The sequence below is a fragment of the Bartonella sp. CL71SXKL genome, assembly GCF_042194935.1.
GTDB lineage: Bacteria > Pseudomonadota > Alphaproteobacteria > Rhizobiales > Rhizobiaceae > Bartonella.
This window is the reverse complement of the sequence record NZ_JBHINI010000014.1, coordinates 1-44,004: the sequence shown is the minus strand read 5'-3', so window position 1 is coordinate 44,004 and position 44,004 is coordinate 1. Positions and strand designations below refer to the sequence as shown.

Annotated in this window: 35 protein-coding genes and 1 pseudogene; 26 read left to right on the top strand and 10 right to left on the bottom strand. The window is 38.4% G+C overall.

All coding sequences use genetic code 11. The features are described from left to right. The coding region (locus tag ACFILA_RS07485) for a tyrosine-type recombinase/integrase (protein ID WP_375660915.1) at nt 1–663 on the top strand (663 nt) is incomplete at its 5' end. A gap of 332 nt (nt 664–995) precedes the next feature. Here the strand turns inward: ACFILA_RS07485 and ACFILA_RS07480 are convergent. Then, complete coding sequence (locus ACFILA_RS07480) at nt 996–1,226, bottom strand: EexN family lipoprotein (protein WP_375660916.1); 231 nt, start codon at nt 1,224–1,226, stop codon at nt 996–998. A 1,050-nt stretch (nt 1,227–2,276) separates the two neighbouring features. Further along, nucleotides 2,277–3,002, bottom strand: a complete 726-nt coding sequence (locus ACFILA_RS07475) for a hypothetical protein (RefSeq protein WP_273790963.1) — start codon at nt 3,000–3,002, stop codon at nt 2,277–2,279. 398 nt (nt 3,003–3,400) lie between these two features. On the opposite strand from ACFILA_RS07475, the gene ACFILA_RS07470 reads away from it, so the two are divergent. From ACFILA_RS07470 to ACFILA_RS07375, 20 genes are all read left to right on the top strand, one after another. Continuing rightward, entirely contained in the window at nt 3,401–3,715 is a 315-nt protein-coding gene (locus ACFILA_RS07470; protein ID WP_375631336.1) for a TrbC/VirB2 family protein, read from the top strand. Then, nucleotides 3,716–4,024 carry a type IV secretion system protein VirB3 gene (locus tag ACFILA_RS07465; RefSeq protein ID WP_273723684.1) on the top strand — a complete coding sequence of 103 codons (309 nt, stop codon included), beginning with the start codon at nt 3,716–3,718 and terminating at the stop codon, nt 4,022–4,024. Between the two features lie 22 nt (nt 4,025–4,046). Continuing rightward, on the top strand, nt 4,047–6,401 hold the full coding sequence (locus ACFILA_RS07460) for a VirB4 family type IV secretion/conjugal transfer ATPase (protein ID WP_273790961.1): 2,355 nt from the start codon (nt 4,047–4,049) through the stop codon (nt 6,399–6,401). Then, nucleotides 6,398–6,883, top strand: a complete 486-nt coding sequence (locus ACFILA_RS07455; RefSeq protein ID WP_375660914.1) for a type IV secretion system protein VirB5 — start codon at nt 6,398–6,400, stop codon at nt 6,881–6,883. The genes ACFILA_RS07460 and ACFILA_RS07455 overlap by 4 nt, the downstream gene beginning before the upstream one ends. Beyond that, nucleotides 6,870–7,847 (top strand): type IV secretion system protein, encoded by a 978-nt coding sequence (locus tag ACFILA_RS07450; RefSeq protein WP_273790982.1) that lies wholly within the window; start codon nt 6,870–6,872, stop codon nt 7,845–7,847. Before ACFILA_RS07455 ends, ACFILA_RS07450 begins: the two co-directional genes overlap by 14 nt. Before the next feature lie 210 nt (nt 7,848–8,057). Next, nucleotides 8,058–8,372 carry a type IV secretion system protein VirB7 gene (locus tag ACFILA_RS07445; RefSeq protein WP_375660913.1) on the top strand — a complete coding sequence of 105 codons (315 nt, stop codon included), beginning with the start codon at nt 8,058–8,060 and terminating at the stop codon, nt 8,370–8,372. Further along, on the top strand, nt 8,326–9,030 hold the full coding sequence (locus ACFILA_RS07440) for a virB8 family protein (protein WP_273790958.1): 705 nt from the start codon (nt 8,326–8,328) through the stop codon (nt 9,028–9,030). Before ACFILA_RS07445 ends, ACFILA_RS07440 begins: the two co-directional genes overlap by 47 nt. After that, complete coding sequence (gene virB9 / locus ACFILA_RS07435; RefSeq protein WP_375660912.1) at nt 9,027–9,893, top strand: P-type conjugative transfer protein VirB9; 867 nt, start codon at nt 9,027–9,029, stop codon at nt 9,891–9,893. Before ACFILA_RS07440 ends, virB9 begins: the two co-directional genes overlap by 4 nt. After that, nucleotides 9,886–11,046: a type IV secretion system protein VirB10 gene (gene virB10 / locus ACFILA_RS07430; RefSeq protein WP_375631334.1), complete on the top strand. Its 1,161-nt coding sequence runs from the start codon at nt 9,886–9,888 to the stop codon at nt 11,044–11,046. Before virB9 ends, virB10 begins: the two co-directional genes overlap by 8 nt. Continuing rightward, entirely contained in the window at nt 11,043–12,113 is a 1,071-nt protein-coding gene (gene virB11 / locus ACFILA_RS07425) for a P-type DNA transfer ATPase VirB11 (protein ID WP_273790955.1), read from the top strand. Before virB10 ends, virB11 begins: the two co-directional genes overlap by 4 nt. A gap of 107 nt (nt 12,114–12,220) precedes the next feature. Beyond that, a complete protein-coding gene (locus ACFILA_RS07420; RefSeq protein WP_375631348.1) occupies nt 12,221–12,394 on the top strand; it encodes an antitoxin VbhA family protein in 174 nt (57 codons plus the stop codon). Between the two features lie 10 nt (nt 12,395–12,404). Next, a complete protein-coding gene (locus ACFILA_RS07415; RefSeq protein WP_375654521.1) occupies nt 12,405–14,036 on the top strand; it encodes a BID domain-containing T4SS effector in 1,632 nt (543 codons plus the stop codon). A 155-nt stretch (nt 14,037–14,191) separates the two neighbouring features. Beyond that, nucleotides 14,192–16,108, top strand: coding sequence for a Ti-type conjugative transfer system protein TraG (traG, locus tag ACFILA_RS07410; protein ID WP_273790952.1), 1,917 nt, complete (start codon nt 14,192–14,194; stop codon nt 16,106–16,108). Between the two features lie 1,065 nt (nt 16,109–17,173). Next, nucleotides 17,174–17,395, top strand: a complete 222-nt coding sequence (locus ACFILA_RS07405; protein ID WP_375631330.1) for a hypothetical protein — start codon at nt 17,174–17,176, stop codon at nt 17,393–17,395. Next, on the top strand, nt 17,389–18,987 hold the full coding sequence (locus ACFILA_RS07400) for a BID domain-containing T4SS effector (RefSeq protein ID WP_375637744.1): 1,599 nt from the start codon (nt 17,389–17,391) through the stop codon (nt 18,985–18,987). The genes ACFILA_RS07405 and ACFILA_RS07400 overlap by 7 nt, the downstream gene beginning before the upstream one ends. 310 nt (nt 18,988–19,297) lie before the next feature. Next, nucleotides 19,298–20,437 (top strand): BID domain-containing T4SS effector, encoded by a 1,140-nt coding sequence (locus ACFILA_RS07395; RefSeq protein ID WP_375660911.1) that lies wholly within the window; start codon nt 19,298–19,300, stop codon nt 20,435–20,437. Between the two features lie 343 nt (nt 20,438–20,780). After that, entirely contained in the window at nt 20,781–21,623 is an 843-nt protein-coding gene (locus ACFILA_RS07390) for a BID domain-containing T4SS effector (RefSeq protein WP_375660910.1), read from the top strand. A gap of 353 nt (nt 21,624–21,976) precedes the next feature. Continuing rightward, nucleotides 21,977–23,257, top strand: a complete 1,281-nt coding sequence (locus tag ACFILA_RS07385; RefSeq protein WP_375660909.1) for a BID domain-containing T4SS effector — start codon at nt 21,977–21,979, stop codon at nt 23,255–23,257. 211 nt (nt 23,258–23,468) lie between these two features. Next, complete coding sequence (locus tag ACFILA_RS07380) at nt 23,469–25,349, top strand: BID domain-containing T4SS effector (protein ID WP_375660908.1); 1,881 nt, start codon at nt 23,469–23,471, stop codon at nt 25,347–25,349. A gap of 317 nt (nt 25,350–25,666) precedes the next feature. Then, nucleotides 25,667–28,885: a BID domain-containing T4SS effector gene (locus ACFILA_RS07375; protein ID WP_375660907.1), complete on the top strand. Its 3,219-nt coding sequence runs from the start codon at nt 25,667–25,669 to the stop codon at nt 28,883–28,885. A 287-nt stretch (nt 28,886–29,172) separates the two neighbouring features. On the opposite strand, the gene ACFILA_RS07370 is transcribed toward ACFILA_RS07375, so the two are convergent. After that, nucleotides 29,173–29,331, bottom strand: coding sequence for a hypothetical protein (locus tag ACFILA_RS07370; protein WP_375660906.1), 159 nt, complete (start codon nt 29,329–29,331; stop codon nt 29,173–29,175). Between the two features lie 401 nt (nt 29,332–29,732). On the opposite strand from ACFILA_RS07370, the gene murJ reads away from it, so the two are divergent. The 4 genes from murJ (at nt 29,733) to ACFILA_RS07350 (ending at nt 33,627) form a co-directional block, all read left to right on the top strand. Further along, nucleotides 29,733–31,304: a murein biosynthesis integral membrane protein MurJ gene (gene murJ, locus ACFILA_RS07365; protein ID WP_375637751.1), complete on the top strand. Its 1,572-nt coding sequence runs from the start codon at nt 29,733–29,735 to the stop codon at nt 31,302–31,304. Between the two features lie 60 nt (nt 31,305–31,364). Further along, nucleotides 31,365–32,435, top strand: coding sequence for a tryptophan--tRNA ligase (gene trpS, locus ACFILA_RS07360; RefSeq protein WP_375631322.1), 1,071 nt, complete (start codon nt 31,365–31,367; stop codon nt 32,433–32,435). A 62-nt stretch (nt 32,436–32,497) separates the two neighbouring features. After that, nucleotides 32,498–32,989, top strand: coding sequence for a universal stress protein (locus ACFILA_RS07355; protein WP_273790942.1), 492 nt, complete (start codon nt 32,498–32,500; stop codon nt 32,987–32,989). A 59-nt stretch (nt 32,990–33,048) separates the two neighbouring features. Further along, nucleotides 33,049–33,627 carry a NifU family protein gene (locus ACFILA_RS07350; RefSeq protein ID WP_273790941.1) on the top strand — a complete coding sequence of 193 codons (579 nt, stop codon included), beginning with the start codon at nt 33,049–33,051 and terminating at the stop codon, nt 33,625–33,627. Between the two features lie 447 nt (nt 33,628–34,074). Here ACFILA_RS07350 and ACFILA_RS07345 read toward each other — a convergent pair. The 3 genes and pseudogenes from ACFILA_RS07345 to ACFILA_RS07335 form a co-directional block, all read right to left on the bottom strand. After that, a pseudogene (locus ACFILA_RS07345) lies at nt 34,075–34,155 on the bottom strand (DUF4102 domain-containing protein); the annotation flags it as partial. 875 nt (nt 34,156–35,030) lie between these two features. Continuing rightward, on the bottom strand, nt 35,031–35,366 hold the full coding sequence (locus ACFILA_RS07340; RefSeq protein WP_375618296.1) for a zinc ribbon domain-containing protein YjdM: 336 nt from the start codon (nt 35,364–35,366) through the stop codon (nt 35,031–35,033). A 1,066-nt stretch (nt 35,367–36,432) separates the two neighbouring features. Next, a complete protein-coding gene (locus ACFILA_RS07335; protein ID WP_375660905.1) occupies nt 36,433–38,061 on the bottom strand; it encodes an alpha-D-glucose phosphate-specific phosphoglucomutase in 1,629 nt (542 codons plus the stop codon). A 217-nt stretch (nt 38,062–38,278) separates the two neighbouring features. Here ACFILA_RS07335 and ACFILA_RS07330 point away from each other — a divergent pair, with 217 nt between their 5' ends. After that, nucleotides 38,279–38,803 carry a peroxiredoxin gene (locus ACFILA_RS07330; protein ID WP_375631347.1) on the top strand — a complete coding sequence of 175 codons (525 nt, stop codon included), beginning with the start codon at nt 38,279–38,281 and terminating at the stop codon, nt 38,801–38,803. 882 nt (nt 38,804–39,685) lie between these two features. On the opposite strand, the gene ACFILA_RS07325 is transcribed toward ACFILA_RS07330, so the two are convergent. The 4 genes from ACFILA_RS07325 to pyrF form a co-directional block, all read right to left on the bottom strand. Further along, nucleotides 39,686–40,219, bottom strand: a complete 534-nt coding sequence (locus ACFILA_RS07325; protein ID WP_375613583.1) for a replication protein — start codon at nt 40,217–40,219, stop codon at nt 39,686–39,688. A gap of 591 nt (nt 40,220–40,810) precedes the next feature. After that, nucleotides 40,811–42,295, bottom strand: a complete 1,485-nt coding sequence (gene hisS, locus ACFILA_RS07320; RefSeq protein WP_375631319.1) for a histidine--tRNA ligase — start codon at nt 42,293–42,295, stop codon at nt 40,811–40,813. Nucleotides 42,296–42,337: 42 nt separating this feature from the next. Next, a complete protein-coding gene (locus ACFILA_RS07315; RefSeq protein WP_375660111.1) occupies nt 42,338–42,595 on the bottom strand; it encodes a hypothetical protein in 258 nt (85 codons plus the stop codon). Nucleotides 42,596–42,644: 49 nt separating this feature from the next. Beyond that, nucleotides 42,645–43,490 (bottom strand): orotidine-5'-phosphate decarboxylase, encoded by an 846-nt coding sequence (gene pyrF, locus ACFILA_RS07310; RefSeq protein ID WP_375660904.1) that lies wholly within the window; start codon nt 43,488–43,490, stop codon nt 42,645–42,647. Nucleotides 43,491–44,004: the final 514 nt, after the last annotated feature.

Here is a 44,004-nt window from a genome sequence, read left to right as displayed (position 1 = left end):
GAAACACCAGCAATGGCTAGAAACTTTCTGAAAGCCCTTAATGGACTTTTTAATTGGGCAATTGATCAAGGTCTTTTGGAAAATAATCCAACTTTAGGCGTCAAAAAACCTCCTCTTAAAAATAAAAGCGGCTTTCCTGTTTGGACAGAAGAAGATGTTGAGAAATATTATCACAAATGGCATCATGGTACCCATGAACGTGTCTGGATTGATGTTCTTTTATATACGGGCTTGCGTCGTGGTGATGCGGTACGAATTGGCTGGAAAGATGTCAAAGACAATATTATTCATCTCAAGACAGAGAAAAGTAAATTCCAAACAGATGTCTTTCTACCTATTTTACCGGAATTAGCCAAAACGCTTGAAGCTGGTCCTATTGGAGTAGAAACATTCATCTGTAGTAAAACTAATCAAAAACTCTCCAAAGAAAGCTTTGGCGATACATTTAGAGACGCTTGTAATGCTGCTGGAATTAAAAAATCGGCGCATGGATTAAGAAAATTAGCAGCAACACGCGCAGCTAACTCTGGTGCAACAGTATCACAATTGAAAGCACTCTTTGGCTGGACAAATGATGCTATGGCATCTCTTTACACAAAGAGCGCAGACCGTAAAAGGTTAGCTATAGAGGCGATAAAAAAGCTTCAAAAAGATGAGGGATAGAGGCAAAAAAACTCAATAGAATCAAGATTCACCTATTCCCCCATATTAGACATAACTATTTTATTTTACTTGCTTTTTATATACCCTTTACGAACAGCGTCGCAAAATAGGCTTGGATACCTTGAGAGATATTTCTATAAGACAATGTATCTAGTTCTCTCATGATCATAATCCTCAATCTGATAAAGTTGAAACAAACAATAGGATTGCGAATATGATTTAGGGAGCTCATCTGAAAGATGAAAAATGATAAAAAATTCCGCTATAACAATTGAAGAAGCGAGCATTCGTTGAGCCGTAACTTCTTTATTTTAGAATTTTTATATCACACTTTACTGTTGAGATGCATGACCACTGTCTTTAACATCAAGCTTTGGCGAGAAAAACATTTCAGTATCTGCTTGTAAGACATTTTGACAGTTTTTAGATTCCTTAACAGCTTGTCCTGAAAAAAAACACTTCATTCCCCATTCTTCTTTTAATTTTGCATCTTTTTTAAAATCTTCTACGCTATAGTTTTTTTCACACCCCACGACGAATAATAGAGCCGTGCATAATAAAATAATTTTTTTTCATTTTATCCCTCTTTAAATATCTTATCTGTTAATATCATCCCCCCAAATGAGGGTTGAATTTTCACACTGTATGAGAATACAGCCTCACTATCACTGACTTGCTTTCAAAGTGAACACTCTGAGTAAAATAACGAAAAGAAGAGCTCACAATAGCTATCATATGAGTTTGTCATAAAATACAATGAGAAGGAAAGAGCCCAAACTAAACACAAATGACGAAATCAGAAGGCGCATTAATGCTTTTGTCAAACTAATTTCAAATAGTTACATTGCAATAAGCATCGCCCCTAGCCCTATAGAAAGCCTATGAGCATTATAATACTTAAGTCTCACGATCAATGGGTGACAAAGCCATAACAAAAAAGTATGAGCTCTTTTTACCTATTTGTATGTTGATTATTGTTCCCCCATCGAATGCTTAAATAGAAACGTTTTACGGTACATAGAAAACAATCAACAAGGCAAATCATTTTTACGAAGATTTCTTCGTGTAGAGTCTACTTGAAATCCATCCATCTTTTAGAAATCTGAATTTAGAAGCAGATAATTATGAAAGCTTTTCAAGGAATGCAACAGATTGATCACTTTTAAAGAAGTAAAAAACGTGATCCAATCCTGAAGATAAAATTCTGATGAAGAAAACTTTTGCTAGGAATTCTTTTAAGGCATTGTAAAATATTCTATCAGTTATATCAAACGTTATCCCATTTTGGGGGCCGTTCATTTTTTACTTTTTCAACTTCGCTCTAGAAATCCGTTTCTTGAGCGTTTTTTATCGTCTCACTTTCTCCTTCAAACACAAATACTCAAAAATGCTTTGCCACCAACAATGAAGTTTTCCTGCTTGTATAAAACACATAAGTAAAAATAGAAGAGCGATTTTGAGAGCAAACCTCCCTGAAAAAGGAAGTATCATCCATTTACTTCATAAACGAAAATAATCTCACGGTTTATTCAAATTTGCTCTATGGTTTGGTACAATTTTATTGATAAAGCTTTCTCTATAAAGATTTAAGTAAATATGTTCGTTAAAACCAATCACGGACTTGCAAAGGGGTTGTAAGATCCATTATCTCTCCGCCATTTTAAAGGTTCAGTGAAATCACTTGACCAAAGACCAATCTTGTTGCCACGTGCTTTTTCTTCCGCATGATGATACTGGGCTGGAATAGGATTTTTTCCCTCTTTTGAGAGTACCAACATACCTTCTGTAAGACCTGCCTCAGCTAAATCAACCCCTTGAACAAAACATTGCGCATAATAAACACCATTGTGCATCAAAGCCTGTTTACAGGATAAATCCTGCCCAAGTGTTTTGGTGACAAGCCAAGCCATTGTAACCACACCACAGGGCCATTCTTGATCATTTAATCTTGCTTTTTGACGGGGTGCACATGTGTCTACACCATAAAGATGAATATCACGGATGATATGTGATCGCCAAGATTGTGCAGAAGGCGTCAGTAATTTAAATGTAACCCCACTTGTAACAGAGGCCTTACCATGAAAAACAACAGCATTATTTGCAACATCGTTTAATGAAACACTCTTCTGCAAATCGAGATCTGATTCATTTTTTTCTAATTGCTGTTTGGTGATAGATTTACCCAACTTTTTTTCTTCTCGATAGAGATCGACAATATCTTGTATATCTTGCGTCTCAAATGTCTTAAGAATGCTGAAATCCATTTTATCTTTATATTGGCTTAATCCCCACACTATGGAACCCATAATGTAAACAATAACAATCAATTTAAATAGCATTTCTTAACACGCTCGCTCAAAAAATTCATTGTTTTTCTATCCTTTCACATTATTTATCAGCAATCCCCTTGTTTTTAAAGAAAAAATTCAAATATCTGTGTTGCATATTAACTACACTTTGTAAAGAATAATATTCCTTCTTGCATTGTTTTAATATTGTTGTTTTTACAAACGAGTACAACTTAAAATTGCCATTTTCATGTAGCACAATCTCAATTTGAAAAGACTTCTGTCTCTTTAAGAAGAAGAGCTTGAGAGTGAACAGATCCACGATCAAGGCTTTAAAAACAAACAAATGAGGAGAATTAAACTGTCATCAAATGACAACACTCTCCAGTTTGTTAGAGGCAATGGAATGTCGACATATGAACAAATATTATTTGTTAAAGAGAGGTAAAATGACAGATAATAGATTCCAAAACATCATTTTTATCGTGACCATGCTGCTTTTTACAGCATTGCTTGTATCAGATCCTTCTTATGCAGCTGCTGATGGAGGTGGTTTCGGGAAGCTCGATGGTGTTTTAGGCAACATTGTTGCGATGATGACGGGTCCAACGGCAAAGCTCATTGCTATTATATGTGTTGCTGCTGTGGGGATTGGCTGGATGTACGGCTTTATTGATTTACGCAAAGCAGCTTACTGTGTTCTGGGAATTGCTATTGTTTTTGGTGCCCCCGCTCTCGTCGGTAAATTAGCGAGCACAGCATAAATGAACGAAGATACTCTTTTCCTTGCCTGTACACGACCGGCCATGTTTGCTGGTGTTACAATGGAAGCGATGGCGCTTAATGTCATGGCGACATCCATTCTTTTCATTTTGACCAGTGATTTTACCATGTTTGGTCTTGGGATTGGGATACACTTTATTTTGCGAGAAGTGACAAAGTATGATCACAACCAATTTCGCGTATTATTTGCATGGCTCAATACCCGAGGAAAACAAAAAAACCTCAACAGATGGGGAGGAGGTTCGACCTCCCCTTTACGCCTTATCCGCACTTATAAGGAACTAAGCTGAAGGAACGAAGCCGGTGAAACAGATGTCAATAATGAAACGGGAAACTTTGCCTGAAGAATATATTCCCTATATACGCTACATCAACCAACATGTCGTTGCTTTAAATTCACGTTGTTTAATGGTTGTGTTGGCTGTTGAGGGTATAAATTTTGACACTGCGGATATTGATCAATTAAATTCTTTACACAACCAATTAAACACCCTTTTAAAAAATATCGCAGACGAACGGCTTGCTTTATATTCTCACATCATCCGCCGCCGTGAAACGATATACCCAGAAGGTCATTTTCTTTCATCTTTTGCAACAACATTAGATGAAAAATATAAAAAGAAAATGGTTTCACAAGAACTGTATAGAAATGATTTGTTTATTTCACTGCTTTGGAATCCGGCAGCGGATAAAACAGAAAAGCTGGTTTCATTTTTTCAGCGCTTGAGCAAAGCGAAGAAAACACAATCTGAACCCGATGAGGAAGCTATTCGTAAACTCGAAGAGTTAAGTCAAGATCTTATGCAAGGTTTGGAAGAATATGAAGTCCGTCTGCTATCAATCTATGAACATGAAGGACTTTTATTTTCCGAACAAAGTGAATTTCTCCACCAGCTGGTAGGGGGAAGACGTGAGCGTATTCCTCTCACATTTGGAACTATTGCTTCAACAATTTACTCGGATCGTGTTATTTTTGGGAAAGAAATTATCGAAATTCGCCATGAAAGCAATGAACGCTTTGTGGGCATGTTTGGATGGAAAGAGTATCCTTCTAAAACACGCCCAGGTATGACTGATGGTCTGCTTACGGTGCCATTTGAATTCATTTTAACACAATCCTTTGTCTTTAAAAGTAAGGCAGCCGCCAGTGCGATTATGAGCCGCAAACAAAATCAAATGATCAATGCAGCTGATCGTGCTAGCTCACAAATCGATGCACTAGATGAAGCGCTAGATGATTTAGAATCAAACCGTTTTGTTTTGGGAGAACACCACATTTCTTTAGCTGTTTTTGCTGATCATCCCAAAATATTGTCTGAAAACTTATCAAAAGCACGTTCCCATTTAACCAATGGAGGAGCGGTGATTGCCAGAGAAGATTTAGGATTAGAAGCAGCATGGTGGGCACAGCTTCCTGGAAACTTTAGCTATCGGGCGCGTTCAGGCGCCATTACTAGCAGAAACTTTGCCGCTTTATCGCCTTTCCATTCTTTTCCCGTTGGCAAACTGAAAGATAATGTTTGGGGAGCTGCTGTCGCATTGCTAAAAACACAGGCTGGTTCACCTTACTATTTTAATTTTCATTATGGCGATCTTGGAAACACGTTTGTTTGTGGTCCATCGGGATCCGGTAAAACAGTGATTGTTAATTTTCTTCTTGCACAATTACAAAAACACAATCCAACAATGGTTTTTTTTGATAAAGATCAAGGAGCAGAGATTTTTGTACGGGCTGGAGGAGGGAAATACAAACCTTTAAAAAACGGGCAGCCCACGGGTATTGCTCCCTTAAAGGGCATGGAATACACCGAAAAAAATAAAATCTTTCTTCGTAATTGGATCTTAAAGCTGGTAAGCGCTGAAGGGCAAATCGTAACAGAAGAAGAGCGACAAGATATCGCCAAAGCTATTGATTCCTTAGAAAACTTACCCCCAACCCAGCGCTCTCTTGGTGCACTTCAACTGTTTTTTGACAACACATCCAAAGAAGGGATTGCCATACGGCTGCAACGCTGGATTAGAGGCAATGATTTAGGATGGGTTTTTGATAATGATCAAGATGATCTCAATTTAAATGCGCAATTCATTGGATATGACATGACCGATTTCTTAGACAATGAAGAAATTCGGCGTCCCTTAATGATGTATCTCTTTCACCGCATTCTTGATTTGATTGATGGGCGGCGCATCATTATTGTCGTTGATGAATTCTGGAAAGCTTTGGAAGATGATTCATTCAAAGCTTTTGCTCAAGATCGGCTAAAAACAATCCGTAAACAAAATGGCATGATGCTCTTTGCAACACAAAGCCCTAAAGACGCTTTGAACTCAACAATCGCGCACACAATTATTGAGCAGTGCCCCACTCAAATATTTTTTCCAAATCAAAAAGCAAATTATAATGATTATGTCGAAGCTTTCAAACTTACTGAGCGTGAATTTGAACTGATACAGTCAGAATTAAGCAGAGAATCCCGTCGTTTTCTCGTCAAACAGGGGCAAAGTTCCGTTGTTGCAGAACTTAACTTACGTGGAATGAATGATGAGATCGCCGTTTTAAGCGGCACAACAAAAAACATTGAACTCATGAATGAAATTATCAACGAATATGGAGCTGACCCTGACAAATGGCTGCCCATATTTTATCAAAGGAGAAAAAATCAATGAAAAAATATGGCTTAGTTACACTGTTATCTTTTTCTTTTATTTCTCATGCAATATCACAAACGACACCCGATGCGGAGGAATATTATAAACAAGCACTCGAGAACACACAAAAATTAGATGCTGCAAAATCAGAAACAGCTGAAACCATTTATAAGACTGCAACAGATACTGCAAAAAAAATTAAAGAAATAAGTAATCAACTTGAAAATATTAAATCAAAACCAGACACAAAACCCGAAGAATTGCAAACCCTTCGACAAGAGATTCAAGTAAAGCTTTCTCTTCTTCAAGCAGATCTTCAAGTAAGTTCTTTAAAACTTCAGTCTCTCGATATGATTCAAGCAAGAGATACGAAAACAAAAGATGAATTACGTGAAGAAAAGGAACAACAAAAGCATAAACATCTTGAGGCACAATTAAAAGAAAAAGAAAAACAATTAAAAGAAAAACTTGAAAGTACGAATACAAATGTCAGACTTTAGTTTTTCTCCCTTTGAAAGCGTTTCTGGGTATATTTTAAAACCCTTAGATAATGTGATGGACACAACGGTGAGTGGGCTATCTTCTGCTATTTCAGCGCCCTTAAATCTCGCTGCAATCATTTTTATCTTTCTTTATGGCTATAATGTTATGACAGGTCGCGTTGCGCTTTCCATGCATAGTCTTCTCAATAATGTTGTTAAAATCGTTGTTGTTACAACAATGGCAACGAATGCGGATACATTTAATACTTACGTCAAGGATATTTTCTTCAAAGATTTATCCAACGCTATTGGGAATGCGCTTAACAGCAATCCTGCAAGCTCCAATGTTTTTGATTATATTTTGTTAAAGGCAAGTTCGCGCTATCAAGAAGTCTTATACAATGCTTGGTTTTTTGAAAAGATCATTGTGGGTCTTCTTGGTTCTATCATGCTTCTCGCGGTTATTCTTTTTTGTATAGGTGGTTTTATTGTGCAAATGTTTGCACAAGTTGCACTCGTCATGATTATAGGTCTTGGTCCTCTATTCATTAGTTTGTATTTGTTCAATGCAACGCGAAAATACTCCGATGCATGGATTACAACTTTGATCAATTTTACCATTTTACAAGTTCTCGTGATCATGCTTGGAACCATTATATGTCAAGTTATCCTACAGGTTCTCAAAGTTTCATATGAATCAATCTATGTTCTTTTCCCCCCTGTCATCGTCATTTCGATCATAGGGGTTATTATCTTCCGTGCGCTTCCCGGTATTGCAACAGCGCTGGCCTCTGGCGGACCATACTTTAACACTGCTGTCTCTTCAGGAGGACAGGTTTTCACAATGCTTGCCAATAGTGCAAGAGCGAGTGGGAATGCAATAAAAAGTGCCACTTTACAAATCTCAGGAGCTGCCGGTAAAGGTGCGGCAGGTGCGGCGGCAAAAGCAGGAAGATCCGGAGGTGGACGTGGTCGATTTTAAGATAAAGCACCTCTTTAAAAGAATAAGCATTTTTGTTTTTGCCTTGCGTGCGCCCTTTGGCGCACGCACCATGATCTTTTTCCATGAAAGATCTAGCATCTTGGGTCTTACAACAAAACCAATCAAAATCTTGCATCATATAAATTTGTAAAAATGTTCAGAATAAAGGCTCTCATGCATTGTATTCCAAGATATTTGTGAGTTCAAAAAATGAAACGAAAAATAACTTTTGTTATGGTCCTAACAATCGCTCTTACTGGTTGTGCCTCTTTGAGTGGCCCTAAAAAACCACCACGCTGTAATGGCAAACATACACGTGCTTTAAATAAAGATAAGTGGAATTGGGACAATAAAAACGTTGTCCACTCAGAAAAGAGCGTAAAGCCTGTTACCACTCCCATCATTCTCAATACTTTGGAAAGTGAAAAGGTAACAGCCAATTTGGCACTCAATCCAGCTTTATTAAAGCCGGTTATTCATGAAGCACGATCTGATAAAAAAGTGGAGGTTATGCGTGAAAAGTGATGCCCTTGAAGAATATATAAAAGAAGCGCGCTCATTTGACATTGATCGCATGCATAGCATGCGCGTGCGGATGAAAATTTCCATGGCTTTAACAGTGCTTTTGGGATTGATGACGATTGCGCTGGCTTTAGCTGTCGCAGCTTTGACGCCTTTGAAAACAGTAGAGCCTTTTGTTATCCGCGTTGATAACTCAACAGGCATTATTGATACTGTAAGCGCCCTAAAAGAATCCCCTAACGACTATGATGAAGCGATAACGCGTTATTTTGCCAGCCAATATGTTCGTGCTCGTGAAGGTTTTCAAGCATCCGAAGCAGAAAACAATTTTCGCTTAGTTTCTCTTTTATCTTCTCCAAAAGAACAAAACCGTTTTGCAAAATGGTACGCGGGCAATAATCCAGAAAGTCCGCAAAATATTTATCATAACATGATTGCTACGGTCACAATCAAATCAATCTCTTTTATAAGCAAAGATCTTATCCAAGTTCGTTACTATAAAACGATCAGAGACTTTAATGAAAAAGAAAATATTTCCCATTGGATTTCAATCTTAAATTTTTCCTACGTGAACGCACACATTTCAACGTCTGATCGTCTTATCAACCCTCTTGGTTTTCAAGTATCGGAATATAGATCTGATCCAGAGGTGATAAAATGATCAGACTTTTACAAACAATCTCTTTAATTTTTACGATCACTCTCAGCTTTCACACAGTTCTCTCACTTGCAGAAACAGCGCCTGTCAGTGCACGTAAAGATAACCGCATCAGATTTGTCAATTATGACCCCTACAACGTCGTACAAATCATTGGCTCCATTCGCTCTTCGGTTCAACTAGAATTTGCCGTTGATGAAGAAGTAACCTATGTAGGAATTGGAAATTCGGTTGCTTGGCAAGTTGCTCCGGCTGGACACTTTGTTTTTCTCAAACCACGTGAAGTCCAACCTGTGACCAATTTACAAATTGTCACAAGCCGCCAAGATGGAACACAACGCTCTTATCAATTCGAGCTACAAGTCCGTGAAGGTGATGTTTCAGCCGGCAATGAGACGTATTTCTTGGTAAAGTTTCGTTACCCAGAAGATGAAGCATTACGTAAGAAATTAGCCGAAGCAGAAAAAGAAAAACAACGTGAAGAAAACTTTGTCAATGATATTTTAAATATCCATGAAGATTTTGGACCACGCAATTGGGCTTATGAAGCCCAAGGCTCTTCCCTTATTGAACCCGCTTCTGTCTATGATAATGGGAAAACAACAACCTTTATCTTTTTAGGCAACATTGAAATCCCTGCCATTTACATTGTATCGCCTGATGGGCAAGAAGCGCTTATTCCCAAATCAATTAAAGGCAACAAAGTTATTGTTCATGCAACAGGTGCACAATTCACGTTACGACGTGGGAATGAAGTATTGTGCATCTTTAATAAAAGGTTCGTACCAGAAGGAATTAATCCTGAAACAGGTACGACATCACCATCTGTACAACGTAAAATGAACCTAGGAAGCAGCCATGAATAACACCGTGGATGAAAAAAGCATTAATGATCGCGATACAATAAAAAATGCTCAAGGGAAAAGTCAACAGAACAATGTGGGGAAAGCTATTGCTCTTATTATTCTTTTCAGTGTCTGTCTTTATTTAGCCTATTCAACACTTGTTACAGACAAAAAACAACCAATTGAATCTTCAAAAGAAGGAAACGTTATAAAACAAACAGAGCTTTTTCGCCCTGCAAAGCCTACCCCTCCCCCCTTTGAACAGCCTCAACGAAATAACGCTCTATTACCAAAAGTCGAGCTACCAACACCAAACATCAATCAATTAAATTCTGATAACTCACTGCTGGAAGCAGCACAACGTGCTCCTGTATTAGCTTATGCAAGTACACAACAAGGCAAAATAAATTCACAAACAAATAATGGTGTTTTGCCTCACCAACTTGAAAGCAAACCTGATGAAATAACACAACGTTTTAATCATCTTCTTAAACCCACAGTGCTTGAAGGTATTCGTGCTTCAACCCTTGGCAATCGAAACTACATCATCGCGATGGGAACGTCTATCCCTTGTATTTTAGAAACAGCCATCAACAGTGATCAACAAGGTTTTGCCAGTTGTATTGTTTCCAGAGATATCTTATCAGACAATGGTCGTGTTGTCCTTCTTGATAAAGGCACCCAAATTGTTGGTGAATATCGCGCCGGATTGAAAAAAGGCCAAACACGTCTCTTTGTACTATGGAATAGAGCAAAAACCCCCAATGGTATCATTATATCCTTAGCTTCACCGGCAACGGATGCTTTAGGGCGTTCTGGTATGGATGGAGATATTGATAACCATTGGCTTGAGAGGATTGGGTCTGCGCTTCTTGTATCACTAATAAAAGATGTAACACACTATGCCAATAAACGTTTATCAAAAAAACAGGAAAAAGAAGAAACTGAAACAGTCTCTTCAGGACAAAACATCGCAAACATTCTCGTAGAAAATTACGCCAATATTCCTCCCACATTATCCAAAAACCAAGGGGAAATGGTGAATATCTTTGTTGCCCGCGATTTAGATTTTTCCAGCGTTTATAAATTGAAAGTCATCGAAAACAAAAAACAGATTATCAATCGAGCTGTTTCAAGAAACTTTTACAAAAATTCGGCGGTAACTTTAGAATGAACTCAAACTTACATACCATGAGCGATGAAACCGTTGCGATTGTTCTCACAAAACTTGAACCCATCAGTACTTTTTTGAAAGATGATAGTCTCTTTGAAATTGTTATCAATCGTCCCTATCAAGTAATGACTGAAGGGTTTGATGGATGGAAAACAATAGAAGCTCCGGCTCTCTCTTTTAATGAGCTTATGGGGATTGCGAAAGTTGTCGCATCCTATTCCAAGCAAAACATATCGGACAAAAACCCAATATTATCTGCAACGCTACCAGGCAATGAGCGTATTCAAATTGTCATTCCGCCCGCTGTCGAAAAAGACACGATTAGTATGACAATTCGTAAACCGTCATCGCAGAGTTTTTCTCTCGAAGAGCTCGCAAATAAGGGCCTCTTCTCGCTATGTGAACGGGTATCTTTCACGCCCTTGCATGACTATCATTCTCGTTTTAACGAACTCAAAATCATCGAGCATAACTTAGCTCATGCCTACTGTAATAAAGACTTTGTCTCCTTTTTAAATCAAGCTGTAGAATGCCAAAAAAATATTTTAATTGCGGGAAAAACCGGTTCGGGTAAAACAACATTATCAAAAGCATTAATCGCAAAAATCCCTCAAGAAGAGCGTATTATCACCATCGAAGACACACAAGAATTGGTGATACCACACCCTAACCATGTCTCAATGTTCTATTCAAAAGATGGACAAGGCTTAGCCTCCGTTGGCCCCAAAGAGTTGCTTGAATCATCTTTACGGATGCGTCCTGATCGTATTCTTTTGCAAGAACTTCGAGATGGTACAGCCTTTTATTATATCCGCAATGTCAATTCAGGTCATCCAGGCTCCATTACAACGGTTCATGCCTCAACAGCCCTTGCAGCCTTTGAGCAGATGACCCTTTTGGTCAAAGAAAGTGAAGGCGGTGGTGATTTAGAGCGTGATGATATTCGAGGACTGTTGATTTCAATGATTGATATCATCATCCAATGCAAACGGATTGAAGGAAAATTTAAAGTCACAGAAATTTATTACGATCCCTTCAAACAACGAAACATCTTTGGAGGGGACTAAAGGAAGATCACACCGGCTGCCAAAGGCTCTTTTAAAGAAACGATTGCAAATAAAAGGAAAAATGCGTGAAAACCAAAGAAACAGAAAACAGAGAAAATCTTTTATCGATGACAGAAGAAGAATTGAAAAAACGCCGTGAAGCCGTTGAATCAGCCATCAGCACCCATGCAATAGAGGGAATAGCGCTTCATTCCAAAACGTTGAAAATTTTAGAAGAATACGCAAAGGGGAATATTTCACTCGAGGAATTTAATACTCTTATGGACAACACGACATTATAAGGAAGCTACAATGCCAAAAGAAAAATTAAAAAAAACAGATGTGACATCCACAGTGCCTTCCCCTGAACATTATATGTATCCTAAAAGCAAAACATTAAAAAATAAATATGGAATAACAAACCTTGACGCTTTTACGGCAAGATGTGCGCATGATTCAGCAAAAGCGATGGTTAATCTGCGTGAAGCCCCCTTACCAGAAAAGTTTGATAGCTCCTATCTATGCCTTATTCATCAATGTCTATTTGAAAATACCTTTGAATGGGCTGGACAAACCCGCAATGTTCCCTTTACATTTGAAGATGGTACTACTGCCGTCGCTCCAGTAATGAAAAAAATAACAAATTTTGCAGTCGGTAGCGAATTACAAGAAGGTTTACAAAAATTAGATCAAACGCTTGCCGAAAAAAATAATTTGCAGGATTTATCATGCAAAGAATTTGCTTATGAAGCAGCCAAAATATTTGCCTCTCTCAACTATACACACCCCTTTAGAGAAGGCAACGGACGTACACAACGGATCTTTTTTGAAAATCTTGCCAAAGCCGCAGGGCATCAGCTTGATTTTTCACTGGTTACAAAAGAACGCATGTTGGTTGCTAGTGTTGCAGCAATACAAAATGACAATCTAGAACCAATGCAACATCTGTTTGACGATATCTCTAATCCCAATAAAATACCTCTTTTAAAGGAATTCATGAGCAACACGAAAGAACTTGGGCGTAGTGTGAATGATCGCCCTGTTATGGTCACAAAGGAAGGTGAAACCTACACGGGCACCTATAGAGGTGCTGGTCTTAACAGCTTTGCCTGCAATGTAAAAGGAGCTTACATTATCGGCAATAAAGAACATCTCACACCAGAACAACTCAAAACATTAAAACCCGGTGATAAATTTACCTTTACCGTTCCCAAAACAAAAGAGCTTGAAAGCATTCTCATTCCAGAAGAGAAATTAGCCCCTTTGACAAAAAATGAAACGGCCCAAATGGTTGCAGAAGATGCCTGTGTCCACGTAAGCCTAAAACAGGTCCAGAAACTGTCAAAAATTGTTTATGGTAATACAAAAACATTAGACAAACAGATGGTAGAAATCATCAAAAATCCAAGCTTAGGCCAACAGCTCGCCAACAAGATTGAAAGGGCACCGAGCTCTGTTTCTCGTCTTGCAGGTTTCAGTTTATGTGGACTACAAAATCAGGCACGTGCAAACGCTAAAAATCATATTGGTATGCTCTGTACTGCCGTTGCAAATTTCGCGTATGCTGTAAAATATGCTGAAAAGGAAATCACGCAAGAACATGCAACAGAACAAAGTCGCCTTGCAAAAACAATAGAAATGCCAAGTCAAAGCTTGCAAGATCTCCTCGCCTTGCCAAAAGAATTACAGCAAGAAGCTTTAGCAAAAAATTCTTTATGTCAAAAAGAGCTCAGCAACTTTGTAAAAAAGATCAACACCCGTCTTTCACCAAATGAACATAAAGCAGTTCAAAATAATGATTATGAAACACTGGCTCAAAGCATTGGTGTATCAGAAAATAAAGCCAAACAAATTACACAAATTATTAAGCAAACCAAAGAAGTACATCAGCAAGCACAAATATGCACAATGCGCCATTCCAAAGCATTCGCTATGGCCTGCTAAGAATGGATAAAACCTTCCTCCTTGATGAGAAAGGCTCATAAACGAAAACTGTTTGGCGTTATCTGCACCTTTGCAAAAAGAGATGAGAGTTAATATCACGTACCTGAAAAAGAGCATTTCGCAACATATTCTGATAGAATTGAGAGTAAAATACAATGAAATATACCAAAACACAAATGGTACTTATTTTAACACCAATCGCTTTAGGTGCTTTAACGATATTCCTTGTCCCTCATTTTTTACTGTTAATAACAAATGGACTAAAGAGCGATCAAATTTATTGGACTCTTCGTTCTGAGCCTTTATTAGTCTTAGCACTAACGGCTGCTGTTTCATTGTTGTATAGTCTGTCGCAAAAACTGCACTTACGTAAAATAATCACTTTTGTCTCCGTTGTTTTTTTTGGAACAACCGCTCTTTACTATATTGGTGGTGAAATAAAACGTTTAAGTCCCTATGTTGGCCAACAAGGAATAACGTGGAGCTATGCGCTTCAATTCATGGACCCCATGGTTGTCTTTGGCATCATAATTGGTGGTTTTCTTTCCATCATTCAATTCATAACAACCTCTCCACCTAAAAATAAGGTCAAGCGTGCAAAAAAAGGTGTTTTTGGTGAGGCCTCTTGGATGAATTTAAGAGAGGCAGCAAAAATCTTTCCTGCCAATGGGCAAATTGTTGTGGGTGAAAGATACCGTGTTGATCAAGATAATGTGTGCAAAATTCCCTTTGCGCCTGGCAATAAAACAACATGGGGAAAGGGTGGAACAGCCCCTTTGCTAACCTTTAATCTTGATTTTGGTTCAACTCATATGATCTTTTTTGCTGGTTCTGGTGGCTATAAAACCACAAGTACAGTAGTTCCTACGTGTTTAACCTATCCAGGGTCTATTGTTTGTCTTGATCCTTCAACAGAAGTTGCCCCAATGGTCAAATTTGCGCGTCAAAAGATGGGGAATAGAAATGTCATTGTTCTCGATCCCAATTCATTTTTAACAAAAAATTTTAATGTCATCGATTGGCTTTTAGACGACAGCGTACCACGCACACAACGCGAAGCGAATATTGTAAGCTTTTCCAAGTTGCTCCTTACAGATAAAAAATCAGACAATTCTTCAGCAGAATATTTCTCGACACAAGCCCATAATTTATTAACAGCTCTTCTTGCTCACGTTGTATTTTCTGATGAATATGAAGACAGCGAGCGCAATTTAAAAACATTGCGTGGCATTCTCTCTCAATCAGAAACAGCTGTTGTTAATCAATTACGCATGATTCAAGAAACAACACCTTCTCCTTTTATTCGTGAAATGGTTGGTATTTTTACAGAAATGGCAGAACAAACCTTTTCAGGAGTCTATACAACCGCCTCAAAAGATACCCAATGGCTTTCTTTGTCCAATTACGCAGATCTTGTCTGCGGAGATGATTTTTTTTCCTCAGATATTGCAAATGGCAATACAGATGTTTTTCTCAATCTCCCCGCAAGCATTTTAAACAGTTATCCAGCTATTGGACGTGTAATTATTGGCGCCTTTCTCAATGCCATGGTTACAGCAGACGGTAACTATAAAAAGCGTGTTTTATTTGTCTTAGATGAAGTTGATCTTCTAGGCTATATGAATATTTTAGAAGAAGCACGCGATCGTGGACGTAAATACGGTACATCCTTAATGCTTTTTTATCAATCCTCTGGTCAGTTGGTCAATCACTTTGGAGAAGCCGGAGCACGCTCATGGTTTGAAAGCTGCTCCTTTGTCAGCTATGCTGCCATTAAAGACCTCCAAACAGCCAAAGACATTTCAGAACGCTGTGGCCAAATGACCGTTGAAGTCACCGGAACAAGCAAATCAAGAGGCTTATCCTTAGGAAAGAGTTCATACAACGTCAATTACCAACAAAGAGCCCTGATTTTACCCCATGAAGTTATTCAAGAAATGCGTCAAGATGAACAAATTATTCTTATGCAAGGACACCCCCCTTTGCGATGTGGTCGCGCCATTTATTTCAGAAGAAAAGAAATGTTAGCCGCAGCTGCAAAAAACCGCTTTGCCCCACAAAAGAAAAACTAACCTCCTATTATGAGATCTTGACTATGAAAAGAACAACCACAAAAACAACATAGATTTCTATTTTTTAAAAACCCGTTAACAAAAAGTTTTTGAACGCTTCCTCACACATATAAGGAAAACATGATAAAAAAATCCGTGTTTTTTCCTTTTTGTATTTTGTGTATCGTTTTACCAGCGCCCATCATCTTTATAAAAATACCACCCCCTCAAATCACCTATAACTAAACCAACATCTCCACTTGGGAAAGTCTGCAAATACATTCCTACAAAGCTTTTTGTGTATAATTTATCTCCTACAAACAACCAAAAACATTTCACAACGCTAATCCCCAATATCAAGACTTAAGAAAAACAAAAGATTGATCTTTGAGACAAGAACTCTCAAAACACCCACACTCAAGAACATCGATTTTTCCCAAAAAACATTTAAGATATACATCAAAATGAATAAATCATTCTTATACAAGCTTTTCCCCCTTTACGATATCATAAAGTGTTCTATTTTAATGATAAAGCGCTGAAAAAGGCTTTTCTCCCAACCAAAGAAAGAGTTTTCTCTCTTATGGATCTTAGAGCAGCGCAATACAATAAGAGCAACAATACAAAATAAAAAACATTTTGTTGCAAAAATACACAAACAAGATGTTCGTATGGCAAGATATTCATATGGAGCAGTAAGAAAAACATAATGGAGAAAAATTCTTGATAACTGCTTTTACCCATAGATTCACCAATCTGAGTACTGTGTATAAAAAGTACCAGCACCATCCGCTAACCAAGAGCGATCGCACCCGCCATATCCACGCCCCTCATCAAAGCGCTCTTGCAAACAACTTTGTTAAAGGAAAAAAACAACAATTTTAAGCAACATTTTTCTTTTTGACCTCTTCCTTACACCTCAAAGAACGAAGATTTTACCCAAAGTCAATTTGTAGAAAATTCATTTTCTAACTACTCATGGGATTCATATCAAGGCCCTCAATACCAGTATTTTACAGCACAAGGTAATAAACAAAGGAACCATCAGAAAAACTTTTCAAAAATAAATGAAAAAAGAAAATAGGCATGAAAACAATCATAACAGAACATTTTGCACCTCTTACACCAAAAACCTTTCAAAAGCATCACAAAACGATTGCTACAACTATCCATACACTGGAGGGAAAAGTGCTTTCTCTCATAACTACCAAAATCTCAAAAGAATACGCGAAGGGGAATTTTTCACATGCAGCGTTTAAGACGCTCATCAACCACCACCCTACCTACTTAGGAGAGATTATATGTTAGAGCAAAATTATCTATATAAAGGTACCCCAACACTCAAAAATAAATATGGCATAAAAGACCCCAAAAAACTGTATGAACGCTGTGCTCATGATACCGCCAGAGAAGCCGTCAATTTTCGCCACGAACCACTTCCACAAAAATTTGATGCTTCCTATCTAAAACTAATCCACTGGAGCCTCTTCCACAGAACTTTTGAATGGGCTGGAAAAACCCGCGATACATCCTTTACATTTGAAGACGGCACCACTGCCCATATGCCGGCGATGCGTCCCAAAGGTTATGAAGTTCCTTTTGCTATCGGACCGCAGATTCAAAAAGAACTAAAACAACTCGAAAAAACACTTAATGAGAAGAACAATTTAAAAGGTTTATCGCGCCAAGAATTTGCTGAAAATGCCGCAGAAGTTTTTATGGCGCTCGAGCACGCACATCCTTTCAGAAAAGGGAATGGGCGCGTCAATCGAATGTTTATGGAAAAACTTGGACAAGCCGCAGGACATACCATTGACTTTTCTTTCATCACAAAAGGACGCATGACAGCAGCTTGTATTGAAGCCATGCAATATGGCAATCCCCAACCGATGAAAGATCTTTTTGAAGATATCACACATCCGCAAAAATCCCTTGTTTTAAAAGAATTCATCTCCCAAATGAGAAACGCGGGACTGGATGAAATTAACAATCGTGTTGTTGTTGCAACAAAAGAAGATGTAACCTACGAAGGCGTCTTTAGAGGTTTTTCAGCAGAAGGTTTTGTCATGGAAGTAGAGGGTGCTTTCGTAGTCGGCCACAAAGATGATCTCCCCCCAGAACTCGTCAAAACATTACAAAACGGTACTCGCCTCTGCTTTCAAAAAACCAACGTTCAAAATGTAAAAGAAATATTGATCCCAAAAGAAACATTAGAATCTCTCACCCATGAAGAGTTATTCACAAAGATTTCAAATGACGCTTATGTTGAAGCATGCCGAAAAGAAATCAAAAATTTATCAAAGACTGTTTATGGTAAAATCCACGCCTTAAATACAAAAATAGATATCTTAACGGCTGATCCAAGCTTAGGAAATCAATTTGCTGATGAAATTTTACAAAACCCTCAATCAATTTCTAAACTTGCAGGGAGAAAAATACTTGACATGAAAAGCCCAAATCGCAGACTGGCGGAACAAACTGCTCCACAACTCAGCCAAGCCCTTAAAAATTATGCCACAATAACACAACAAACAAAAGAAGAAATTTTAGAGCAACATCAAAGAGAACAAAATCGCCTGAGTCACACTGTCGAAACACCTGGAAAAAATTTACAAAACCTTTTTGCCTTACCAAGAGAACAACAAAAGGAAGCTTTATTGCATTCTCTAACACTACGACAAGAACTCCATCACTTTTCGCGCCAACTACACAATCGTCTATCCTCAGAAGAGCGTAAAGCCATACAAGAAAAAGATCATACCAGACTAGCGTGCCTCCTTGGGACATCGGAAAGCAAAGCAAAAGAAATTGCGAATACTGTAAAGAACACCCAAGAAGCACAATGTCAAGCCCGCAGCTTGAAAGTTAGTCGCTCTTCATCGCTTGCTCTTACCGGCTAAAAACGCGTGAACTTTTGCCTTCCAACTAACTCTTAGCGCCAATCATTTTATCTCCATTACGCTCACCAATTGTTTTAAAATGGTACAAAAAATAGTCCTAAAAATGAATCCTTTAATTTGATGTAACTTATTGATAATATTTCATAAAAAAACTGTATAAAAGACATAAATGTCCACTATATATCAATATGAATAGCGCAAAATCTTTGGAGGTCATTTAATTTGATATCTTACCTTATCCTAAAGTTGTTATCAAAAAAGTGAGGAATGCGCCAAAGAGGTTTTCTAAAAATATTGAAAGGAAACAGCCATGAAAAAAAGTCACCCACAACCAGCCCCCCAGAACCCACAACCCCAGAGCCAAGACCCCCTCTATGCCAAGGTTAATAAACCACCCAAAGAACAGCGCAACCCACAACACTATACACTTCAACAACCACCAGAAACGGTCTTTGCTCCCAAAAAGCCACTTGACCAACAAAACCTAGGATCTCCTAATGTAGAAGACCTCTACGCAAAGGTTAATAAACCACCCAAAGAACAGCGCAACCAACAACAATACACACTTCAACAACCAGCAGAAACGATCTATGCTCCCCAACAGCCACTAGGAAATCCCTATGACAGACTTGGTGGAAGACCAAGTGATGGGCGACGCACCAACAGACTCGTAGACCCCTATAAAATAACGGACTTGGAAGCGCAAGGTTGGCAAACACCCTATGATACAATTGGTGGAGGAGCACAGGGTGGAGGACATCGCCAAGAACCGGAACATCTCTATGCAGAGCTTAACTTTGATGAACGTGGTGAGCCCTCTCCCCAAAGACCACTCGAATCTGTCTATACAACGGTTGGCATGGGGGCTGAAGGTGGGCAAGAGTCTGAACAACTAGAAAATCCTATCTACCAAGGTGTTGGCAGAGCAGCAACACCCCCTCCCAGAACCCCAAAAGATGTGGTTACAACAAGGCTTTTAAAAAACGTAGACTTTCAATATGGTGTAAGAGAAACGCAAGAGTGGTGCAGAGTTGTTTATGGTAACGAACATGCTTTGAATCAACAACTTGCTAAAATTCTTGACGATCCTCAAAATGCAGAGCAAATCTTATGGGGCCTTGCAGAAAATCCTGAAAGCGCTGGTAAGCTTGCGGGGAGCAAAATACTTGGTGTAAAATCTCCAAGCCGCAGAGAAGCTGAAGATGGTTTTTCTCCCCTTTGCTCAGCTCTTGAGAGGCATATACATACGGCAAAAAAGCTCCATAAACAGTTTACACGGGAGCATGAAAGAGAAAGAGGTCAAAGACAAGAAAGTCCAGAAAGAGAAGCAGAACACAGACACCACCACCACCATCATCATCGTCATGCAAGAAGACAAGAACAAAATAGTCCAGAGCACAGCCCACAAAGACAAAGACATGGAGAAAAAGGAATGGCTTTTGCCATGTAAGTGGACATAAACGTAAAAACAGATAGTTTTTGTTTTTCATTTAATCTTTTTTTCATAGAATCTCTTGGCGCAAATCATTTCATAGCGATTGCGCCAAGAGTTGTTTTAGAATGTTACAAAAAATAGTTCTAAAAGTGGATCCTGTAATTTATTGTAACTTATTGATAAAATTTCATAAAAAAACTGTATAAAAGACATAAATGTTCATTACATATCAATATTGAATAGCGCAGAATCTTTGGCGGTCATTCGGTTGGATATCTTCCTTTATATAAAAGTTATCAAAACTAAAAGTGGGGAATGCACCAAAGAGGTTTTCTAAAAATATTGAAAGGAAATATGTATGAAAAAACATCATCCACATCCTTCTGCAAATCCAGAAGCCCTCTATGCACAAGTTAAGAAACCAACCAGAGGAAACCAGCGCGGTCCAACCCCAGAAGAGGAAGTTACATACGCAACTGTTAGTAGTGTTTCTCCTTCAAGAGGGAGACACCATAATCAAAGGCAACAAGAATCTGAAACCGATTACACAGAGGTTGCTCCCCCAAAACGCGAAGAAGAAGTTACATACGCAACTGTTAGCAGTATTTCTCCTTCCAAAGGGAGACACCATAATCAAAGGCAACCAGAATCTGAAACCGACTATACAATGGTTGCTCCACAACAAAGAGGAAGACCTTCATCTTCCCTCACAGCTGATCAAATAAGTGTCATGCTTTTAAAAAGTCCACAAGTTCAAGCATATGCACAAGAGGTCGTGCATTGGGGTACAACTGTTTATAACAGTGACACGCTTTTCCAACAGCACTTGCAAGACATACTTAAAGATCCCACTAAAGGAAAAGAGCTTTCAAATCAACTTGCTGAAAATCCTGAATCTATGCACAGGCTTGCTGGACGCTCCACACTTGGCTTAAAAAATCAAGCACGCAAAGCAGCTGAAGACGGTTTTAAACTGCTCGTTGATGCCATTGATGGTTATACGAAAGCTGTAGAAAATGCAACGGAACAGCTATTGCACACCCCTCTAGCGGAACAAAGACGCCGTCAAGAAAATTCTCAGCAAGTTGAGAGACACCATCATCGTCATCATCATCACACAAGAGGACAAGAACACAATAGTCTAGAGCACAGCCCTCAACGACAAAGACATGGAGAAAAAGGATTTTCTTATGCCATGTAAGGAGGCATAGACGTAAAAACAGATAGTTTTTGTTTTTCATGTAATTTTTTTTCAGTGAGTTTCTTGGCGCAAATCGTTTCATCGCGATTGCGCCAAGAATTGTTTTAGAATGTTACAAAAGATAGTCCTAAAAATGGCGCCTGTAATTCACGACAACTATTGATAACTTATTGATAATATTTCACAAAAAAACTGTATAAAAGACACAAATGTCCATTAAGCTGATTGCAAATAGCGCAGATCTTTGGAAACTCATTCAGCTCGATATTTCTTTTGTCTCAAAGCGATCCAAGCATAAAAGGCAAGAATGCACCAAAGAGGTTTTCTAAAACAATTTTTGAAAGGAAACATGCATGAAAAAAAACCACCCTCATCCTTTTCCATCCTCTTCAATACAAGAACTTATAAAGCTCTATGAACAAGCAGCGGCAGAGGTCTCAGGCGCAGCCCCCCTTCCTAAAGAAACGCCTTCAAAAAGCAAAAGACTGTCATCTATACCGGAAGAAGATGAGGAAAGACAATCTCTTTTAAGCGAAGAAACTGTATATACATCAACAAATCCAACAGCTTCGTTAACAAGAGGCAGCTCGACCAAAAGACCGCAAAAAACTGAAACGACACACGCAACAATTCCTTCACAAGTTACCCAAAGGACAACAAGAGTTCTCTCAGAGGAAGAAATCATTCTATTGCTTCCACACCATTCATTGGTTCGAACCTATCAAGAAGAAATCCAACGTTTATCCGCAAGTGCCTATGGTAACCCAAATATTTTGCAAGAAAAAATGCAAGAAATTCAAAGAAATCCAGCTGCAGGAGAAGAGCTCTCATGGCGCATGGCAGCCTATCCTGAAAGTATTGCTAAACTTCCAGGCACCAGCATGTTGGGCTTTAAAAATCAAGTGCGTAGACAAGCGGAAGAGAGTTATTCCACTCTCAGTATCACCATTGATTGTTATACAGAAGCTGTAAAACAGGCAAGAGAGAACCTCTTACAATCTCCAGAGCAAGAACTCAAAAACTATGAACGCTTTATGGGGAAGGAAGCCGTCGCTAAACTTCTACAAAAACCAGATCAACGTGAAAAAGCAACGCTTTCAGAAGTAGAAATTTCTACCCAAATTCACCAACATTCAAAAGTCAAAAGACACCATGCCCAAATCCAATATTGGTGCGGTGTTGTTTTTGGCAACAAAAACATTTTGCAATCACAAGTGGAAACACTTTTCCAAAACCCTGAAACAATAGAAGCACTCGCACAGCAACTTGTCGGAAATCCTCAATCTTTTCACAAGTACGCTGGTCGTAAATTTTGTGGCTTTAAAAATCAAGCACGCAGGCATGCTGAAGCTGGTCTTTCTCACCTCATTGACGCCACTGACAATTATGCAACGGCTGTAACACAAGTAAGAGAGAGCATTTCACAAACCGAGCAGATAAAACAAAAACACAATGAAGCATCTTCTGAGAGATCGCAAAACTTGCATCAACAACAAAGCGTCTCACAGTCTGCTCAACGCCCCGAGCCTTCAATAGTAACGCATGAAGAAGCAACAACCTCTACGCAACAAAGAGAAACAGATATTCGTCCTCGCAAAACTACCGCCCCAAAAGCGATGGCTTTTGCCAGCTAAACAGGACATAAGTTTTCACATTAAATCTAACATCTTGGCGCAACACAGAACAGGGGTGTTTGCGCCAAGAAAGCCCCATCTTGTGAAACCATTCAGTTTGATATCTGCTCTCGTAAAGACCGAGTAAAAAAGCATAAAACAGAATAAAAACCAACGTACGTTTTTAAATAGTATTTAAAAACAATATTGGAAGAGTTTGAAAGGAACATGCATGAAAAAAAGAAATCCCTCCCCTTTTATCACCGAAATGATGGAAAAATTTCAACAACCGGCTGAACAATCCCCCACCAGAACCCCTCCTTCCCAAGTTTCTCAAAATTTGCCAAAACCAACTGTAGAAAAACGCCCAGAAAATTTATCACACCACCCAAAGGTTGCGCCACCGCCCCCCCCCCGCATGAGAGCAAACACTCAAACCAGCACAATGCCCTCCAGCGCTAAAATCCCCAGCACCAAAACCCAAGAGATACCTCCTCTACAAACAAAAGTAGCTCCGCCCAAACCCCCACGCACAAAAGAAAATCTACAACCCAGCTCACAAATCCAAGAACGCTCCTCTCCGCACACAAAAACGCCTCCACAAAGACCACCACGTGCAAAAGATAGAGAACAAAACAAAACAACAGCTCAAGAGAGAGAACTCCTCTATGCAACGCCTACTTCGCAAACACCCCCACGCATGAGGGAAAAAGCACAAACCGGAACAAAAATCCCCAGCTCACAAATCCAAGAAAACTCCTCTCCGCACACAAAAGCAGCTCCACAAAGACCACCACGTGCAAAAGATAGAGAACAAAACAAAACAACGGTTCAAGAGAGAGAACACCTCTATGCAACGCCTACTTCGCAAACATCGCCACGCATGAGAGACAGAGTGCAAAACGGTACAAAAATCCAAAATCCTGAAACATACGACCCAAGTGTTAGACCCAAAACACCATCACATATGAAAGTCAGACAGCAAAGCAGTTCATCATCACAAGACAGTGGAACATATGCCGTCCCTCCTTCAAGAAAACCGCACCGTATGGAAAACAGAAAACAAAGCGATACTATCGTCCCAAAACCTGCCTCTCCACACACAGCAATTGAACAACCAAAACCGTCTCACGGACAAAAATCATCTATTAATACAATGGAAAGAGAGCTGTTACTCGTAGCATATCAAGAAGAAATACGATTTTTGTGCGAAAAGGTTTATGGCAACAGGCTTATTTTAGAAGAAAGAATAGAAGCAATCAAAGAAAACCCCAATATGGGAGAACAGCTCTTATGGGATATTACAGAACAGCCTAAGTCTATTTCTAAGCTTGCTGGTAGAAAAGTTCTCGGCATAAAAAATAACGCGCGCAAACAAGCTGAAGAAACTCTTCCTACCCTATGTGCTGCTATTAACGGTTATATGTATACTTCAAAATATACAAAAAGTGAAAATATTTCACAAGGTTCTCACACGGAACAACAACATCAGCGACAAGCACAAGAGAAAGAGCCAATAAATCAACATTTACAAAATTCGCTCAATTCAGAAAAGAAAATAAAACCTCTCTCAAATCAGGAAATTGCCCGCAGAGTTCAACAAGATCCATCGGTTCAATATGGTCAAAGAGAGATCCAATATTGGTGCCAAATTGTTTATGATGATCCATTTATTTTACAATATAGAATGGAAGATATGCACAAAATTCCAGAGATGGGAGAAGAGCTTGTATTTCAAATTAAAAAGGATTCTACATCTTTTGCTCCACTTGCTGGTAGAAAAACCCTTGGCATAAAAAACGGAGCACGCAAAGCCGCTGAAGAAAATATCCCTACCCTTTGTACCGCCATTAAGGACTATGCTGATACAATAAAACAGTTAAGAGAAACCATTGTGCAAAACCATCAGGAAGAACAACAAAAACGTCATCAACCACTTACCGATCTCGATAAAAAATTACGAAAGCAGCAAAGCTTATCGCAGCCCCCGAAGCTGCCTGAACGCTCAACAGTAAAGCGGCATCAAGAAGTTGCAGAAACTTGTAGACAAGAAGACCAGCCGCATATTCGACCGCGCAGAGCCGAAACATCAAAAGCAATGGCTTTGTCGTGATAAATCTCCTAATTGTTGGCTTTTTATCCAAAACTTTGGTGCAATTATCTTGCCAAGATTGCATCAAAGACGGTGTGTGAAATACAGAAAACTTTGAATAAGACACCCCTTTATTTTACAGAATTCATTGATAAAATTTCACGATAATACTTCAAAATTATAAACTTTAACTTTGTTCCATGCGAATAAGGTCAATTTTTTCAATCATTCAAATAGGCATTCTTCTTTGAAGAAAACGCTATGAAAATAACATAAGGCAAAAAATGTAAACAAAGAAGATTTCAAAAAATAATGTTACCATTTGAAAGGAAATATGCATGAAAGAAAACACAGAACATTGTGCCTCCTCTACACAGGAAGAATTGCAAGAACAACACTCTGTAATTAATGCAGCCATTTCAAAGCAAATCAATGAAGAAGCGCAAAATTTTTTCTACCCCAATAGCAAAGTGCTTAAAAATAAATACCGCATCAAAGATAAAGAAATATTAAAAGAATGCTGTTCTAATGATGTAAAAAAAGAAATGATAAAACTGCATCAAGAACCTCTACCAGAGCAGTTTAATGCCTCTTATCTAAAATATCTTCATCAACGCCTCTTTTCCCGTGCATTTGAATGGGCCGGACAAACACGCGAAGAGCCTTTTACATTTGAAGATGGTACTGTTGCTTCTATGCCCATTTTGAAAAGAAAAGAATTTACAAAACCTTTTGCGATTGGCAGAAAAATACAGAAGGGACTAGAAAAGTTAGATAAAACGCTTTCTGAAAAGAATAATTTACAAGGCTTAACGCGCGAAGAATTCGTTGAACAAGCCGCTGGAATAATGATAGATTTGCACCACTTGCATCCTTTCAGAGAGGGCAATAGGCGCACAAAGAGACTGTTTGTTGAAAAACTCGCTCAAGCAGCAGGACATGAGCTAGACTTTTCTCTTGTGAGCAAAAAACGTAAAGACTTTGTCCGCGCCGCTGCCATGGAACATGGCGATCCAGAGCCTATGAAGCATCTGCTTGAGGATATCTCAAATCTAGAAAAATTGCTCATTTTACAAGAATTTACCAACTCTATGAGAGAGCTTGGATTGGATGAAAAAAATTATTATCTCACTGTCGTCGCAAAAGAAGGAGAAACCTATCATGGTACCTACAGAGGCAGTGGACCCAATGGCTTCATGCTTGATGCCAACGGGACTTTCATCTTAGGAAATAAAAAAGATCTCACCCCAGAGCAAATACAGACATTAAAAATCGGTGACGCCCTCTCCTTTACAGCGCCCAAAACTCAAAACCCAGAAAAAAACATTGCTTCCAGAAAAAAAAGAGCCGTTCTCACAAACGATGAAATAACTGAAAAGAGCAAAGACAACGCATCCATTCAAACAAAGAAAAAAGAAAAAGCCCATTTTTCACCATGGAGTGCCCCTCATGCTTTACATGACAGCATTGAAGTTATGCCCGAAAATTTGCAAGAACAAGAACAAATGACCAAACCAATTGCTCAATCTGCTTCCTCTATGAGGCAAATGCAAAAAGATTTCCAAAAAAACATTTTACAGACCAGCAATACAGCGACAAATAATCCAATATCTGTCCAAATGACAAAGGAAAAACGCTCTGATCATCAAGAAAGAATGAAACAGCCCCCAAAAAAAGCAATGGCATACTGGGACACTGGTACAAAAAAAACGGACACCGTCCCTCTCACCTTACAGGAGAAATTATCCTCATCGCCTCAAACTGAAGAAAATAAGACAATGTACCGTAATTTCTTTTGCCCTAATAGTATCACCTTAAAAAATAAATATGGAATAAACGACTATAAAAAATTAAAAGTGCAATGTGCCCATGATACAACAAAAGCAATCATTCATCTACGCCAAGAAGCGCCACCGCAAAAACTAACTTCCACATATCTCCAATATATTCATCACACCCTATTTAAAAATACTTTTGAATGGGCCGGACAAACACGCGAAAAACCATTTACATTTGAAGATGGTACCGTTGCTTATATGCCAATGATGAAAAAAGCTGGGATTTCTTTTGCCTCAGCAAAACAGATACAAGAGGGACTAGAAAATTTAGATAAAATACTTGCTGAAACGAATAGTTTAAAAGGCTTAACCCGCGAAACATTTATTGAACATGTCACTGAAATGTTGATACAGCTCAACTATACGCATCCCTTCAGAGAAGGTAATGGACGCACACAACGAATGTTTTTTGAAAAACTTGGGCAAGTTGCTGGCCACACACTCGACTTTTCTCTTGTAACAGAAAAACGCATGAATCTTGCCAGCATTGCATCGCTAAAACATAACGATAAGGAAGAGATGAAACATCTGCTTGAGGATATCTCAAATCCAGAAAAAATACTTATTTTAAAAGAATTCATGGACAATATGAAACATATCGGATTTGAGAGTCTTCATAATCATCTTATTATAACAGCAAAAGAAGGTCATACCTATAAAGGCTTCTACAGAGGCAGTGGGTCCAATGGCTTCATGCTTGATGCCAACGGGATTTTCATCTTGGGAAATAAAAAAGATCTCACCCCAGAGCAAATACAGACATTAAAAATCGGTGACGCCCTCTCCTTTACAGCACCAAAAGTTCAAAACCAGCAAGAAGTGCTTATCCCCGCAGAAACAATAGCCCCCCTTACCAACAATGAAATTGCCACAAGGATAAAAAACAACGCATCCATTCAAGCAAGAAGAAAAGAAATCGAAACTTTGTGTCAAATCATTTATGGCAATCGTCATATTTTGCAGGAAAGAATTGAGATGATCCATGAAAATCATACTGAAGGAGAACAGCTCACCTATCAAATTACCACCTCTCCCCAATCTATTTCTAAGCTTTCTGGTAGCAATGTATTTGGCATAAAAAACAACGCGCGTGCCCATGCTGAAGCAAATATTTTGCCCCTCTGTAGAGCCATTGATCGTTATATCAATATTTTTAAACAAACAGAAAGAGACATTCTCCATACCCATCATGTAAAACAAAGGCGGTGTGAACAGTCGGTAAAAATTCCTGAGGCTTGGATGAAAAATCTCTTTTCCTTGTCAAAAGCACAACAGCAAGAAACTTTATCAAACTCTCCTGAATTAAGGGGGGAGATAAGGACTTATATCAAAAAAATCAATGAGCGCTTATCCTCAAGCGAGCATGAAGCTATAAAGGAAAATAATCCTGAAAAACTTGCGAAGAGTCTTGGTACATCAACCGTTAAAGCAAAAGAGATTATGGAAATAATCAAGCAGATAAAAGAGATAGAACAGCATATACAACCCATGTATTTTTATAACCATAAATTCGATGAGCGCTTAGCACCAAACCAGTATCAATCTATCCAGCATCAATCTATAAAGAAAAATAATGAAAAAAAATGTTCCAACACTCTTGATAAAGAAGCAATTAAAGTGCAAAAAATGACAGAAAACGTCAATCAGAGTCCTAAAAGACAAGAAAATATTCAACCTCACAAAACAGAGCACACAAAAGCAATGGCAATGAATATCTAAAGGGTCCATAAACTTTAACTTTTTTGCCCTCTCTGGTAAAAATGATAGCCTTTACCCCCCCTGCCTTCATCGGCAAATCAATCGACCTCAACGAGAATGGAAACCATGAAAGAGCAATTTTATCTTATTTTCTCAGATGTTATCCTCATCAACTGTGAAAAGAAACCTGAACAGGAAAAATAAAAGGATCAATCATTTTTGAAAATGATAATGAATCACTTTCATTACCTGTCGTGCTAAAAACAGACAAAATGCTGTTGAAAGATCACGTCTTCCTATCCTTTTGTTTATGTAATCTCTAAAACGAAAAGGCAGCCAAATTTGGAGAGAACATAAAGCCGTAAAAGTGAAAACCAATCACCAGCTTTACCATTACCTTTTAGCTCAACCTTACGACTTTTTAAAACATCTAAAGCGCTGTTTTTTAAATAATGGAAATTGCACATTGTTTCATGCTTTTATTTTATTTGCGTTCTTTAAATAGGGTCATGCCCCTCACGTAAAACAGTAAGGTATTGGGTTGCATTATTCACGACATCAAAACATAAAGAGAAATTATCATTATATATCCTTATATGTCCCTTAAAACTGTTATGATATTTCTCCCATATTTCAGTTTGAAAAAGAAATTTTAATTATTTTATGGCAACAATAAAAATTTTAATGCAACAGTAAACAAGGAGCATAAAAAAGTCTTCAAGCACCATTGTTGACAGAGAGATAAACACCGTCGTAAAACGCTTTCCAAAAGTATCCTTGATTAGGATAGAGATCAGATTTTTACGATTTAAAACGGTTTATTTCTCCTGTCATCGCTTCTCTTTTACAACAAAGTTGATATATCTTTATGACATTGATTAAAAAAATTGCAACAGTTGCTTCCGGAACCCTTATGAGCCGTATTTTTGGCTTCGTACGCGAAATGCTTATGGCAGCAGCCCTAGGGACAGGTCCTGTTTCTGATGCCTTTAACGCTGCTTTTCGTTTTCCCAACACATTTCGTCGTTTTTTTGCTGAAGGTGCCTTTAACGCTGCTTTCATTCCTCTTTTTGCAAAAAAAATCACTGAAGAAGGTCACGAAACGGCATGCAAATTTGCAGAAGAAGTCTTTGGCGTTCTCTTTTCGCTGCTCTTACTGTTAACGATTGCGATGGAACTGAGTATGCCTTTTTTGGTACGAACCATTATTGCCCCAGGTTTTACCGAAGATGCAACAAAATTTAACGCTACCATTCACTTTACTGCAATCATGTTTCCCTATTTAACCTGCATGTCGCTTGCTGCCATGATGGGGGGCATGCTTAATGCTCTGCGACGCTATTTTATTGCCGCCATTGCCCCACTCTTTTTAAACATTATTCTGATTGGTGTGCTTGCCTATGCTTGGATCTATAAACTTGACGCTTGGCATATCGGCTTAAATCTCTCTTGGGGTGTATTAGCAGCAGGGCTTCTTCAACTCACCTTAATTGCCCTTGCTTTGCGTCAAAGTGGAATGAAAATTTCCTTCCGCCAGCCCCATTTAAGTCCTAATGTTCGCAAGCTATTAACTTTAGCATTCCCAGCAGCCATTACGGGTGGCATCACACAAATTAATTTGCTCATTAATACCAACATTGCTTCTAGTCAATCGGGTGCTGTCTCTTCTTTGATGTATGCTGATCGTCTTTATCAATTGCCTTTAGGCGTAATCGCCATTGCCGTTGCAACCGTTCTTTTACCAGAATTAACACGCGCTTTGCGGAGCAAAAAGCATAAAGAAACCCACCATTTACAAAATCGCTCTATTGAATTAACATTGTTGTTAACACTTCCAGCATCCATTGCTTTTTTGCTGCTCTCCACTCCCATTGTCAGTTTGCTCTTTGAGCGAGGACAATTTACCAGTCAATCAACACACCATGTTGCACAATTACTGGAGCTTTATGGACTAGGACTTCCAGCTTTTGTTCTCATTAAGGTCTTTATTCCTAATTTTTTTGCCCATGAAGATACCAAAACACCGATGATTTTTACAGGTATTTGCGTTTTCATCAATATCAGTCTCGCCTTAACATTATTTCCTATTCTATCTGCACGAGGCATTGTTATTGCTGAAATTACCTCTGGATGGGCCAACACCCTGTTGCTGTGGAGTGTCCTTATCAAACGCGGTTATTGGAAATACGACTTCCAACTGATAAAGCGAATATTATGTCTCATGATGGCAACTCTTTTGAGTGCACTAGCCCTCTATTACGGATTGAATGTGTGTGTTTTTTTGTCTTTTCCTTTATCCTCACAAGCATCATTTTTCTTGCGCGCGATCACCTTAGCTGGGATCATGATTGGCATATTTTTGATCTATTTTAGTGCCTATTTTTTATTCAACACCCGTTCCTTTTTTCACACGCTTAAAAATTTGAAAAAACGCTCATAATATCTATACTTTGTCAAAAAAAATAAAATGAATAACCTTAATTGAAGAAAGAGCACTCCTATGGATACCTTCACACCACTTGTCTTTTCCGGCGTACAACCGAGTGGTCATTTACATCTTGGCAATTATCTTGGAGCCATTCAGCGTTGGGTTGAACTGCAAAACTCTCATCACTGCCTCTATTGTGTTGTGGATATGCATGCGCTCACAGTCAACCCAGATCCCCTTACTTTACGCGAATCCACCAAAACAGTGACAGCAGCCTTTTTAGCCTCCGGTATTGATCCTCAAAAACACATTATTTTTAACCAATCACGTGTTTTTCAACATGCTGAACTCGCCTGGATTTTTAATTGTGTTGCCCGTATTGGCTGGCTTCAACGCATGACACAATTTAAAGATAAAGCAGGAAAAGATCGCGAAAAAGCATCCCTAGGGCTTTTTGCCTATCCCACTTTGATGGCCGCTGATATTTTAGTCTATCGTGCAACGCATGTTCCAGTAGGCGAAGATCAAAAACAGCATGTTGAACTCACACGCGATATTGCACAAAAATTTAACAACGACTATGCACAGCGTATTGCCGAATTAAATTTTGGTATCTCTATGCAAACAGATGAAGAAAAAAGACAAGGCTTTTTTCCCCTCCCAGAGGCGCTTATTGGAACAACAGCCACACGCGTTATGTCTTTGCGCGATGGGACGAAAAAAATGTCAAAATCAGATCCTTCAGATTTTTCACGCATTAATTTGACCGATGATGCTGATCTTATCGCAAAAAAAATACGCAAAGCCAAAACGGATTCGGCTCCTCTTCCCGATACCCTCACCGCTTTAAAAGAACGACCAGAAGTGGACAACCTGCTTGGTATTTATGCTGCCTTTGCCAAAGTTAGCAAAGAAAAGATTCTTTTAGAATTTTCTGGTCAACAATTTTCGCATTTTAAAACAGCTCTAGCCGACCTTGTTGTCCATAAGCTTGCCCCTATAACAGAAGAATTACGTCGACTTCATCAAGAAAGTGATTATATCGACTCTGTTTTGCATGATGGCGCTAAACGTGCTAGTATGCTCGCAGAAGAAAATATGAAAAAAATTCGTGAAATTATTGGATTTTTGCACGATACATAAAAATAATAAAACTAAAAACTGTAGAGAGCAAAAAAATCGTTTGTACAAAATAGAGAAAGTGCATGATTTCCAAACCCAAAAATCCGAAAAAAGAACCAAAGAAAAAAAACTTAGTCATTATCGATGAAACACCAGAGTGTCGGCGTGCCGTTGCGTTTGCCGCACAACATGCCCAAAACACCAGTAGAACATTGGTATTACTTTGTGTCGTTGATAGTGTAGAATTTCAACATTTTCTGGGTGTAAACAACGTTATGCGCACAGAATCAAAGCAAAGTGCTCATAAAATATTAGGAGACATTGCCAGTGAAGTCCGCACCACCCATGCGCTTGAAACAGAAATAGTGGTGCGTGAAGGAAAAAAAATTGATGAGATTTCCAAACTGATCGACGAAGATAAAAGGATTGCACTAATTGTTTTAGCAGCCAGTGGACATACAGAAGGACCAGGACCCCTTGTTCAATTAATCGGGAATAAAGGAACAGCTTTTTCAATCCCTGTCATTGTTATTCCTAGCAATCTTGCCGATGAAGATATTAGATCTATTGCCTAAAAAATATAATATTCTACAATGTAAGATCTTCCCAATCCTTCATTATAAAAGGAGAATCTATGTTTATTCAAACTGAAACCACCCCAAACCCTGCAACTCTTAAATTCTTGCCAGGACGCGTGGTTCTTTCTGAGGGCGTATTAGAATTTCGTGACCCTGAAGAAGCAGCTAAAAACTCACCTTTGGCGGCTAAACTGTTTAATATTCCCAATATCAATGGTGTTTTTTTAGGCTATGATTTTATCACCGTAAGCAAAAAAGAAGGGGAATGGCAACATCTCAAGCCCGTCATTTTAGGCACAATCATGGAACATTTTCTATCCAATGAGCCAGTGATCACCACCAACGCTACAACACAAGCACAAACCCATGCCCTTAACGAAGAATTTTATGACGAAAAAGATGCTGATATTGTCTTAACCATTAAAGATCTGCTTGAAACGCGTATCCGCCCAGCGGTTGCCAATGATGGTGGAGACATTACTTTTCGCGGATTTGAAAATGGTATTGTTTATCTCAATATGCGGGGCTCCTGCGCTGGATGTCCCTCTTCAACGGCAACTCTCAAACATGGTATTGAAAACCTTTTACGTCATTTTATCCCTGAAGTTTTAGGCGTTGAAGCCATGCCACAATAAATATTGACTTCAATAGATAAAATAACCACACCGATTGCCCCTCTTCAACAGCGCTCAAACATGGAATGTAAAGATCTTACGTCATTTTATTCCTGAAATTTTAGAAGTAAGCTATGCAGCCATAAAGATAGAGTACTGTTAAAAAAATCTGTCCAATAATGATACCTTCACTCACCTTTCACCTCCACATATGCCTTAAAAAGATTTCAAAGCCCCCTTTAAGAAGCATAAGTTATTTCAACAAACCAATCGTACACAGAAGTACAATGCATGGGTGTGCACTTTAAATTTATTTTGTTTTATAATCTTGTCATGCAATTTTAACGAGGAAAACACGACCTCGTTAAAAAAAAGAAAACCCAAAAAAGAAAACATTGTAAGATAGAGTGCTCATTTGCTCTATCTTTCTCAGTGCTTCCAACGACAAATCACGCAAAATACTCCTTGTAGCAAGCCGGCACCATCATCATATCTGCCAGCCCCTAATGATGCGACAGCTCTTTCATTAAGACGATTCATAAGAGTCATTTTAATCCTTTCTTTCCTCATTTTTACCCACACACCAGCCCCGCTTGTGGTGTGCAAGCAAGTGATTTTAATTGATTCAACATGAAACAGATTTGAAATGAGAGAATCCCACGTTATTCGGGGTTCTAATTCAATATGAATAACGCTAATTTACTATTATAAATCAATATGTTGTTTCAGCCACTCGACAAAGATCACATTTTGCAACTTGCAATGAGAATTCTGACATTCTTCTTATTTCAATTCTGTTTTTATTGCATCAATCAAAATCGTCCGCTTACACAGCACAAACTGGATAATAACAAAAACTATTTTTAATAGCTCTTATGTACACTTTTATAAGAGACTGTTGCAGTACTAAGAGCTGGAAAATGCATGGCAATAAGACCTTATCAAGATCATAGCGTCCTTTTTCCATTCTTAAAATCAAGAATTCCCCCCTATCATTTTCAATCTCATTTCCATAAACATGACGCAAAAATATAACTACCTGTAAAAAATAAATACATTGAAGCCAGATCTATTATGGTTGTTTGAGAAATTATCTGATACAAAAAATGAGAATATTTTTTCAATTCAGCAGGAATAAGTTTGTCTACTTTACGGTATTGTTCTTCTCATAAAGCGCATACTTTTATTGTTGCTTGTGAGTCAACATCCAGTCCGCCATAACCGCATATTAAAAGAAAAAGACAGAGTCGCTATTTCTCTGCGATACATGGCTTTGCAATAAAGGAAAACATATTGCTTCTATCTGATTGGTGTAATCTATGAAACAAGAAAAGAAGCCACTGGAGAAAAATATGCCCAATTAGAGAAGAATGTAAAAATAGAAAACCAACGAAATCCAAAAACAATTGCAAGAGGACAAATGCTTAAACTTTTTTCACAAACTCCGACTTTAAACTCATCTGACCAATCCCTGGAATTTTGCAATCAATATTATGATCTCCATCCACCAAGCGAATATTCTTTACCTTAGTACCACCTTTTAAAACAGATGAAGCGCCTTTTACTTTCAGATCTTTTATCACCATAACGGTATCTCCGTTTGTTAAAATCTGACCATTGGCATCATAAACAGTATTGACAAGAACCGTATCATCGTTTTTTTGCGGCCATTCATGTGCGCATTCAGGACACACAAAATTTTCACCATCTTCATAAGTATAAAGACAATCACAACGAGGACATTTGGGATATTGGGTCATAAATTCCCCTTATTAAAAGAAAAATCATTCATTATGACTGGTCATAAAGCAAGAAGTGCTTATTGTCCATTATTTTAGAAAAACATTTCCCTTTGTTTCAATCCTCATCTGCCAACTGTGTTCATGAATGCTATCATCACACACCATACATGAGTTTATAAAAATGATTGATCATTATATAACTTAAATGAGCCCCCGCATATCATAAAATTTACTCACTTCATTCTCTCTAATAAATTAATCAAAATCATTTTCTTATACATCAGCAATGCAATTAACGAATGGATAAAAAACTATTAGAAAAGGAACATCTCTGAATAAAAACGCTTCCAAAGAGCTAAAAACTGAGAAACAAGACAATGATAGCCTCAACTTGACCTTTTATTTAAGTAAAGCATTCATAATGTTAGAGAACAAACTAATTTATGATCATAGTTAATGGTTTTGTATATTGAATGAGAGCCGATAAATAAGCTGAGATTCTCTCAACCCCTTTTACATTGAAACAACCAAAGCCTTTTGTTTGCATGTTACAAGTAGGAAAATCCGTGTAAAACGATTATCCAAAATACTAAACACTCTCAAATATAAGAGCCAACATTGAAAGCGGGCAAAGTGAATGATGGTGCCGTCTTACTCTCTCATAAGCGTAAAAATGATGCTGCTCAATGGATGGCCGGTTATCCCTTTCAAAGCAACACGCATAAGATGCGTTTTTAGCGTCTTGAGAGAGAAGCTTCTTTAAAACAAACATATGAAATGTGCAACAATGATCGTATTTTGTTTTGTATGAGAAACATTCCCCTATTAAACAAAAATTTCTATCAAGCCATTGAGCAAACCCATTGGACATAAATGCTCCGATTATGCTCGATTATAATTTCCTACAGCATTCGGTTTTAAGAAGCCCGCAGTTTTAGGAATCCGATTGATATGGAAAGGTGGAAAAAACAAGTCTCGCCTAAAAATAGAGTTAAGCTCTGGCTTATGCACATAAAATCACGCCCCTAAAATCACATCCATGTGATCAATCATCATACCTTTACAAAAAAACATTCCAATGATCTTAGGTGATAATATCAGGACGATCTCGCCCCAATGCTTGTTGTATGTTTAACAGTTTTAGTGCCACCTGTTGCAAAGGTTGGAGAACTTCTTGCGGATTAAAATTGTGTTTGCGCGGATCACTTTCATACTGTTCAAAATAAAGTCGTAAAGTAGCACCTAGCGTCCCTGTTCCCGACAAACGAACCACCAACCGTGCTCCATTCTCGAAAAAAATACGTATACCTTGCCGCGTGCTAACGCTCTGATCAACAGGATCATGATATGTAAAATCATCTGCTTTTTTGACGAAAAATCCAGCAATTTCAGTTCCTGCATGTGGTAAGTGCACACGCAAATGCTCTAGTAATGCCAAAGCTTTATCTGCTTCGACTTCTTCATAATCATGCCGTAACGTGTAAAAACGCCCATAGGTGGACCAATGCTGTTGAACAATTTGTGCGACAGTTTTTTCTGTTACCGCTAAAAGATTTAACCAAAATAGGACAGCCCATAAACCATCTTTTTCGCGGATGTGATGAGAGCCCGTTCCAAAGCTTTCTTCACCACAAAAGGTTACTTTCCCCGCATCCAAAAGGGTTCCAAAAAACTTCCATCCCGTTGGCGTTTCAAAAAAGTTTAATCCGTGTTTTTCCGCAACTAAATCAGCAGCACGCCCCGTTGGCATAGAACGCGCTATCCCTACAACACCTTTTCGATATCCTTTAATAAGGTGTGCATGTTCAGCCATAATAGCCAAAGAATCCGAAGGCGAGACAAATTGTTGACGACCAATAATGAGGTTACGATCTCCATCACCATCAGAAGCTGCGCCAAGATCTGGTCCTTGCTCTGACATCAATAAATCATAAAGAGCCTTGGCATAAACCAAATTGGGATCTGGATGACCGCCTCCAAAATCTGGCAAAGGAATACCATTAACCACTGTCCCTTCAGAAAATCCTAAGCATTTTTCAAAAATTTCATGAGCATAAGGCCCTGTTACCGCATGCATGGCATCAAACCGTAAAGTAAGACCTCGAGCAACGGCCTTAGCAATACAGTCAAAATCAAAAAGCTCCTGCATCAAAGCAACATAATCAGTGACAGGATCGATAATATCAATCCGCATGGCTCCCATAAAGACCGTACCTTGCCTATCTAAATCAATATCTGGTGCTTCAAGAATTTTATAAAAGGAAAGACGTTGCGATGTTGCAAAAATAGCATCACATAAAGAATTAGGAGCCGGTCCACCATTGGAAACATTGTATTTGATACCACAATCTCCCTCTGGACCACCAGGATTATGGCTTGCAGAAAGAATAAGTCCACCATGGGCATGAGTTTTACGAATAAGATGCGAAACAGCAGGTGTAGAAAGAATACCGCCCCTTCCCATTTTAACACAAAAAACACCATGCGCCGCCGCCATCTTCAACACAATCTGAAGAAGAGTACGATTAAAAGTGCGCCCATCTCCCCCAAGAATCAACATTTTTCCTTCAAGAGGCCCAATGTTATCAAAAAGAGACTGTATAAAGTTTTCTACATAATGGGGTTGTTGAAAAACAGACACTTTTTTGCGCAAACCAGACGTTCCCGGTTTTTGCCCCTCAAAAGCCGTGGTTAAAACTGTCTTTATGGTCATATCAATACCTTTATATGATTTCCTATAATTTTAAGGTGAAGAGTATCCAAAGTCGACCATTAATTCTACTTGACGGAAGTGTGAAATATTTGCACACTCGTTAGAAGTAAGAATTTTTAAAGAAGCCCTTTTGTTTAAAACGCTTTTTGCCATATGTTTTTAAATACGAAGGCTGTTTTAAAACAAAATTTTCGTAAAAGAATACAGGAGCATCATGATGATGAAAAAAACAGTTCCCAATGTAACATTCCACACACGCGTACGCGATGAATCAATGGCTGGAGACAATCCTTATCGGTGGCAAGAAGTTAACAGCGATGCTTACTTTAAAGGAAAGCGTGTTATTCTTTTTTCTCTTCCTGGAGCTTTTACCCCTACTTGCTCAACCTTTCAGCTGCCTGATTTTGAAAAACTCTATGATGAATTTAAACAAGCGGGTATTGATGAAATTTATTGCCTTTCCGTCAATGATGCTTTTGTCATGAATGCTTGGGGAAAAGCACAAAATATCAAAAACGTGAAATTAATTCCCGATGGCTCTGGTGAATTCACACGCAAAATGGGTATGCTGGTTGCAAAAGACAATGTTGGTTTCGGCATGCGATCATGGCGCTATGCAGCTGTTATTAATGATGGTGTGGTTGAACAATGGTTCGAAGAAGCAGGTTTTTCAGATAATTGTGCAACAGATCCTTATGAAGTTTCTTCACCACAACATGTTTTAGAAGCCTTGAAAAGCTAATTCCCCCAATCGTCTATTTAAACAAAATTTTACGACACAAATTTCCTGAGGAGGAAGATTTGTGTCGTTTACTTTTTACAACATCTATTCGTGAAAACAGACACGATAAGTTGATTGTGCGCCTTCTGTGAAAAAATATTACAGCAATAATTTTTTCAATAAATATTTCACGCTTTAACGGCTTTGAAAAAACTTGAAAAATTGCTGATGAAAAATCTGGACCCGTTGTGGAGCTAAAAAATCAAAGAGTTAAAAGCTGTTGCACGCTATCAAAAAATGGGGTTGCAATTGCCAAATGCGCAAATTCATGCAAAACTCTCTCAGAAACATCAAGGACTAACGTATTGATGAAATATGCAAGATCAATGCTAAATTTCTCATACTGAGAAAAACTTTGTATCGAACAATACTTTGATTTATAAAGATAATTTATAATTTTGCATATTGAATGAGAGGAGCCGAATATCATAAAATTGTTTTATTTTATCCCTTCTTATATTGAATCCCTTAAAACTATTTTCTTGCTCATTAGCAAGTGGGATTGGCATATGAATAAACGATTAAAAAGAGTAAAAATACCTCTCGTAAACGCGCCAAAATACAAGAGCTATGAACATCATTACTGCAAAGTTTACAAAAGTATCAAGAAAGAAAATACAGATCAAACATTTGTTTGAAGAGGTGCACAGTTCAAATTAACTTATGTCTCATAAAAAGAAGAAAATATGGCATAAAAACTGCTCTGCATAAAGAACCATTCATGGAGAATATTAAATCAAAACAGATCCCGCAAACATTCCAATTCACATACCATAAACAGACTCATTGCTGTTCTCATAGCCATTTATTCTAAGCTTTTATTTTTCTCTAAGAGAAAAACGGTTAAAGGAGTTGTTTATTCGGGTATTCTACCGTAAAGTGTGCTTCTATCTCTTCCTCTTCATCGAACTCAAAATCTTCATCACATTCAGGAAGACCAAAAATATCTGGATTGATGAAATAACAATCTTTTTTTGTCCCCTTCGCTACAATTTTATTCTTTTCTAATTCTTTGATACCTTCTTTAAAACTTTCAAAATTAAGATATTCTGGTTCTTGAATTGAAAGATCGCAAGTCAAAAATTCCTCAAGAATATCATGATCCAATGTTATCTGATCAAACCATAAATCCACATCATCCCCCTCATCTAACATTTTCCCTACCTGCCACAACATCACAAAAAATGCTTTCATACCACTAAATGATAGCCCAAAAATCATACGCCGACATGACGAGGCGCCTGAAAAGGTAATTTGCGGAAGATCTTCAAATCCGAAATTTGAAGGAGGAAGTTTAAATGACTTTCCAATATTCTCAGGTCTTTCAAGAATAAAGGGATTTCGTTCATAGAGCAGAGTAAAATCATATTGGACCATTTTCATTTCTCCATTAAAGAGTTGATTTTATGAAATAATACATATTATCAGTAAGTTACCATTATGGCAGCTGACAATTCATCCAAACATGCTCCTGTAAAAAATTGTTCGATTTAAGTCATTCCATTGTTTTTTGAAGCTTAAAAAGTCTTTTAGGATAAAACGCTCTAGTTCTCCCTCCTTTTGCAATAAGACTAGATTTTGTAATGTCCAAGAAGAGAACATCAAAGGATTTGATGCTCATAGATAAGAATTCAAAGATGAAGCCAATATGAACTTGTCAATATTTTTATAAACTTTTGCAGAAGCGTTACGTGAAACCCTTTAATTTTCTCAGAGTTTTTTCTTCGTTAAAATTTTTTTGCTCATTTTAACGCATTATCATCGCATCCTCAGAAGGGCACATTTTATAGCAAATAGCGCTTATTTACCTCTTTAAAAATCTCTCTTTTATTCCGCACGCACTCCAAAAACTCGATTTTGAACGCGTGCGTCAGCACGTGTAAACGAGCAAAGTACAAATTTAAAAAATTGAGTTTCAAATTTCCAAAATATTTCGAACAATCACTTGTATAAAGACTTTTACCATTATCATTTTTGAGCTGCTAAAATATCCTGTACCGTTTTGACCAATTGATCTTCATCAACCGTCACTTGTGCTGGTCGACTTTCACGCCATGTTTGATTATCCTTAATTTCATGAGATAACCGCGCCCCTTCAATCAAATCTTTGATCTGTATTTTTCCACTCTCACGTTCTTGTGAGCCTTGGATAACCACACAAGGCGCTTGGCGTCGATCTGCATATTTCATCTGCGCTTTTATCCCCGATGCCCCCAAATAGAGCTCAGCACGAATTCCGGCACCACGCAACTGCATCACCATTTTTTGATAACCAGCAACCGCCTCTGGCTCTTTATCCATCATCAGCACAACAACCGGCCCTGTTGACTCTTTCATAGGCAACTTTCCAAGATTTTGCAAAGCAGCGATCAAGCGTGAGACCCCGATTGAAAAACCTGTTGCTGGAATGTTTTCACCACGAAAGCGTGCCACCAATCCATCATAACGCCCACCACCACCAACGGAGCCAAAAACAACTTTCTGCCCATCATCATTGAAAACATCAAAAAGCAACGTAGCCTCAAAAACAGGACCTGTATAATAATCCAGTCCACGCACCACCGATGGATCAATCTTGATACGATTCTGAATGCCATTTGCGACAAAAATTGCTTGCATTTCCTCAAGCTCACGAATTCCCTCACGCCCTTGAACATGATCACCAACCACTTCTTTAAGAACCTCAAGCGTTTCTTCTGCTGTTTCAGCTCCAGCAGCAGTTAAGGTAAGAATACACTCAATCTCTTTATCCTTAAGCTCCGCCCCTTTTGTAAAGTCACCACTTTCATCCAAACGCCCTTTTCCCAAAAGCAAACGCACCCCTTCAGAACCAAATTTATCCAGTTTATCAATTGCTCTTAAGACAGTTAAGCGCTTTTCAGCCTGCTCATTTCCCCCCAAACCAATTTTCTCTAAAACGCAATCGAGAATTTTTCTGTTGTTCAGACGAATGGCATATTCATGATGCTGAAACCCTAGTTTTTCCAAACTATCGGCTGCCATCATGCAAATTTCGGCATCAGCTGCAACCGTTGGTGTTCCAACAATATCCGCATCAAACTGCATAAATTGCCGAAACCGCCCTGGACCTGGTTTTTCATTGCGAAAAACAAAGCCAAGACGATAACTGCGATAAGGCTTTGGCAAAACTTCAAAATTCTCGGCAAAATAACGAGCAAGAGGCGCGGTAAGATCATAGCGCAAAGACATCCATTGCTCATCATCATCTTGTAGCGAAAAAACGCCCGCATTTGGACGATCTGAATCCGGTAAAAACTTACCCAGCACATCTGTATATTCAAAAATTGGAGTTTCTAGTGCTTCAAAACCGTAAAGTTCATAGACTTCACGAATTTGCGCAATCATTGTTTCAGTTGCATACAACTGTGCACTTGTACGATCCACAAAACCACGGGGTAAACGGGCTTTGGTTTTTTCTTGTTTTGATGACATGTTTTTCTCTAACAACAATATATATTCACCGATAACGTGTGTCTATCTTATAGAAACAAACGCTGCAATAACTTTATCAACTGGAAACTGGTAACAATATGCATAAGCTTTTGCTTTTGAAGGATGTAAACCCTTACCCTTAAGGCAATCTACTGAAAATATTTGTACTTTCAATAGGAACATAGCCTCCCGCTCAACATGAAATGCCCGCTTAACATTCAATGAAAAGACATCTGTGCTAGTTGAACGAAACCACAAAGCAACTGTTGATTCTGGATAAATCGGAAACATCCCCCTCAAAAGCCCTCCCTCTCAAAATTCTTCAGATTTATTACAGATGCAAAAATCCTCAAGACATCAGTGTGCTTTGCGCTTGTTCTGCAAAATGATTGATAACATTTTTTAAATCAACAATATTTCGTCCAGCATCTGTAATAGAGCGTGATACAGAGGGAATAACATTCTGCCAAAGTCTTTGTGGAAATTGATTTGCTAATTGTGTCATTGTTCCACCTTGGGCGCCAATACCCGGAACGAGAAACAGACTATTGTTTAACTGCTCGATTGTGTCTTTTGATTCAGATCCTAATGTCGCTCCTATAACCGCACCTATGGGACCAATATTATGATGGAGAACCGGAGACTGAGAATTATAATCACAAATACACTGTGCTAGATGAAGAGAGAGAGTCTGATCTCCAATAAGCGCATTTCGTATTTGTTTCCCCTCTGGATTAGAAGACTGAACAACCACAAAAACTCCTGCTCCTGTTTCTTCTGCAACCTTTATCAGAGGAAGAAGAGCATCAAAACCCAAAAAAGGATTAACTGTGATGGCATCAGCTTTGAACGCACTGCTTGGACCCAGCCAAGCTTTACCATAGGCTTCAGCAGTAGAGCCAATATCTCCCCTCTTTACATCCGCCAGAACCAATATGCCTTGTTCGTGTGCATTTTCAATCAGTTCTTTGAGAGCTTGAAGACCTTCCACACCATATAATTCAAAAAATGCGACTTGCGGCTTTATAATCCCCACTTTACCCACAACCGCTGTTAAGAGGATATCACAAAAATCTTTTAGACCTTTATAATCAAAGCTTAGTTTCCACGATTGCAAAACTTTATGGCTCGGATCAAAGCCAATACAAAGAGGTCCATAGATTTCACGATTTTTAAAAAAAGTTGAACGAAACATTTTATATCCTAACAAGGTCTCTCTTTAAACTTTTTGATACAATCAAAAAGAAAACCATTTGTCAAAAGAATACAATAGCGAAAACACAAAGAAAGAGCTCTCTATACAAAATGTGCTTTTATTTATGAAACATAAATATATTCCCATTCGTAACGCTTATCATATGTTTATCGACCAAGACGTTGTCATGAGATAAAAATTCAAATTTATGAAAGAATATAAACAAAAAAGCATCCATATTATTATGACCTCATAAAGCCCTATAGGCGTACCTTGTCGTTTTCACACCCTTTTTTATGATCAACAAAAACTCTCTATGAACACGTTTTAAACAAAAGTTTCAAAAGAAAATGCCCCACCATGATGATCTCGATCTTAACTTTAGATCTTTTCTATTCCTTTTTAGCGGCTCTTTATCCCTTTTGGAACATAATTTGCAAAAAGGCATTGTATCTCCAGCATATTCAAGGAGATAAAACATGGAAACTCGCATTCCTGAAAACACACCATTCGA

What these genes read in the sequence shown, in the direction of transcription:
- ACFILA_RS07475 (WP_273790963.1), bottom strand. Translation starts at nt 3,002, where the DNA reads ATGCTATTTAAATTGATTGTTATTGTTTACATTATGGGTTCCATAGTG.
- ACFILA_RS07470 (WP_375631336.1), top strand. Translation starts at nt 3,401, where the DNA reads ATGACAGATAATAGATTCCAAAACATCATTTTTATCGTGACCATGCTG.
- ACFILA_RS07465 (WP_273723684.1), top strand. Translation starts at nt 3,716, where the DNA reads ATGAACGAAGATACTCTTTTCCTTGCCTGTACACGACCGGCCATGTTT.
- ACFILA_RS07460 (WP_273790961.1), top strand. Translation starts at nt 4,047, where the DNA reads ATGTCAATAATGAAACGGGAAACTTTGCCTGAAGAATATATTCCCTAT.
- ACFILA_RS07455 (WP_375660914.1), top strand. Translation starts at nt 6,398, where the DNA reads ATGAAAAAATATGGCTTAGTTACACTGTTATCTTTTTCTTTTATTTCT.
- ACFILA_RS07450 (WP_273790982.1), top strand. Translation starts at nt 6,870, where the DNA reads ATGTCAGACTTTAGTTTTTCTCCCTTTGAAAGCGTTTCTGGGTATATT.
- ACFILA_RS07445 (WP_375660913.1), top strand. Translation starts at nt 8,058, where the DNA reads ATGAAACGAAAAATAACTTTTGTTATGGTCCTAACAATCGCTCTTACT.
- ACFILA_RS07440 (WP_273790958.1), top strand. Translation starts at nt 8,326, where the DNA reads ATGAAGCACGATCTGATAAAAAAGTGGAGGTTATGCGTGAAAAGTGAT.
- virB9 (WP_375660912.1), top strand. Translation starts at nt 9,027, where the DNA reads ATGATCAGACTTTTACAAACAATCTCTTTAATTTTTACGATCACTCTC.
- virB10 (WP_375631334.1), top strand. Translation starts at nt 9,886, where the DNA reads ATGAATAACACCGTGGATGAAAAAAGCATTAATGATCGCGATACAATA.
- virB11 (WP_273790955.1), top strand. Translation starts at nt 11,043, where the DNA reads ATGAACTCAAACTTACATACCATGAGCGATGAAACCGTTGCGATTGTT.
- ACFILA_RS07420 (WP_375631348.1), top strand. Translation starts at nt 12,221, where the DNA reads ATGACAGAAGAAGAATTGAAAAAACGCCGTGAAGCCGTTGAATCAGCC.
- ACFILA_RS07415 (WP_375654521.1), top strand. Translation starts at nt 12,405, where the DNA reads ATGCCAAAAGAAAAATTAAAAAAAACAGATGTGACATCCACAGTGCCT.
- traG (WP_273790952.1), top strand. Translation starts at nt 14,192, where the DNA reads ATGAAATATACCAAAACACAAATGGTACTTATTTTAACACCAATCGCT.
- ACFILA_RS07405 (WP_375631330.1), top strand. Translation starts at nt 17,174, where the DNA reads ATGAAAACAATCATAACAGAACATTTTGCACCTCTTACACCAAAAACC.
- ACFILA_RS07400 (WP_375637744.1), top strand. Translation starts at nt 17,389, where the DNA reads ATGTTAGAGCAAAATTATCTATATAAAGGTACCCCAACACTCAAAAAT.
- ACFILA_RS07395 (WP_375660911.1), top strand. Translation starts at nt 19,298, where the DNA reads ATGAAAAAAAGTCACCCACAACCAGCCCCCCAGAACCCACAACCCCAG.
- ACFILA_RS07390 (WP_375660910.1), top strand. Translation starts at nt 20,781, where the DNA reads ATGAAAAAACATCATCCACATCCTTCTGCAAATCCAGAAGCCCTCTAT.
- ACFILA_RS07385 (WP_375660909.1), top strand. Translation starts at nt 21,977, where the DNA reads ATGAAAAAAAACCACCCTCATCCTTTTCCATCCTCTTCAATACAAGAA.
- ACFILA_RS07380 (WP_375660908.1), top strand. Translation starts at nt 23,469, where the DNA reads ATGAAAAAAAGAAATCCCTCCCCTTTTATCACCGAAATGATGGAAAAA.
- ACFILA_RS07375 (WP_375660907.1), top strand. Translation starts at nt 25,667, where the DNA reads ATGAAAGAAAACACAGAACATTGTGCCTCCTCTACACAGGAAGAATTG.
- ACFILA_RS07370 (WP_375660906.1), bottom strand. Translation starts at nt 29,331, where the DNA reads ATGTGCAATTTCCATTATTTAAAAAACAGCGCTTTAGATGTTTTAAAA.
- murJ (WP_375637751.1), top strand. Translation starts at nt 29,733, where the DNA reads ATGACATTGATTAAAAAAATTGCAACAGTTGCTTCCGGAACCCTTATG.
- trpS (WP_375631322.1), top strand. Translation starts at nt 31,365, where the DNA reads ATGGATACCTTCACACCACTTGTCTTTTCCGGCGTACAACCGAGTGGT.
- ACFILA_RS07355 (WP_273790942.1), top strand. Translation starts at nt 32,498, where the DNA reads ATGATTTCCAAACCCAAAAATCCGAAAAAAGAACCAAAGAAAAAAAAC.
- ACFILA_RS07350 (WP_273790941.1), top strand. Translation starts at nt 33,049, where the DNA reads ATGTTTATTCAAACTGAAACCACCCCAAACCCTGCAACTCTTAAATTC.
- ACFILA_RS07340 (WP_375618296.1), bottom strand. Translation starts at nt 35,366, where the DNA reads ATGACCCAATATCCCAAATGTCCTCGTTGTGATTGTCTTTATACTTAT.
- ACFILA_RS07335 (WP_375660905.1), bottom strand. Translation starts at nt 38,061, where the DNA reads ATGACCATAAAGACAGTTTTAACCACGGCTTTTGAGGGGCAAAAACCG.
- ACFILA_RS07330 (WP_375631347.1), top strand. Translation starts at nt 38,279, where the DNA reads ATGATGAAAAAAACAGTTCCCAATGTAACATTCCACACACGCGTACGC.
- ACFILA_RS07325 (WP_375613583.1), bottom strand. Translation starts at nt 40,219, where the DNA reads ATGGTCCAATATGATTTTACTCTGCTCTATGAACGAAATCCCTTTATT.
- hisS (WP_375631319.1), bottom strand. Translation starts at nt 42,295, where the DNA reads ATGTCATCAAAACAAGAAAAAACCAAAGCCCGTTTACCCCGTGGTTTT.
- pyrF (WP_375660904.1), bottom strand. Translation starts at nt 43,490, where the DNA reads ATGTTTCGTTCAACTTTTTTTAAAAATCGTGAAATCTATGGACCTCTT.